The sequence below is a fragment of the Geodermatophilus sp. SYSU D00779 genome (assembly GCF_054050595.1).
The window spans coordinates 1-57,671 of the sequence record NZ_JBJGZQ010000018.1 but is presented as its reverse complement, the minus strand read 5'-3'; the positions used below and the strand labels follow the sequence as shown (position 1 = coordinate 57,671).

Genomic DNA, 57,671 nt, shown 5'->3' with positions numbered 1-57,671 from the left:
GTGTGCATCCAGCCGCCGCGCAGCGCCTCCGCGGTCTCCTCCGGCCGACCCCAGTAGCCGAGCATCACGTGCCCGCCGCGGACGACGATCTCCCCGACCTCGCCGCGGGGCAGCTCGACGTCGTCCGGGCCGACGACGCGCACCTCGGCGTGCGGAGCGGCGCGGCCGACGGAGCGCCGGTGCCGCGGGTCCTCGTGGTCGTCGGACGTGAGGAGGGTCGCCACGGGGGCGAGCTCCGTCATGCCGTAGGCCTGCATGAAACGCGCGTTGGGCAGCGCCTTCACCGCCCGGCCGAGCAGCGCATCGGACATGGGGGAGGCCCCGTACATCACCCGCTGCACGCTGGTCAGGTCGAACTCGTCGACCCGAGGGGAGTCGACCACCAGCTGGATCATCGTGGGGACCAGCATCACGTCGGTGATGCCGTGCTCCTGGACGGCGGCCAGCACGGCGACCGGGTCGAACACCGGGATCGCCACCTGCGTGCCGCCGACCACGCCGCCTGTGACCCAGGTCGAGAAGGCGGCGAGGTGGAACATCGGCGCGGCGTGCAGGAGCAGGCCGCCGGGCGCGAAGTGCTCGGTGGCCAGCGCGCCCATGGACGACGTCAGCAGGTTGTCGTGGCTGAGCATCACGCCCTTGGCCCGGCCGGTGGTGCCGCCGGTGTAGAAGACGCCGGCGAGCTGGTCCCCGCCGCGGCGGGCGTCCTCGACCGGCTCGTGCGTCTCCACCAGCTGCTCGAAGGCGACCATGCCGTCGGGGGTCGGGCCGTCGCCCGCGTGGACGACGTGCCGCAGCCACGGGTGGCCCGCCCGGATGCCCTCGGTGCACTGCACGAAGACGTCGTCGACGACGAGGACCCGGGCGTCGACCTCGGCGAGCGAGTCGGCGATCTCCGGGACGCTCCACCGGATGTTGACCGGGACGACGACGCCGCCGGCCCACAGCGTCGCGGCGAGGACCTCGGCGTAGCGGTCGGAGTTCAGCGAGAGGATGGCCGCGCGCTCGCCGTCCCGGATCCCGAGCTGCCGGAGAGCGGCGGCGAGCCGGGCGATCCGGTCGACGGACTCGGCGTGGGTCCGGGTGCGGCCGGCGCAGACCGTGGCGATCTCGTGCGGGCGTTGCTGGACGGAGCGGTGCAGCCCCTGGGTGAGGTACACGGCGACCTCCCGATCCGGTGGGTCCGGATCATGGCGCCGGCGGCGCCCGCGTCGCCAGGGGCGGACGGCTCTGGGTCCCGCGGCCGCCCGCCCCTCGTCCCAGCGCTAGGAGGCCGTCCGCTCCCGGTCCCGGGTGGAGGCGATGAACTCCCGGACGACGGGGTAGACCTCGGACTCCCAGCGGGACCCGCTGAAGACGCCGTAGTGGCCCACCTTCTCCTGCAGGTGGTGGCGCTTGCGCTCCTCGGGGATCCCGGTGCACAGCCCGTGGGCCGCCTCGGTCTGGCCGGGGGAGCAGATGTCGTCGTTCGCGCCCTCCACGGTGAGCAGCGCGGCGTTCCGGATGGCGCCGGGGTCGACGCGATTGCCCCGCCAGGTGAAGCGGCCGCGGGGGAGGTCGTGCTGCTGGAAGACGCGGCCGACGGTCTCCAGGTAGAACTCGGCGGGGACGTCCATGACCGCGCCGTACTCGTCGTAGAAGGCGCGGGTGGTCGCGGCCCGGTCCGCGTTGCCGGTGACGAGGTCGCGGTACATCCGCGCGTGCGCGGTGAGATGCCGCTTCGGGTTCATCGACATGAAGGCGGTCAGCTGGACGACGCCGGGGTAGACCCGCCGTCCGGCGCCCGCGTACCGGCTCGGCACGGTGTCGACGACCCGGCGCTCGAACCAGGAGAGCGGCTTGTCGGCAGCCGACGTGTTGACCCGGTTGGGGTTGACGCGGGTGTCGATGGGGCCGGCCATGAGGGTGACGCTGGCGGGCTCGGCGGGGTCGTCCGCCTCCGCGAGCAGGGCGACGGCGGCGAGCACCAGCGGCGCGGGCTGGCAGACGGCCAGCATGTGAGTGCCGGGGCCGAGGTGGCGCAGCGCCTGCATGACGTGGTCGATGTACTCGTCCAGCCCGAAGGGCCCGTGCTCGGCGGGGATGTCCCGGGCGTTGTGCCAGTCGATGACGTAGACGTCGTGGTCGGACAGCAGCGTCTTGATCGTCGGCCGGATGAGCGTCGTGAAGTGGCCGGACATGGGGCCGACGACGAGCACGCGGGGCTGGCCGGGTACCGAGGGCTTGGTGAAGTGCAGCAGGGTGCCGAAGGGCGTCCTCAGGGCCGGGCGCTCGAAGACGTCCGCCTCGCGGTCGCCGACCGGCACGGTGGTGATGCCGAACGACGGGCGGTGGTGGGTGGGACGCGCGTTGGCGAGGATGTCGCAGGCGGCCCGCATGTGACGGACGGCCGGGGTCCGGCTCAGCGGGGTCGGCAGGCCCTGCAGCGCGCGGGCGGTCCACTCGGACGCCGCGACGACGGGCGCTCCCATCCGGCGGTTCATCTCGTAAGCGGTGTAGAGCATCGGCCTGCCTGTCGCTGGGGTGCTGTTTGTCAAGTGACCTAGGTCACCTGTCGGGAACGTTAACCCCTGTGAACGACGGTGGCGCGGCGGGGCCTCGATTCGGGCGACGTGGCGGGCACGTGTCGCGGCACCGGTGTCCCGTGTGCAGCAGCTGTCACACCAGCACCGGTGCACTGCTGGCCGGCGCTGGGGCCGGGTCCGGTACTCCTCGCGGGAGCGCCCCGGCGACCGCGGTCGCCGGGGCGCTGTGCGTCGTGCGGTTTCTACACGGCCTCGGGGACGTGCAGGTGGGCGAGGACGAGGTCCATCTCGGCGACGTCCACGATCCTGGCGCCCATGGCCTGGGCGAACTGCTCGCGCAGGGACCGGGCGTGCTTGCGCACCAGCCCCGCGGCGTCGCGGTTCTCGAAGCTGGTGACGCTGACGGTCCGGCCGAGGCGGCGGTCGACCAGCATGCTGACGCTGCAGAAGCCGGGCAGCTCCTGGAGCTTGGGCAGCAGGTTGTGCCGGTAGGCGTCGAGCAGGTCGTCGAGGTGGTTCGGTGCGATGCGCGCCCAGGTGACCTGCGCGCCGGCGCCGTCCCCGGCGGGGCGCTCCCGGTGGAGGACCGCGATCTCCCACTCCTGGACGTCGGCGTGCTCGCCGCCGAGGGTGTGCATGAGGCGGTGCTGGACGGTGCGGTCCTCGTGGGCGGTGGCGCGCATGGCCTGCTCGTCGACCCAGGAGGTCGCGACGATGCAGCGGCCGCTGTCGCGGTCCGCGAGCAGCGACAGGCCGACGCAGCCATCGGTCTTCTGCACCGCCGGCATCACCTCGTCGCGCACGTACGTAATGCCGGCGTCGAGGTTGCTGAGGTTGCCGCGGATGCTGGTGGATCGGGCGTACATGCCACCTCCGTTCGGGCGGCGCCCCGGCGGCATCGCCTCGCGGGTCAGCTTCTCGGCCGCCGACCCGCGAGGCAACGGCTCACTTGCCGCTTACGGCACTCCTGGAAAGACGCATCGCACGGCCGACTACCGGCCAAATCACCCCTTCGCGGCACAACACGTTCCGCTTTCGCCGACTCACTCAACGTTCGTGTCAGTCTGCAATGCCGCCTGTGACGATCGCCCAACCAGGAGTGTCCGATGCGCTTGTTCCCGATGTTCGATGCCCAGAGCCTGGCAGAGGAGAATCGCAAGGCGCGGGACGAGTTGCTCGGGGCCAAGAACCAGGCCGAGGAGCGGGCGGCCGCAGCCCACGAGAGGCTGGACAAGGCCTACCGCAAGGGGTTCGACACCTATCTGAGCCCGTTCGCGAGCCAGTTCGCACGGCTCCGCAACATCGAGCTGAGCGACCTGCCGACCATCACCGCAGTTCCCGAGCTCAAGGCCATGGACGTCAGGCTGCGGGACGTCGGCTTCAAGGCCGTTCACGGCCTCGCCGCCCTTGCAGGGGGCAGTGCAGCTGGGGCAGCTGCGGGTGGCATGACCTTCGCCGCCGTGGGTGCGCTGGCCGCTGCTTCGACGGGGACGGCGATCTCCGCTCTCAGCGGCGCAGCAGCCACCAGCGCGACGCTCGCCTGGCTGGGTGGTGGCTCGCTCGCGGCCGGCGGACTGGGGGTCGCGGGTGGGACGGCGGTGTTGGCCGGAGTCGTGGCCGCCCCTGCGGTCCTCCTCACCTACGGCGTCCTCTGGTGGAAGGGCGAGGAGGCGTACCAGAAACAGCTCAAGGTCCAGCAGGAGCTCGTGGCTGCTGAGAGCGAGATGGCCGTCCAGGTCGCCAAGGTCGACGCCGCCATCAAGCGCATCTGGGACACGTCCCGGGTCGTCCGGGCCCTCGGAGCGTGTGGGCGTCCGCGGCTGAAGAAGCTCACGACACTGATCGACCAGAACGACGACTACTCGACGTACACGCCGCAGCAACGCGCCCTCGTGGCCGAGCTCGCGGGGCTCGCCACGGCCATGGCCGCCGTCATCGCATGTCCGGTGGTCGACGAGGACGGGCGCGTGACGGTCCTGTCCGAGGAGACGATTGCCGCGGCCACCACTCTCACCGACCGACTCGCAGCGTGAGTGACTCCGGCGCGGGACCGCGTTACGAGCGAGTCGCTGGCGCTCGTCTGGTCCGCGACATCGGGCAGGAGACGGCCCGACTCGCCGTTGACTCGGCCACTCGTATCGGTCGCCAGCAACTCGCGATGCTGCTGCAGCAGCGATCCGTGGCCCAGGAGATGGCCGAGCGCTTCGGCCGGCTTGGGGACGCGCAGCGGCAGGGCCACGTCTTCGAGTGGATGCACGAGATCTCGTTCAACCTCAAGGCGATCGCCGAGGACGACGACGCGCGGCTCCGGGTCACGACGTGGCTCGGCGAGCCGCATGCGCCGGCGGACCTGCGCGTGTACGGATCCTCGGGAGAGGTTCTGAGCGAGGTCCAGGCGAAGGTCGTAGGTAACGCCGCGCAGCGGCTGGCGTTCAGCGACGGCCTGGCGTCCGACAAGTACCAGGGCATGCAGCTGTTGGTCCCGAGTGACCACGTCGGGGGCACGCAGAGCCTGTTGGGTCGTCGACTCGCTATGCCAGAGGGACCTCTGCACGACCGGTATGCCGAGGTCCGGGCCAACCTGACCGACCGTGTGACTCAGGGGCAGCTGACTTCGAACGCGGTCACCACGAACGAGCTAGCCGATGCGGCACGAGATCCGCAGGGACACCTGCAGTCGATGATCCGCTCCACCCACCTCCGGGACGTGGCGGTGGCTGGAGGAACAGCAGCAGTGACGGCGGGGCTGACGACCGGTCTCGTCGACGTCGCCACGGCCTTGGTGCGAACGGGCTCGCTCGACGGCCTCAACTGGACTGAGGTTGCACGTCGGGCGGCAAAGCACGCACTCGGTGCTGGCGCCGCCGCCTGCATCGCCGAAGGTCTGTCGGGTCTTGGACAACACGCCATGGCTTCTGGGGCTGGCGGTTGGGCAGACGCGTTGGTCGACGGCGGCCTCGACCACTTCATGGGGCTCGCTGCCTTCAAGATTGCCGGCATCGCCCACGGGATTGCCACGGGCCGCCTGAGCGGTGAGGCGGCAGCCTGGGCCGCTGCCGAGACGTTGACGCGGGCGACCGCCGGCTGGGCATGCGCGGCCATCGGTCAGGTGGTCATCCCCGTGCCCGTCGTCGGCGCGCTCATCGGCAACGTCGTCGGGCAGTTCGGGGCCAGCATGCTGGTCCAGGGGATCCGGCTCGCGGTCGCCGCCCGGGACAAGGCCGCGGCGTGGGATGCCGAGTACGAGCAACTCCTGCGCCACACAGCTGAGTTGCAGGAGGTAGCGGCTCGGGAGTTGCGGGAGGGCGAGTCCGCCCTGGCCACCTACGAGGTCGGGTTCCGAGCCCAGGTGCTGCCGCGGCTCCACCGACTGCAGTCCGCGGTGGCTACCGGGCGGCCTGACGAGGTCCTGTCCGATCTGGCGGGCATCACCCGGTCGTACCTCGGCACGCCACTGTTCGCTTCATTGGCCGAGTTCGACGCGCTGATGTCTGATCAGGACTTCACTCTGGTCTTGGACTTGGGCCTCACCGCGCCTCAATCGTGTCCCTCTGATGCCGAGACTTGATCGCTCGAGTCGGTGATGCAGGCGCATCCGAGGGCGTAATTTGAGCTGGAGTATCGAGTCCGAGGCTGTGGTCGCGGCGCATTAGTGCAACCGTCGGGGCGAACCTCCGGCGGAGAGTCAAGCGCCTTGTCTATAGCTCGCGGTTCTGGTGCCACGCCAGCAGCTCCGCGCCGGTCGTCCTGTGATCGAAGAACACCGTCTCCTCCGCAACGTCGGTCAGCTGGTCGAGGAAGTCCTCGTGAGCTCCGTGGCCGGGATTTTCTGCCGTGCCTCGCACATACATGACGACGAAGGTTGCTGGACGGCCGTCGGACTTAGGGCGGATGACCCGGCCCATGCGCTGGATCATCTGCCTCTTGCTCCGGCTGGCCGCCAGGATGACACCCACGTCCGCTTGAGGGACGTCGATCCCTTCGTCGAGGACCCGAGGAGCGGACAGTACGCGTACGGTCCCGGGCTTGAAGTCCTCAAGCCGCTCCTTGCGCTCCCATTGCTTCAATGCGCTCGTGAAGGCCAGAGCCGACACTCCGCAACCGCGCAAGACGCAGGCGGCGTCGCTAGCGCTCTGCTTTGTCTCAGCAAATACGAGCCCTCGCTCGGCGGAGGCCAGTAGTGGAGCTAGGTCCGCGAGCTGTTCGTGCTTGCGGTGGCAGTCGGCTAGCAGCTGTCGACGCTTGTTGAAGGCGTTGAGGTAGCCGCGGGCGGCCTTTGTCGGTCGGGAGTTGACAAAGCCGCCTTTGCTGAGCTGTCCGACCGCTGCCATGAATTCCCCGAATGGTTCCTCGGGGCACTCATGTTCGGCAATGAGGCAGCGGCGTAGCGTCCGCGCTCGTTCATCGTACTCATCGTGCAGCTCGCGTTCCTCAGCCGTGAAGTCGACCCCGATGAACCCGACCCGGAAGCGAGCCAGAGTTCCGTCCGCCAGGCCTCGCTCGTAGTCGCACGTGAAGACAACCCCACCGAAATAGGGCTCGAGGTTCTGGGCGAGGCCGTCATCCTCGCGAGCGTAGGTGGCAGTCAGTCCCAGGCGAGCAGTGAACTGTGGCTCTAGGGCTCGGGCGAACGCCTTTGCGCCGTAGCGATGTACTTCATCGGCGATGAGGAGCCCAGTCATCCGCGACCTCAACATCTGGTACTTGGAGGCGGACTGCACGGTGGACACAAGGATGTCGTGGACGGCGAAGTCGTCTGCGTGTCCGCCTCCGAAACGTCCAATGTGGGCATTGGGAAGGTCGCGCCGCAAGACGTCGTACCACTGATCAAGCAGCTCGCGCCCCGGCACGAGGATCAGCACCTTCTCGCCTGCTTCCACGGCGGCGGCAGCTGCCAGCACGCCCACGGTCGTCTTGCCTGTTCCCGTGACCGCCTCGACGACACCTCGGCGGCCGTTGGCCATCCAGGCTGCGAGGGCTTCCTGCTGCCACGCCCGCGGCTCAGCTCCGGCGTAGCAGCGGGGTCGTGCGGACCGAGGCGGGGTGATGCGCGAAGTCCGGGAGGTGGCGCTAGTCCCGTCAGCCAAGCGCCACAGCGGCGGAGTCCCGCCGTCCGCAGTGAACAGGTCCTTGCGCGCGTACAGGACGCTGTTGACATCGGTTGTCGTCAGGCCGTCGAAGCCCCGCCGGCGGAGGCCTGCGAGGAGTTGCCGCTTGTCCTGATTCGGCTCGCCTGCAAGCAGCTCCCGGAGAGCCTCCGCGATGGACTCACGCTGCATGGGTTCGAGCTCGCTCGGTCCGCGTCATGGAGGTGAAGCCCCTGCCGGTCACGGGTCCTCTGTCGGCAAGTGGCCCGGCGATCTTCACCGGATGCCCGCGACTTGTTCCCTCCGAGTGATGGGGATGGCGCGCACCGTCCACAGTGCAGGCCGACGGGCGCGTCGTACGACGGTCTCCCTTGACCCGTAGGCGTCAGCGTCCAGACCGTTGGCCTCGCATGTCGAGGAGGCGGCCATGGATGGCACTCGCACCGACACGGGGACCGCGATGACCGGTCGACGCCGGCCGGCTGTAGGACGCTCTAAGCGAGCGTTCGTTTGTGGCGATCGGGATTCCAGGACTTCATGCGTCCGATGCCGCGAACGAGATAGTCGGCCGGCTGCCTAGCGCGCGGCCAGGCCATGAGCCCGGCCGCTGTCGCGGGTCCGGGTTTGGGCACGGGGGTCGACTCCGACGCCCGTGGTGACTCCGCTGCGTCATCCGCCCGAGGGGCGGGCGTTCTTCGGCGCTCAGTGGACCGCAAGGTCACGAACCTGCCGTCACCGAACGGCAAGACGGCCAGGATCGCGAACAGCTTCGGTCTCCCGGCTGGCCGTCGGTACTCATGTCCTGGCGCCACGGCGACGTGTGAGCGTGTCTGTTATGCGGGCAAGCTCGAGAAGCTCTACAAGGGCGTGCTGGATGTCCTGACCGGCAACATGCTGGCGCTCGCTGGACTTGACCGGTCGGGCATGGCCGAACTGCTGGCCGACATGATCGGCGGTTTCCGCGCGGACTGCGACCGAGCCGAGAGGCGCGGCGCCAGGGTGCCGCGCGACTTCCGCATCCACTGGGACGGCGACTTCTTCTCGCTCGCCTACGCAGAGGCCTGGGCCGATGTCATCCGCGCCGCTCCGGACATCCGCTTCTGGGTGTACACCCGGAGCTTCGACTCCGCCGCGCTCGACGTCTTGCCCGCCCTCTCGGGCCTGTCCAACCTCTCCGTCTACCTGTCCGTTGATCCCGACAATCTGGAGGCGGCCAAGCAGGCGAGGCAGCGCCATCCCTGGGTCCGGTGGGCCTACCTGGCCGAGACGTTCGCCGACGGGCGTGCGGACCTGGCGGCGCTACCCGGCAAGCGTTACCCGTGCCCTGAGAACGGACGACGGATCCCGCTGATCTCCGAGAAGGGGTCCGCCTGCATCCGTTGCGGTGTCTGTCCCAGCGGCCGGGGTGACGTCGTCTTCTCCATCGCCAAGCACTGAGGTGGGCAGGAAGCCGCTCAAGCTTCCTTCGGTCGTTGAGGGCTCAGCGCGAAGATGCAGTCCGGACACAGGTAGCGACGCCAGTACGTCGAGTTCCGACCACTCTTGTCCCGTTCTCCGGCCGCCGTGTACAGCCACCACATGAGGCCCTTCTTGGCCTTCGCGGCAGCAGACAGGTCCGGGGAGGAGTCCCACTCTCGCCGCACGACATTGCTGGAGCCCGACGAGTCTTGGGTCCGGAAGATGGTCGAGCACAGGGTGCACGTCGCGCAGTCGAGCTTGTCCAACAGCTTGGCTCGAAGCTCGGGGATCGGCTCTTGCAACGGGGCAGTGAGCCGCTCTGTCACCCGACCCGCATCGGAGATCAGGAGGAGCCCGATACCCAGTTGGCTTGCGACGACCATCTGCTCGTCGGTGATGCTCTCCCCTTGTTGGGCCAGGTAGCAGCGGTCCGCCATGACCGAGTAGCCATGAGCCTGGCCTGCAGACTTGGCGAAGGGCGCTCCCCGTCTCTTCACCTCGATGGCGACGACCTCGGACCTTGATGCCAGATCACCACCGCCGAAGTCGCGCAGGCCGACGACGTCGATGCGCCCGAGGCTCGGACCGGTGTCAACGGCGACGGCCCAGCAGCCGAGCGTCTTCTTCGCCCATGCCTCGACTGAGGGATACAACGCGGCCTCGGGCCCGGTCATGCGTGCCATGCGGATCCTTCGTGAGCTGGTTGGCGAGCGGAGCGGAGGCGGCTGCGTCAGGCGAGCGGCGACGGCAGGAACGGCGAAGCAGCGCCGTGCCACGTGACGACGAGTTCGTCGCGAGCGCGTGACGAGGCGACGTAGAGCAGGAGTCGTTCACGCACCAGGGCGTCGCCGCGGTCGTCGTCGGGGTACTGGCCGATGACCCGGCCGGCCGGGACTTGACTCTCGTCCACCCCGGCCAGCACGACCTTGCGGAACTCCAGCCCCTTGGCCCGGTGCATCGTCAGTAGCGAGGGAGCCGGGGCCGTCCGTGAACGTCGGCCCTCTACCGTCTGCACGGTGACCTGACGGTCGGCCAGGCCACGCTGCACGAGGTCGCGCACGGCACCACTACGCACGAGTACGGCGAGGCTCGCCGGCTCGACGTCAGGTTCCGCGAGCCAGCCCTTCAGGACGTCGGCGATCTGATCGAGCTCCGCAGACAGGGACGGCGAGGACAGCAGCCGCGGCCGGGGGCCGCGGAGCGGGGAGCGGTAGCCGCTGACGTCCTCGCCCTCGCCCTCGAGGTCGGTCACCTCCGCACCCTCGAGGACGCCGACGGCGAACCGGAGGTTCTGAGCAGTCGTCCGGTAGTTCAGCGTCAGGCGCCGGGAACGGCCCTGGATGTTGATGCCGAGCCTGCCGAGGACGACCTTCTCCCCGTAGATCCGCTGGTGGGAGTCCTCGCAGATGAACAGGTCGTTCGAGCCGACGGGGACCAGTGAGCGCAGCAGGCGCCAGTGGCCCGTGTGCAGGTCCTGGGCCTCGTCCACGATGACGTGGTCGGCGAGCCCCTTCGGCCTCGCCTGGGTGACCGCGGCCGATGCGAGGGCGGCCAGCTCCGCGAAGGTTGCCTTCCCCTCCATGGAGAGCCTGCGCCGATATGCCTCGACGACCGCCCACACGCCCAGCCGTTCGGCTCGGCTGAGCCGCACGCCGCGACCGGTCCGCGGGACGCGCGCGTACTCCTCTCGCGTGGTGACCCCATTCCCGAGGATCACCGACCGGTACTCGGCGGTGAGGAAGGTCGGGGTCTTGAGGTGCGGCGGCAGGCTCTCCCCGGCCGTCGCGACGGACTCCTCCCACAGCTGCCGATCTTCGCTGTCCCGCAGCGCCAGCTCACCCTGCAGCGACAGGGATCCGAGGTGGGTCGACACCGCTCGCAGTGCTCGATCGCCTGCCTTCGCCAGCGCCTCGCGCGCCAGCTTGTCGACGCCGACGACGTGGACCCCCGGGGCTCCCAGCTCCGAGGCCAGGGCCAGCTCGGGATTCAGTTCGTTCAGGCCGGCGCGGAGGCTGTCGGCCAGGGTCGTCGTATAGGTGGTCAGGACGATCCGGGCCTTCGGATTCTGCTGCGCGAGGAAGTGCGCCCGGTGCAGGGCGACGACCGTCTTCCCCGTGCCCGCCCCACCGCTCAGGCGGAACGCGCCGCGGTAGGTGTCCCGGTAGGCGTACGCCCGCTGGTCCGGGTGCAGGAAGACGCGCCATGCGGCGAACGAGCCGGACAGCACCTGGGTGAGCTGGTCGTCGTCGACGATGGTCACGAACTCCATCTGCGACGCGGGGTGGCTGAGGGCCCGCTCGACCCGCTCGGCTTCGGTAACCGGATCGGCAGTCGCGCCGGGCTCGGCGCCGACCGCCTCGGCGGACTCCCGGAGCGCAGCGGCGATGTCCTCGGGCGCGGTCCCGGTCGCCAGTTGCAGCAGTGCGTCCGCCTGCCATGCGGGCGCATCCGCGGCTAGGGACAGCAGAGCGTCCTCGTCGCCGGCCGTGACCGCCGCCTCCGCGAGGGGTGTAGGCAGGCCCAGGACGTCGGTCAACTCCGAGGTCTTGAAGCCGGAGAGCGGACCCGGGACGTCGTCCTCGACACGAGGTCGGACGACGGGCTGCTGCTCCGGGGCGGTGACGACGGCTTCCTCGTCGAAGAACTCCAGGACGCCGTTCACCGGGTTGACCCGAAGCGTCAGTCGTGCCGCCAGCCGGTTGGCCTCGTCGTGCTTCTTGATCGCCGCCAGCACGAAGTTCGGCTCCGGCTGCTCGGCGACGAGGAACAGCACCGCCCGGTAGTTGTCGTTGACCCGGCCGGTCCGCACGCGGCTGTCCCGCGACCCGTTGATGGGCTCGATGTGCAGGCCCGGGACGGTGTGGTCCGTCATCAGCTTGTGCAGGAACTCCCACGCGCGTGGGCGCAGCGACCCGTCGACGTCCAGGTCCTTGGTGAACTGCTTGGACATGATCACGTTGGCCATCGGGTCACTCCTGTCCGGCGCCGGGCGCACCCAGCAGCTCTGTGATGGCGTCGACGTCGGTGGGTGCGACCGTCCACGAGCCGTCGACGGGCTCGTCCGACTCGTCCAGCCGGACGCAGACCTTCGCGTCCGGCCACGCGAGGTCCAACGGGGTTCCGTCGTCGGTCTCGAAGCCCTGCTCGGGCACTGGGACGCCGACTGCGGCGAGTCGACGGAGCAGAGCCCGCTCGGCATCGGTCAACGCCCCGTCGATGAGACCCTGCCAGGCCGGGTCGACGTGGCTCTCGAACTGCATGGTGGGCGCGTCCATCGTCGGGGTGACCGCGCCGCCGATCACCTGCGACAGCGCCGCGATGGTCATCGGCTGGTCGGCGAACCCGAAGACGTTGGACAGTCGGAGCCACTCCCGCCACGCATCCTGCCCAGCGGGCTTCTCCAGCCGGTCGTCCCGGTCGTCGACGACGAGAGCGGTGTGCAGACCGAGTGGTGCCGAGGCCAGTGCCGCAGTGAGCGCGAGACTTCCGCCCTGGCACCACGACCAGCCGGCCAGCGGCCCCATCAGGTCTCCGACAGTCGGCTCGCCGCACAGGACGTCGCCCGCCGCGGTCACGAGTTGCTTCGCGAAGAGCCGGAAGCGCCGAGCGCTCGGCAGCGCCCCGAAGGCGAGAGCCGCCCGGTCGGCCAGCTTCGACCAGGCGTCCGCATCCGGGGTCCGGATCCACGCCAGCAACTGGCTGACGGCGTCGTCCTTCAGCAGGGTCTCGGGGGCGGACCCGGGCAGCAGCTTCGACCGGAGCATCGCCAGCGACGGGTCGGTCAGGGCGCCGAGCGGCGACGCAGGCGTGCCCGCGGTGAGCGCCTCGAAGCGGTCCAGGTCCTTGGAGGTGATCGCCCAGACCACCTTGCCCTGGTCTCGGAGGGCGGCTCGCTTCTCCGCGTCGTCCCGCACCCGGTTGTGCTCGGCCGAGGCGTGGAACAGCGCGCCGTCCGTGAAGATGCAGACCTCGGGCACGGTCGGGTCCTGTGTGCTGAGCACGAAGTCCGGCTTGACGTTGCCGAGCGGCACCTGCGGACGCATCGTCCAGCGGCGGTGCGAGCCGGACAGCGCGAACTCGACGAGCGTCCCATCCGGCTGGGGCTTCTGCCGCACCGACGCGCCCTGGGCGGCCAGCGCACCGCAGAGCGCGTCCCGGAAGCGCTGCTCGAGGTGGCTCTCTGGCGACGGCGGGGGGACGTCGGCGATGGACTTGGCCTGCACCGGCTGCCAGGCGTGCTGGGCGGCCTCCCCGAGCGGCGCGACCAGCCCGAGGATCTCCGCGAGCAGTTGAGCGGCCCGGGCTCGGGAGGTCTTGTCCACCTGCCCGGGGTGGACGAACGGCAGCAGGCACCGGTGGCAGGCCAGCTTGCCCTCGGCGGCGCAGGGGCAGTTCTCGACGACGTCCAGAGCCGCCTGGAGCAGCTCCCGGACCCGGTCCGGGCGGGCAAAGTCGGCCAGGTATCCGGTGCCACCGGGGACGGTGTCGTGCAGGAGCAGCGCGACGCGGTCCACGCCGCCGACCGGTGCATGGACGTCGACGACGTCCAGGTGGTCCGGATCGCCGCCGATCACCTCGCGCAGCCCGAGCAGCAGCGCCGCGCGGAAGGAGACCGCGGCGAAGTGATCGGTCGTGTACTGCGGCGGCACGAGCATCCGCACGGCCTGGGTCCGGAGCGTCCGGCCGAGCGCGATCTCCCGCCACTCGATGTCGAGGTCACGACGGTGGGGGCACCAGCCTCGGTGCCGTGCGTCCTGCTCGTCGCGACGCTGGGCGGCGGGCGTGACACCACAGCCGGGGCAGACCCGGAACAGCGGTGTCTTCACGTCGAAGCCGGCGATGCTGCGGTCGCGCCCCGACTCCCGGGTCCGGCCCAGGTTGAGCCAGCGGATCTCGGTCGCCCGGATGTACTCGGCGCCGAACGGGAAGTCGGCGAGGTGCCAGGCCTCGGTGATGTCCGCCGGGTCGATGTCCGCCGCGGTGACCGTCGCGAACTGCTCGCGCTCACGGTCGTCGAGGGCGTCGGTGATGGCGGCCTCGTCGCGGGAGACCTGGGCCGAGACCCGCTCCAGCGGAAGCACCTGCAGCCGCTGCCCGGTGTCCTGGATCGCCGCGTCCCCGCACCGCGGACAAGCGGTCACTGACACCGTCCCGCTGGCGCCCCAGCCGCACCGGGCACAGAGCACCCAGTCCTGGACGTGGTCAGTCCCGGTGCTCGCGAGGTCGACGGCGTCGATGCGGGCCGCTATGCCCTGCGCGTAGAAGGTCGAGCCGGGAGCGAACTCGGTGAGCGCAATCCGGCTGCCGCGCTGATAGCTGCGCGGCTCGTCGTGGTAGTCCTCGGTCTCCTGGTCGAACCACCGGACGGCGACGTCCAGCGTCACCGTGTCGTCGAGGAGTGTGTAGTTCGGGAGGACGCCGCGCTCCTCCAGCGCCTGCACCCAGTGCTGCGAGACCAGCTCCTGACGCCGCTTGCGCAGGGCCGACAGCTCGGCCTTGGTGCTCCGCCACAGCTGCTTGTCCTCGTCGGTCGCCGCCGGCTGGTTCGCCCGCTCCGTCAGCTCGACCAGCGCATCCTGGGCTCGGGTGATTCGCTCACCGAGCTCGGTCCGCTCCTTGCGCCACCCGTCGACAGCCCGGTACCACAGGGCCTCCAGGCCGCTGACCTGGTTGGAGTCGATGCCCGCGCCGGCCCAGCGACGCAGGTCCTCGGCGGTGTCGGGACGCACCCGGTCGCCGAACTGTGACAGGAACTCGACGACGTACTCGGCCGCGTGGGCCCGGGCGTCGGTGAGCAGCCGGCCGGTCCAGGAGTCGCCCCCCCAGGTCTCGAGCACGGCCGGCGTCGCCAGCCGCGCCGAAGGTGCGGCGGGGTCGGCTGCCTGACGATCGACGAGGTGCGCGACGTACTGACGGTGCAGGATCTCGACCGCGTCCAGGTAGGTCGCCGGCGGGCGGACGTCGCCGTCGATCACCGACAGCGGCTCGGCCCAGCGGGGGAGATTGGTGCCCCGCGCGGGGACGTAGGCGAGGACCAGGGCGTTGCCCGTCCGGCGGCCGGCACGGCCGATGCGCTGCTGATACCCGGCGACCGACTTCGGCAGGGACGACAGCATGACCGTCGACAGGTCGCCGATGTCGATGCCCAGCTCGAGGGTGGGCGTGGCCACGAGGACGTTCGGGTCGCCGGGCAGCTCGTCCCGGCGGAAGGCCTGCTCCCGCTCCAGCCGCGTGTCGTCAGGCAAGAGACTGGTGTGCTCGGCGGCGACCACACGCCTGGCCTGGGGGCTGGCGTAGAGGGTCCGGTAGTAGTCATCACCCCGTCGCTCCCGGCCGAGACGTCCGGTGCAGCCGGCGCGCACGCAGGGCGCGCCGTCCAGCTCATCGACGACCTGTGTGGTCCCTGGGACGGCGGTGTGACAGACCGGGCACCGGAGCAGGTGCTCACCCGACTGGAGGGCCTCTTCGGACGGCACGGTCACTGCGACGTTCTGCGGCGGCAGTGCCCAGATGCGGGCACCGCCGTTGCTGGTGACCGCGGTCAGGGTGCCGGCGTCGACGAGGACATCGAGCAGGTGGCGGGTGATCACCGCACCGTCGTTGGGGCTTATGTCGAGGCAGGCGGAGGCCCAGCGTGCGTACCAGGAACGTGCACCGCTGATCGACGCCAGCAGCTCGGAACCCTTTGCCGTGGTGGGGAAGGCAGGGGCGGCGCGGCCGGACGGGAAGGCCGGCATGCCGCCGGCCCGGTCCCGACCACCCCAGATCCGCCATCGGTTGCCGTCGGCAGCCAGGTAGGCACCGAGCCAGGGGTGGTGAATGCCGCCCTGACTGCGGATGCGGTCGAGGACGCCGCGCACCCACCACATCAGGCTGGTGCCGCGGCCGGCCACCCAGGAGCCGTCGAGGTCGGGGGAGAGTGCGTGCCGCTGGACGGCGGCGTCGAGCGCAGCGGCGCCGAGGCCATGGACGTCGTCAGTGCCTCCGGCGAGCACCTCGGCGACCGCGCTGCCGGTGAGCTCCAGCGTGCGGCCCAGGCGCGAGTTGAGCCCGAACTCCAGGGCGATGTCGAAGGCCAGCCTCTTGGCGACCCGCCGACGGGCCCGCTCGACCTGGGCGTCCGAGGCGTCGGGGTCCAGGAACGCCCGGAAGTCCCTGTTGCCGACGAGGACCGGCGGGACGAGGACGTGCCGTCGGTGCGGGTCGTCGCCGGCGGCGGTGAGGACGGCGTCGGCGAGTTCAGGCAGGGTTGCCCGCTGCTCAGTGAGGGCGGTGCGCAGGGCGCCGCGGAAGGTCAGCGTGTGGGATCGGGCCTGGACGAAGCCGGCTCGGTGGGCGGCATCCTGGACGCTGTCGGTGAACAGCAGCGTCTTCTTCTCCGCGCGCTCCAGGTGCTCGCTGGCGAACACGCTGGACAGCGACACCGACGCCAAGGTGGCGATCCCGCTACCGAGGAAGCGGATGCCGTTCTCCCGCTCGCATGCGGGGCAGACGTCGCGCTGATCGGGGGTGCGGCGATCGGCGCGGTCGTCGTCGCCGTTGACCAGCACCGGGACGATCGGGTTCTCTTCTAGGGAGGCGACGTCGAGATCCGGCGGGCCGGTCAGGAGCTCCCGGTTCTTGGTGTCGAACCACATCAGCCCCGTGGCCGCCTTGCCGCTGTCGAGATCGGCCGCCTCGCCCGGCGCGAACATCAGTGACCGGACGCGCCGGTTCTCGCGGAGGGCCTCGGCGCGGATGCTCGCCGCGTCGGTCTCGACGGAGTGTCCGGTGGGGGCGATGAGCACACGCCAGCCCGATCGTCCGCAGAAACGGCAGTAGATCGCCGGCAGGTAGAGCTGGCCGCCGGTGTCGACGCCGTCGTCAGTCCACCGGAAACGGGGGGTGTTGTCGGCGAGGCGCTCGACCCGGCTGACCTCGCGGACCCACAGCTGGACGTCCGTGGAGAGGAACCGGGGTCCGGCGCCTGCCTCGGTCATGCCGACCCGGGCCAGGCTCAGCAGCCCGAGAAGGGCGTCGAGGAGCAGGACGCCGTCTTGGTTGGCGGGGCTGCGGTCGGTGGGAAAGAGCCGGCGGGCGAGGTCGGCGACGTCACTCGGAGTTGTCGCAACCCGCAGCAGCTGCTTGGTGAGGTCGTGGTGGGTGAGCAGCCAGCCGAGCTCGCCGTGGCCGCTGAGGCCGTGGACGAGGTGCTGCGCGTCCTCGTCGTTGAGGTCGTTGAGGTGCTCGCCCCGCTTGGGTTGCTCCACGAAGAGCTCGCGGATGAGCGCCCTGATGATCTCGTCCGGGGTGGTCGCCTGGCGGAGTTCACCCGCGACCCTGGGGAGGTCGAGGTAGCCGCGCGGGCGGGTGACACCAGGGCGGGCGTCCGAGGCCTCGCGTTCGGCAAGCCACTCCTCGGAAGTCACGCGGTCCTCGGCGACGATGACATCCGGCTCGATCTCGCGGCCGAAGACGGTGGCGGCGAAGGTCAACAGGGCGCTCGGGTCGCCGCTGCCCAGGGTGGCCGACGTGGCCACCGGAACGACGTCGCCGAGCGGCCGGCCCGGCTCGTCGACGCCGAGGACCAGCCCCAGACGGCGGAGCAGCATCGCGACGTCGGTGCCCTGGGCGCCGTCGTAGGTGTGGAACTCGTCGAGGACCAGGTAGCGCAGGCTCTCGCGGGACAGCTGCCACAGCGGTGCGTCCGACGGCCGTAGGAGCAACTGGTCGAGCATCTTGTAGTTGGTGAGCAGGATGTCCGGCGGATCGGACTGCATGACCGCGCGGTCGGTGATCAGTCCGTCCTGGGTCACCCGGGTGGTCGGCGCGTTCTTGTCACCGGTGTACAGGCCTGCGGTCACGTCGGACAGGCGGGGGTCGCCGGTGATGAGCTGGGCCAGGCGACCGGCCTGGTCGTTGGCCAGCGCGTTCATCGGGTAGAGGACCAGCGCCTTGATGCCGCGCTGTCCGGCCCGGCGCGCCCGCAGGACGTGATCGAGGATGGGGACGAGGAACGACTCCGTCTTTCCGGAGCCGGTCCCGGTTGTGACGATGGTCGGCCGCGGATCGCCCTGCTTCGACGAAAGCCGCGAGAAGGCGACCGCCTGGTGCCGGTAGGGCGCGAAGCCCTCCGGGAACCACTCCAGCGGCGCGGCCCAGTCCTCGTCGGCCGGCCGGAACGGCAGCCGCAGTCGGACGTACGGCCCTCGGAAGATGCCCTCCTGCGGGTCGGTGAGGAAGTCCTCTAGCGCGATACGGACCTCGTCGTCGGCGAGCGCGAACGTCGTGCCGAGGTAGTCGATCAAGGCACGCCGAAGGTCCGCCGCCTGCAGCGACGGGAGCAGTGACGTCATCGGTCGTCCGACTGCCGTTCAGCGGCCCAACTCGGTGTTGTGGCAGCGACCGCCATGAAGACAGTACCCATTACCGGGCGCCGTCCTCGGGCGCCTTGGCGGCGATGGCGCTGAAGTGCGTGTGGGCAGTTCTCAGGTCCGCCTCACGATCGACACCTGTGAACGGCAGCTCGTACACCGTTCCATCCAGTGTGCGAGCCGTCTCTGACAGTGGAGTGCTACTTGCGCGGTACGCCTTGACGATCTCGCGCGGGACCTGCTGTCCGTTGTTGTCGTACAGCGCTTCCCTCTCGTATGCCTGCAAGACGGGAAACTGTGTTCGGTAAATTGTCACCAATTCCTCGGCAGTGATGCCCAACATGACGGCCACGATTGCATCAATCTCAACAAGTGCTTGGCGGCGGTCAGCGTCATGGCGAAGAGGTGTATCCCAAGACCAGTCGTGCTCGATGTGCCCGAGGCGGGGTCGGTTCGGAAAGGCGGTGGTGATGCTGGGTACCCAGTCATCATTTCGCCAGATTGGCGAAGCGAGTTCCTTCCAGAGCCCGGCATAGTGCTCAACGAGCGCATTCAGTCGAAGGGCTCGAAGAATGAGGTGCTCCTCGAGCGCATGACCACGAACGTGTGGCAGGCGTCGAACAAATCCATGCTTCAGTTCGCTTGCTCCAGCGGCCTTTACCATGAAGTCGGACACGATCGAAGCCCAGGTGCCGGCCGCGATAACCAGGTCTCGTGCAGATATGCCACCGAGAGAGAGGACCGTGCCTACAAAGGTCGGCCCTGGGGGCGCAAGGGCTGCATGCAGGGACCGGACGGTAGCTGAGTCGGCCATGCGGCGCCAAGCTAGGCGGGGGTAAGCGCTCGCGGCCCGCCCATTCCACTTGGGATACTCCGCTTCGAAATGCGAGCGCGGTACCGCACGTCGGTAGTTCGTTCGGGGAATGAAGTCAGGACCGATTGAAGCTAGGTCAATCGGCTCCATCTTCCCAGAAGAGCTGGGCTGCTGGAAAAGAGGAGTCGCCACCGTCAGATGGGGACCTTGAAAGATGATGCTTCCCCAGTTGTCCGGCGTAGACACGGAACCCTCGAATATCCCTCTCTTGCGATCCTGATCCTCTTCCCAGCCGCGCGTCCACTCGAAGCCCACCTCACCGAGGCGCGGCGCCGTTGCAAGCTTCTCCAGCACCACAGAGCTAGCCCGGTTGGCCGGGTAGAGCATTCGCGCTTCGATCGCTGGCGTGCCTGGCTCATCCAGTAGTGCGGCCCAGCCACTCAAGACGGTCTCAGTGACATGGATAATCCGCTCTGCGTGCGGGCGCAGATCCCACGCGTCATTCTCGTCTCGTAGGCCGGGCGGTGGGCCGGACCCGTCGTGCTTCAAGGATCGGTCAATGACTTGGGGGCCGAAGATCCATGCTGCATGCAAAAATCCAACAGGCTTTGGATTCCCGTAGATGTGAAACCCAAAAGTCTTCTTGTGGCCGATCTCTGGGAATTGAAACGTATTGTTGTGCAGTCGCCAGTGTCGGCGCAGGCGCTGATAGGTCTCGCGCCGAAGGGCGTTGGCACCCGCTTCGGTGAAGTGAGATTCAGGATGAATGAGCCCGGCGATGCCGGTTGAACTCAAGGAACGCCAAGCTCTATCCATGAAGCATCGATAAAGGTCCGGCTGAAGTCCAGTGAGCACGGGTCTGTCCACGGGGCTGCCAAGGTGTTCGCTAATGCCCGCGACTTGGACTCGCTCATCCAAGAAGCGATCGAGTACCTCTGCTTGGGCCAGGTTGCGACTGCGACGCGCCTTCTTCGTCGCCTCTGCGGGTTTGGTGGCGAGCTGCCACCAAGGATCTTCTTCGGCGAGGGCGGCCGACTCATCCCAGCGCGGTCGAACCCAGGGTGGATTCCCTACCTGGAGATCGAATCCCCCTCTGGCGAAGACGGGTGTGAAGTCGAGTTCCCAATGGAAGAAACCCTGCTGGGCGGCGATCTCTTCGATGACCTGCAGCCAGGGAAACCGCTCAGTTGTCCACTTTCTGGACCGGGCGCCAGCGAAACTAAGTTCCATCTCCTCGGCCTGAGCCAGTTCTTCCCAGCTCGTCTGGTCGCTGAACCCGATCTGTCCGACTGTGAACCGCTTGCCGGTCGGTGCCTTGGCCTCGACCCCGAGGATCGACTCCAGCGCACCAAGCCAGTCCTGCCAGCTCGGCGGGTGGATGCGCTGACCGTCAGGAGTGCGTCGATCGGTCAGGGGCCAGAACCACAGTGCGCACCAGGCGTCCATGACGCGGCGGAGCCGGCGATAGGCACCTTCGGGGTCATTGAGCACTGCCTCGATCTGCTCCCGGGACACCGCGCCGGTGGCCTCGGGGAGGTCCTTGGCGCCCCAGACGTCCACGTGCCGACGGATCTCCGACTCGGCGATGGTGAGCCGGCGGAGGGTCAGCTGCCAGAGCTTCTCCACGCGGCGGGCCAGCGACACGAGCCGCGCTTGGTCCGGCTTCGACGGCGGCGTCCGCACGTCCTTCTGCCACGCGCGCAGCCGCTCACGGGCCTCGGGGGCGTACTGCTTGGCCTCGGCCGCGTCCGCGCCGGCGCCCCAGCCCTGGGCCGGGAGCAGGAAGTGGTGGATCCGACCGGAGACGTCGACCGAGCCGTCCATGAGCGTGCTCAGCGGCACGTCCTCTGGCACCGTGGTCAGCCACGCCTTCTTGGGCAGGTCCCGGTTCGGTGAGTAGAAGGCCCGTCGGGCGCCGATCAGTGAGTTGCCGCGGCGCAGGTGCAGACCGAACCAGGGGGCCTGGAGCGACGAGTCCATGGTGTCGAGCCACAGTGAGACCTCCGCGAGCTCGACGGCGGTCTCGTTGAGGTCGACGCCATAGACCTGGTGAAGCGCGAGGTAGGCCTTCACCTTCTGCAGCTCGGCCGGGTACCGGTCGGCCGGGATCTGTTCGCCCACCTCTTCCTGGCGCCGCTTGAGGTAGCGGTCGGCCAACTGGCGAACCGCCTCGATGGCGAACGCCCCCGAGCCGAGGGCAGGCTCACAGATGGTCAGCCGCAGCATGTCCGCGGCCGGCGTCTCGGTGTCGTCCTGGTCGAGCAGCTCCTCGAGGCTGTGGTGCACCACCGACCGGGTGAGCACCTCGGGGGTGTAATACGACGCCGACTGCTGCCGTTCCCGACCCGCGAGCCGGTAGACGAACGTTCCTCGTCGGTGCAGCACCGGCTTTGGCTCACCGGTGATGGGGTCCAGTGTCCGCACGAGGTGCTCGGGGTCGACGTCGTCCACGCGGGTGACCGGCAGGACCCAGGTGCCCTTCTCCGGGTTGCCGTTCGGCGCGACCTCGTAGAGGTCCTCCTCGGCGAAGAACCCGGTGTAGCTCATCAGGCCCTCGTACACCGCCCCGAGCTGGTTGATCCCGAGCTCCGCGTAGGAGATGAAGCCGCGGTCGCCGCCCTTCTTCGCCTTGCTCAGCAGCAGATGCGAGAGCACCTGCTGCACAGCGTCGTTCCCGAGCTTCACCTCGTCGATGAGCGCGGTGGCCTGCTGGCCGAAGAGGTCGGCGCGCAGCGATCGGAACGCGAGCCCACGGCCGCTGGCATCAGCAGCAACCTCGTGGCCCTCGTCGATCAGCCGGAAGAGGAGCGCGAGCGACTCATAGAGGTGCGTGCCGCGCTTGGCGCGGTCGGTGGTCAGCTGGGCCAGGGTCAGGTCGCGTAACCGGTCGATCCCGTAGCCGGCGCGGTACTGCGGATCGGTCACCGGCAGGACGCCGAGCTCGGTCGACGTCTCGGCGTAGAGGACGAACAGGATCCGGTAGAGGAAGCGCAGCGACTGGCGGGTGAGGTCCCGGGCCAGCCCGAGCTCCCCTTCGACCGGCAGGCCCTCGGCGCGTCGGCGCCGGACGACCTCGTTGGCGATGATCTCGACCGACAGGCGGATGCCCTCGCGCAGGTCCTTGGAGACGCCGACGGTGTGCTGCACCGACTCGCCGAGGATGTCAGCCCACAAGGTCGAGCCGTCAGGGCGGGGGAGGACCGTGTCTCGCCCGAGCAGGGCGACCGCGTGCTCCGTCTCCCCGGCGCGCTTGGTGTCCCGACGCTCGGCAACCAACCCGAAATCGACGCCGAGCCAGCGACCCTCCGGCCAGCGGGTCCGCTCGGCCAGGAGGACCCAGCGGCCGGCCAGGACCAGGATGAACGGCGGCGCGTCGTCGGAGTGGAACAGCTCGGAGACGACCTTGCTGGTGGCTGCGACAGGCGCACCGTCGAGAGTCGCCGCCTCGAGCAGCCGGCCGGCTCCCGTGGCGTCGAGGACGTCCTCGACGCTCTGTGCCGGCCGCGCCTCGAGGATCACCAGGCTCACACCGGACGAGCCGCGGAGCACGACCGCGCCCGGCACGGTCACCTCGGCCGCGCCCCGGGCCGTCGTCCACTTGTCCGGCTTCCCGGCGTATCCGAGAGCCTCCCGGACGACTGCATGCAACTCACGGGCCGGGTCCGTGTCGTCGGCGGTCAGGGTGCTGGTGGCTCGCGCGATGGTGGTCGCGGCCTTCTGCAGCCGGGAGCGGCTCGAGGGGCGGCCCGCCTCTTCCTCCTCGTCCCAGGCGGTGCGCAGGGCGTTGACCTGGCCGAGGAAGGAGCCGCTCTTGGCGTCGGTCGTCAGGTAGTGCTCGGAGATCCACTCCTCGCTGACGACGATCGAGTCGAACGACGGCATCAGGCCACCTCCACCGGCGCCGTTGCAGGGACCACGAGCAGCAGGGGACGGACCAGCTGCTGGCTCGCGGCGAGTGACTCGGCGATCTCGCGCTCGGCGACGATTCGCTTCTCGTGCTGAGTGAGTTTGTTGCGGGCGGCGCCGCTCAGGCCGAGGTCGATAGCAAGTTGCTGCCAGCCGTGTGAGCGGTCGCGGAAGGCCGCCAGGCGCTGCTCCAGCTCGGCGCGCTGCTGCTGCTCGGTGAGGCTGAGCGTGGCGGTCGCCCGGTCGACCGCGGGTGCGATGAGCGCCTGCAGCTCCGCGGTGATCGGGACGCCGCCGGGGTTGGCGCCGCCGGCGCGCAGGCCGGTGGCGTCGAGGAATTCGAGATCCGGTTGCACCTCGGCGAGGCCCATTGTCGGGTCACCCGTCGGAAAGGCGACGGTGACGAACTGGCGGGAGACCACCTGACCGCGGCGGTTCATCAGCGTGGCCAGCAGGACGACGGTGGGCGCGTCGACGTCGCCGTAGGCGGCGAACACCTCGTTGCGGCCCAGGTCGGAGAGCACCTTGTCGGCCACCCAGTCGAGGACCGGGTGCAGCGGGGACAGGTAGTGCGCCGCCGGCCAGATGGTCGTGCTCCCCTTGTCGCGTGCCGCCCGGAGGTGGGCGGTGCCGACCTCGGGCGTGGTGGCGAGGATCAGCCGCTGCTTGACCTTGTGGTCGCGCAGGTATCCCTGGGGGAGGGCGTCCAGCCGGGCCCGCAGGTCAGCCGGGGGCGCGAGCTCGACCAGGCCCTGCTGCGGATAGGTCCGCCATCCGACTCCGGGTTGGAAGCGGGCGTCCGGGTCGTGCGCCGGGTCGTCGTAGATCTCGGCGAGGGCGGTGCTCAGGAAGTCGAGGTCGGTGGGGAACAGCGCGTGGCCGTCGTCCACCGGCGGTGAGTCGAGTACGTACTGGTCCGCCGTCCCGAAGAGCTGATCCAGAGCCGCCAACGGGTCGTCGGACTCCAGGACCTGCTGAGGGGACGGGACGACGTCGTCCAGGTCGGCGGTGCCCTTGGCGAGCATGTCCCGGATCTCGTCCTCCTCGAGCTTGGCCGAGTGCTTGCTCATCAGAGCGCCGGCGTCGCCGAGGGTGGTGTGGGCCTCGTGCTCCTTGGCCAGCAGGCGGTGCAGGACCCGGACGTCGCCGGAGAAGCGGTCGTGGCTGGGCATGAGAGCGAGGGCGGCGATCCGCGGCGGGTGCTGCTGGCCGTAGCGGTCGATGCGGCCGTTGCGCTGCTCGATCCGGATGAGGCTCCAGGGCAGGTCGACGTGCACGAGGTCGTGGCACTGGGCGTGCAGGTTGACGCCCTCGCTGGCGACGTCGCCGGTGATGAGAACCCGAACGGAGGAGTGGGCGAGCTTGAAGTCCTCGACGATGCGCTGCTGCACGACATCGGGGAGTCCACCGTGGAGGACGGCGAACTGCTCGGACTTCATGCCGAGCGCGACGGGCAGAGTGTCGTTGAGCCACTCGAGGGTGGCGACCCGCTCGGCGAAGAGGACCACGCGGGTGGCAGACGCCCTGCCGATTCCGATGCTCATGAGGTGCTCGACGAGCTTCGTCAGCTTGGCGGAGTTGCCGTAGACCTTGTCGGCGAGGGCGTCGAGCCGGTCGAGGGCCTCGGCCTCGCGGGCGCCGGCGTCCGTGTCGATGTCCAAGCGCTTGCGGCGGTTGCGGACGGACTCCTGCAGGGCGGCGGGCGAGGAGAGGGAGGCCTTGGCGAGGGTCCAGGGGAACAGGGCGCTGCGCTCGCCGGAGTAGGGAGAGCGGCCGTTCTCCGGGTAGAGCCAGGTGTCGGCGATCTCGGCGGCGAGGGCGTCCTCCTCGGGTGAAGCTTCCACCGCGATGACCTCGGGCTGCAGTCGCTCGGCCCAGTCGGCGCCGACCTGCGCAGCCACGGCAGGGGAGTGCCGGTGGCGGCGGAGGAGGAGACGGTGGACGTCCTCGTCGCTGAATTCGCCTTCCGGCGTGACCGCGGTGGGGTCGAGTAGCCGCAGGAGTTCGGCGAAGGACTCCTTCTTGCCGTTGTGCGGCGTGGCCGAGGCGAGGATGAGGGCCTCGGTGTTGGGAGCGAGGACCGAGGCCAGTTCGTTGTTGAGGGTCGCGGTGTTGGTGATGTTGTGCGACTCGTCGATGACGACGGCGTCCCACCGCTGCTTCTCCAGGTAGGCCCGGTACTGGGCGCCCTTGAGCGTGTCGATCGAGACGATGACCCGGTTGAAGTAGGTGAACGGGTTGCGGGAGGCCGGCAGGGTCTGGCGGATTCGCTGGATGCCCTCGCTGTCGAGGCGGACGAGGGGGAGAGCGAACCGGGTCCACAGCTCGTGCTGCATCTGGTCGAGCACGTGCCGCGGGGTGACGACGAGAATCCGTTCGGCCCGGCCGCGACGGGCGAGCTCGGACAGGATCATGCCGATCTCGAGTGTCTTGCCGAGGCCGACGGCGTCGGCGATGAGCAGCCGCGGGCGGAGGTTGGTCTCGGCGAGGGCGTGTGCGACGGCCTGGCGCTGGTAAATCAGCGGGTCGGACAGCATGCGGTGGGAGACCGCGAGCCGTGGGTCGCCGTGGGGGACCGGCGTCTTGCGCAGGGTCGCCTCCAGCCACAGCCGGGCGCGGCGGTACCGCGGTGAGATGTCGGCGACCAGCTTGGCGTTGCGCGGGTCGAGCTCCTCGATGCAGTCGAGGTCGCTGAAGAAGACGGCGCTCTGGCCGCGGACCAGCTCGGTCAGGCCACGGACCTCGAGCCGCCAGACGCCGGCCGTGTTCTCTGCTGCCGTGACGAGCCACTCCTCGTCGCGCACGACCACGAGAGATCCGGGCGCGACGGACAGTGCTTCCCCCGTTGCCATGCGTCAATCATGACCGGTGCCGTTCCGTTCGTCCCCCACCGCCCGGGGCGGCAGTCACAGCAGCACCTGTGGCAACGGAGACCACGATCGCCGTTCCGCCGCGAACGGGCAGAACTGAAGACGAGTCTGTCTTCAGCGCCTGCCGGCGAGCAGACGGCTCCGCGCCCACTCGCCGGCCCGACGGGTCAGGACCGGGGGCCCTTGGCCCAGGACGGGTCAAGGAGGGTCATCGTCCCGTCCTGCGCGTAGACGATGTCGACGGCCAGCGGCTTCTCCGAGGCGGGTGCGAGTGCCCGACGGATGTCGTTCGTCACGACGTGGAGCAGGTACTGGTGGAAGAGGGCGTGCTCGGTTCGCCCGTTGCTCCACCAGCCGGACAGGATCCCGTCAGGCATCTTCAGTTGGACGGTGTCGAGTCGGTCCGCCAGTCCCTGGAGCTGCGACTCGACCTCGAGGACGTCGGCCAGGCTGCGTCGCAACAGCGCCATGATCTTGTCCACAGACTGCCCCTGGCTGTCACGGCGAGTTGACTGTTCCGCCACCAGCAGGATCCGTGCGCGCTCCAGTTGTAGCGCCGAGAACACCAGTTCGAGCTCCGGCTGCATCTGTCGAGGCTCAAGGCCGAGCTTCCGGAGTTCCCGCCCGAGGGCGTCCGGCGTCGGTTCCGCCTCGATGACCTCGCCTATGGCCGCCAGACGGCTCGCCTTCCTCGCCGTCTTCTCGAACGCCTTGCGCGCATGGAAGGCTGCTGCGTCCACGCCATTCGGGGAACCGAGGGGCTGCCCGCCGACCAGGACGGCCGCGGCCTCCTTCAGGAGTTGCCACGAGGCCTTGAGCTCGGCGATGGTCTCATCCTCCTGCTCCTGCTTGACGAGCCTGAGCGCTTCCTCGATCCGGTCGAACCGAGCCAGTTCGTCCTTGCGCGCCTGGTACTCCAGGATGGCGGTGACCGCGGCGAGCGCGACGCTGATCCCGACCGAGGACAGGACAGCGCTACGGTTGAGCCTCACCGGAACGAAGCCAGCGTGACCACGGACGTTTCCGGCACCATCGACGATGGGGGATCGCAGGCCCACGCCTGCAGCTGCCTGCATCGGTCGCAGGGCGCCACTGGCCACGCCTGCCGCCAGATCGCTCGGCACGACCATCCGATACAGGGTGCCCGTGGATGAGGTCCTCCCCGTGGAAGCGAAGATGGCGGAGATGGCGCGGCCGATCTCGGAGGCAGGACTGATGTTCATAGCGTGAAAGGCCGACGTGTCGCCGTGCCACTCGGCTGCCTCGACCGTCATGGAAGGCACACCGGCGAGTTCGTCGAGCAGACGAGAGATGACAGCTCGGCTGTCGCCGTCGGAGTCGACACCCGCTAGTAGGTCGTCCAAGCCGCGCAGGTTGGTACTGGGCAGCGGGACGACGACCTTATTTACTTCTTCGCGGGGCGCCACGGTGGCTCACTCTCTCCAGGGTTCCTGCGCAGTGACTGGTGATTGCTCGGCGACTCAGCATGACGGTCCGTGCCCACGCAACCAGGTCGCTCGACACGCATGTCTCCACAAAGGTGAAGGCGCTTGCCCGGGTCATTGCGTCCGCTGAGTCCCGGGCGCACCTCGGCCCGTCTGGCCTTGTCCCAGGCCTGCCGAGTGGGCATGCCCGGGACACGGCTCAACTCTGGGCCGTGTGGCGCGTACCCACGCGCCGGGCCCCCACGCGCAGAGCGCCCCGCAGTGATCGCTTGGCCGACCCCTTCGCGCCGACCGCCTCCGCGACGCTCGGCGCCAGGGCCCATCCTCGGGCCGCGATTCGACGCCCGGCCGTCTCAGTGGCATCCGACCGCCGGCCAGTGGATGGCCCGAGCGGGAGCTTGTCCCAGTCGTGATTGGGCGGGAAGTGGGCCTGCAACCAGGCGTCGTAGGCGGCTGCGTCGTCGCGGACGAAGCCGGTCTCCGCCTCCGGTGGAATACCGGCCGTCGTCAGGTTGAGCACCCGTGCCAGGTCGTTGACCTGACTGGCCTTGGGGCCCTCGTCTCCGCCGATCTCCTGGAGCTGGTCGACCATTCCAAGGGCCAACGGCCGGCAACGGACCAGCGGGCGGTGGAGGTAGCTGTTCGGCATGTCCTGGCGGATGAACAGGAACTCGACCGGGCTGTAGTCCTCGCCGTCGCGGAAGAGCTCCGCCCCCCACCACAGGCGGGCCAAAGCCTGCTTGTTGATGGCGCCGAACCAGCGTTCGCGTGCCACCCCTTCGGCGCCCGTCCACCGGTAGGTCACATAGCCCCGGTATCGGAGGGCGAGCCAATGCCACAGGCCACGGTGCCCGGCCTCGGACCTGGTGAGCCGAAGAGCTGCGTGCAGTCGCGGGGCCAACCATCGGTCGGATTCCTCAGCGGACGCCCAGCGACGCTGGTCGACGAGCTCGTGGAAGCGCCGCATGAGCCCATCGAGGACATCGACAGGAACGGTCTGACCGTGTCGCTCGACGACTTTTTCGAGGGCGTCGAAACTCGCGCCGCCCTCCGCCAGCCGCTCTCGCTCGAAGCCGTCGAGCTCTCGAGTGAACCGGTGCAGCGTCTCGGCCATCAGCGGACCTCCTCGGCGAAGTCGACGATGTTCTGGTTGAGTGATACGAGCTCACCGATGGCGAGCTCGACCTCGGACCACACGGCCCGGAGATCGGCGAGCGAGCCCTGGGCCTGGTACACGCGGGTGTAGAGGTCCTGTACGTCGGACACCGAGCGCATGACGTCCGCGACTGCCCCGCAGGCCTGCCGGAGCACCGGGTCTTCCGGTGGAACGGCCTCCTCGTTGCCGGCCGAGTTGGTGACGAGCTCGTCGAACGCCGCTTGGACGAGGGTGCGGGTCACCGATGCGGCGATAATCGTCGAGAAGGTGTCGCGAAGACGACGCCGTTCTTCTTTCGCGTACTCGTTGAGGAGCAACTTCTGAAATTGCTTCTGGCCGCTGTTCAGGTACAGGACCGGGGTCGAGCCCTCCAGCGCGACGGCGTAGGGCGCAGACGAGTACGTGCGGCACAGGAGCGGCGCATCCGTCCCACTGAAGTCGACCCATCTCGTCGTGACGGGGGTCCGCGTCGCCGCTGCGGGTGGGGTTCCCTTCTCGAGGACCACGGACCACGGACCACGGCGAGGACGAGCCGCGGAGGAGTGGACGGTCATCCGCGTCCGGCGCGGTCACGTACGCCTGCAGCGTCATGACGCCGCCCAGCTCCGCGCGCCGAGCCCGAAGCTGTCCTTGCCAGTGATCAGTCCACACCGCGCGGAGCACGGCAGGGATGCGGCTGTTCGTCGTCCCGCTCGACAACATCACGTACGCGTGGCAGGTGACGTGTGCAAGGTCGGAGGGTCGTGGCTCCGCGGCAGCAACCTCTACGTCGATCTCCAGCAGCTCCCAGTCGGCCTCCACCCCGTCGAGGTGGATCCGCTGCAGAGCGTCGTCGACGACGTCGGCCGGCACCCCGTCGAACCTGACCGCGGCGACGGTGAGGGCCATCGCCCGTCTGAACTGGGGCCAGGCGTAGCGAGCGGTCATGCTCCCTCCTCCGTCTGCAGGGGGCCGGTGGGGCCGGTCAGGACGTCCATGACGGACATGTCCGCCGGGATGGGGAGATCCGCGATCGATGTCCCCTTGAAGCGAGCGGTGACCTTGCGGGCACGGGGTCGAGCGGGGATGAGTACGCGTCCGCCGGCGGTACTGCACCCGTCGACAGCGACGAGGTCCCCAGACCACTTCACCGACTGCCGTCCACCGTCCAGCCCGACGAGGACCAGCGAGGGTTCGAGCGACCAGCCGTCGTCGCGGTTCTTGGCCTGGACCTCGACCTCGACCTGCCAACTCCCGTCCCGCACCTTCCAGTCGACGATCTCGATGACCGGCTTCCGCGGGGCGCCGCCTGCACTGACGCTGCCGGGCGTGTCGCTCTTCAGAAAGCGGAGATGTCGCAGGACGCTCTGAGGCCCCTTGTCGTCCGGAGTCGGGATCACGTCAAAGAGCTCGTCGAGGGCTTCGCGGACCCGCCGGTCAATCGCGATCAGGTTCGGCACCCATGGCGCGATGTAATTGGCTGTCAGGTTGACCTGTGAAGTCTGGTGTCGCCCGCTGCCAGGGATCCACCTGTCGTGCGCCGGTGGTTCGGAGAAGCGCAGGAAGTCGTCGGCTCGCCGGTCATCCGTAGTCGGGGCGGTCGGGGTCACCGCGGCACCTGCGACGACGAACGCGTGGTACCGCCGGCCCTCGTAGCGCTTGTCGATCGTCTGCACGACCATCTCAGGCTTCCTGAACAGGCAGACCCGGTCCTCGAGCCCGTCTCGGTTGTCGTCCGAGAGCGTCACGACCAGACGAGCCTGGTGCGTGAACCGGTCGTGCTGGTCGCCGGTGCGGCGGCGTGAGACCTCGATCGGTAGGGGACGGACCACGACGTCGTAGGGCTTCTCCAGGGTCTGGTCGACGTCACCCGCGTCGTAGCGCTTTAGGGCCCGGACCAGTTCGGCGTACGTCTCGGACGGGTCGACGGGCGTGTCACTCTTCAGCGTGCCGTTGTCCACGTGTCGGATGCGGACGCGCATGCCGCCGCGAGTGAGCAATGGCCAGAAGCTCTCCTCGATCCCGTAGCGGAGCCCGCGGGCGAGTCGCTCCACGACCTTGCCCGGCGTCTCGTCCTCGGTCACCGGGTCGTCGGGGTCGTAGAAGGCCAGGACCAGCGCCGAGGTGCCCGGGCGATCGTCCTCTCGGTGCAGGTGCAGGCGGCGCACGAGGTCCTCGCTGTTCCAGGTGCTCCGCGCTGCGCCGTCCTCGTCGGGCACGCCGAAGTAGCCGCGGCCCTGGTAGGCCTTGCCGCCGACTCGGTGCACGGTGCCCTGGTTGACTCCGAAGACGCGGTTGAGCCGGTTCCCTTGAACAGCGTCCTCAGCCGAGAGGACGCTGTTAAACAGGACGGTCTGCAGACCGCTGAACCGCCAGTAGACGGCCTTGCCGAGGCCGAAGGACCCACCGGAGGCCTGGTCCTTGCCGCTGAACAGGTCCAGGCGGCAGAGTTTGATGAAGTTGCCGTACTTGTCCTCGGGGGTTTCGGCGTCGGGGAACTCAGGTCCCGTCAGACCCCGGCAGCCGTAGTCGTCGATGCGCAGGAGGACGAGGCGGTCGGACTGCCCGAGGGCCTCGAGGCCGGCGCGGATCTGACCCGCCGCAACGGCTCCGTTGGCACCGGCGGTCATGGCCTGCAGATGCGGGCGCAGCACCGACTCCCATCCGAGGGCGGACTCGAAGTCGCGGCGGGCGTCCCCGGTCAGGGTGATGAAGGTGTAGACGAGGTCCGCACTCGTCCCGACACGCGCGTCCGCGGAGTTCTGGCAGCTCTCTCGAGCCAGGGAGGTCAGACCGGCGTTGACCGTCCACTGGTTGGCGTTGCCGTAGTTGCCGTAGGTCTTGCTCTGCTCCTCCCAGGTCCACTGGCAGGCGCTCATGCATGACTCCTCTCACGTACTCCTCGAAGGAGCACGTCGGTTCGACTGGGGTCTCTTTCGGAGAGACGCAGGCCCGACTGCAGTCGGAGTCGAGACCGACACCACGGGTGCCGCTGGGCTGAAGGGCGCGACGGCTGTGGAGGCGTCTCAGTCGCGCAGCAGCTTGACCACCTCGGGCGGGACGGAGAACCCGGTGGTCGGCTGATAGCCCTTGACGTCGGGGTCGTACTGGGTGACGAGCAGTTCGTCTGCGTCCTCCGGCAGGTCACCGCAGTCGCGCATCACCTGAGCGATTCGAGTCGTGGGGCGCGTGAACCCGCGGAGCTTCCGCTTGGGCGAATAGCGCCCCAGCTCGTAGACCTCCGCCCTAGACACCGTTCGCCGTTCTCCGCGGCCCGCCGGATGGCCTTCGCCTGGACCGCTGCGCCGGCGGACGTCAGAGCGTCCAGCGCCTGCTCGAGGAGTTCACGCGTCCAACCCGACGGCTCGACGTCCTCCGGAACTGGCCGTGCGGCTTCGTCCTGCAACTCCGCGGCCAGGGCCAGAAGCCGCTCTCGTAGGTGCTCGGGCCAACCCGTGACATCGACGGCGATCTGCAGGACGGGGCGAGGCAGGTCCCGGATCGTGTCGGGCGAGCTGGTCAAGGAACTCCCTAAAAAGTCATTGCATTAGTTGGTCGGTAGCCGTCGGGCGCAGATGAGGGTGATCGCGAGTCGGGCCAGGGCGGTGATGGTCGTGGCGGTGCGGTCGTAGCGCGGGGCGAGGCGTTTGTAGGACAGCAGCCAGCCGAGGGTCCGTTCGACGACCCATCGGTGCCGGCCCAATCGGGCGCTGGAGTCGCGGCCGATGCGGGCGATCCGGGCGGTGATCCCGCGCCGGGGGAGGTAGCGGCGGACCCGCGGGTTGTCATAGCCCTTGTCCCCGTGCAGCTTGACCGGTCGGCGACGGGGATGTCCGCGGCCGCCGCGCTTGATCGCCGGCATCGAGTCCAGCAGTGGTTCGACGAACAGGCTGTCGTGCCGGTTGGCCGCTGAGACCAGCACGTTGAGCGGCAGGCCGTGGGCGTCGACGAGCAGGTGGTACTTGCTGCCGGCCTTGGCCCGGTCGGTCGGGTTCGGCCCGGTCAGCGCACCCCCCTTTTCGCCCGGACGCTGACCGAGTCCAAAGACGCCCGCGACCAGTCCAGCTCACCCTGCTCCCCGAGGCGATCGAGCACGGTCTGATGAACGCGTTCGAACACGCCGGCCTCGGCCCACTGGCGCATCCGCCGCCAGCAGGTCCAGCCCGACCCGAAGCCGAGCTCGCGGGGCAGCTTGGTCCAGTCGATGCCGGTGGAGAGCACGAAGGCGATGCCCTCGAGCACGTCCCGGTCGGAGACCCGAGGCCGGCCGGTGCGTCCGTGCACCGCCAGCGGCTGTGGTGGGATCAACGGCTCGAACAGCGTCCACAGCTCATCGCTGACCAGCCGGGGCGACGGGGAAGACGCCGGCGAGGACATGCTCGACAAGCTGCGCCGAACCGTCAGGGCCGAACAGGGCTCAACGACCTACTTCTGCAACGTCTTCTAAGGACTCGGAGGGACTTCAGACGTTCCGCCAAACTCTAGAGGCGTATCAACGGTACGTGCGTACTTGTAGTGGTGCGGTGGTCCGGCGGCAAGACCTGTGGTCCAGGGTGAAGACCTGATGACCTGATGGAGTGAGGCCAGGCGGTGATGGTTGCGCCTGCCGTTGGTCGCTCAGCGCTGCCCTCGAACACGATGCGACGATGCGCCCCTCCGTCACCGTGGCGGGGGAGAGGTCGAGCAGGGGAGTCATGAGGCAACCGCAGGACGATGACGGACGGCTGCTCGTCGCCACGTTTGAGGTGGAAGCCCGGAATTCCTGGCTCGACCTGATCCTGCACAGCGCGGGCGGGGCGGGCCGCGGGGGCGGTGTTGCGCGAAACCGGGACTATCCGCGCGCGCTGGAGATCTTGCTGGGGCGGCTCCGCACACTCGACGCCGTCCTGACGGACGCCGCCGTCGACTCGAAAGTGGTGGCCTCACTTCCTCCCGAGGAGCGCCGCCTGCGGCTGCAGGGAAGGGCCTATCCCGTAACCCTGCGCTTGGAGTCGGACATGGACGCGCTGCGTCGGACGATCACCCGGGCCCAGGGACCCATCGGCCGCTCACCCGCGGCCAAGCCGACGTCCCAGGGGAACGAGCGCAAACGGATCCGGTTGAGCTTCCGGATCCCGGGCTTCGTCGCCAAGCAGCGCGACGCGCACCGACTCGAGCTGGCGCTGGCGACCCTAAGCGTTGCTGGGCAGAACGGTGCGAGGCGCCACCGTGGGCAGGGAGCCATGGCCGACGCTGTTGTCCGGATCGCCGTTGAGCAGTTGGCCATGCGGCGGGCGACGGAGCACTACGAGTCCCAAGGGTGGGAAGTGGAGGACGTCGCCGCGACCAGCAGCTACGACCTTCACTGCCGGCGTGACGGCGAGGTGCGCTACGTGGAGGTCAAGGGGACCACGACAGCCGGCGACCATGTCCTGCTGACCCCGAACGAAGTCGCACTTGCGGTGGCCAATCCTTTGAACGCAGCGCTGTACGTGCTCAGTGACATCCGATTGGTCGCCGAACCTGGCCAGCCGGTGTCGGCCTCGGGCGGCGTTCCCTTGCTGCTCGACCCCTGGTCGCTGGACCCCGATCGGTTGTCGCCTACCGGGTACACCTACTCCTTGGACGGATGACGGCCGCGGGGCTCCCGCGGCGCCATGGGCGCAGGACTCTGCCTGCTGACTCGAATCCGTGAGCGCGGATCGGCGCGCGAGGTGTTCTGTCAGGCCATGAGCGTGTGCTCGTATGAGAGATGCTGCGGGCCGGCAAAGTGATGAGGTGCAGTCCAGCCGCTACGGCCAAGACCTGGACCTTGATCGCGTCCTGACGTGGTTCCAAAATAAGGAGGACGTGATCGGGACTCTTGGTCGCTGTATCCGGACAAGCCTGGACGAGGTGATCGACACCGCTCGGACGGGCCGTTGGGACCTCGATGCGTGCGGAGATCAAGAGAAGGCCTACGTCGGCGTCAAAGTGGAGCATGTCATTCGAGCCGCATTCGACCTGTCCTGTGGGCAGGAGGGGATGGACTACCGGGTCGATGGCGTCGACGTGGACTGCAAGTGGTCCAAGAACTTCGGTGGCTGGCAGATCCCCCGAGAGGCGGTCGGGCACATCTGCCTGGTGGTTTGGGCCGACGATTCCGCCTGTAGCTTCGCTGTGGGCGTGCTGCGCATCAATGAGGCGCTGCTCGTAGGGGGAAATCAGGACGGCAAGCGAACGGTGCGCATTTCGTCGAGTCGTTCCGCAGTTCGTTGGCTCGCTCCCAAGGGGAGCCCGCTGCCGCCCAACTTCCTGTTGCAGCTTCACTCCGAAGACCGTGAGGCCATCCTGAGGCACAGGGGTGGTGATGAGCGTGCGCGGGAGCTGTTCCGTCGATGTGACGGAGTGATCATCGACCGGCACACCATCGAGTCGATCGGGCAGCAGGTCGACGAAGGGCGCCGGTTCCGTGGTGCTACGCGCCAAGTTCTCCTAGAAGAGGGTTTCGAGGTGCTGAACGGACATCGACTGAGCAACCGTGCCCGTGCCATGGAACTCGGCGGCCCTGTTCCTGCGAACGGCAGCCAGTGGGTGTGTCTCAGAACTGACGGATCCTCGAGATCGCGGGCAGAGGAACGTCGGCGGCGCAACGTCCTTTTCACGCCGAGTGAAGTGAGTACACGGCCGACGTGACACTCGGTCTTGAGGTCTGCGCTAGCGAAGATACGACTTCACGTGAGCTGCCAGCGCAGTAGCCAAGCCCACCGGCACAGCATTGCCGATCTGCCTCGCGATCTCGATCTTCGAGCCACACCACCGGAACTTTTCCGGGAAGTCCTGGAGCAGAGCGGCTTCCAGGTGTGTGATCACTCGGTTGACCTGCTTGTCGGGGTTGTCCCGTTCCCACTGCGGGTGTAGGTAGCGCCCCTTCTCGGGCTTGAAGAACTCGGTGCGTATTGTCACCGAGGGGGCGTCCCATTCGAGGCGGCCCATGACGTCCGTGGTACCTGTGGGCTTCTTGCGCCAGCAGGGCGGCAGCAAATCCCGGGGGAGGTCGAAGCGCCCCCCGCCAGGTGGGATGTGGGCATAGCGCTTGAGTGAGGTATCCCGAGGACGGCGGCCGAAATGTAGGTCGAGTGACTTGAACTCGCCTGGGACCGTCTGGCCGAAGTATTTGGCAGTTTCTTCTGGGAGTTCCGTGGTGGTCGGTTCCTGAAGGTGGCCGATGCGGTCCCGCACAGTTCGCCACGGTTGGACGCGGAGCGGCTCACCCTTCGCGTGAGTTCGTTCAGGCATGGGGATGCGGCCGACTCGTGAGCCGATGATGATCGTCCGCGTCCGTCGCTGAGCGACGCCGTAGTCGGCCGCCAGTAGCAGGCCGTGAGTCAACTCGTAGTCGCGGAGGATGCCCCCTTCGGCCTCCTTCAAGAGGAGCTGGAATTCGGCGCTCGATCGGAACCTGTCGACATTCTCGATCATGAAGACTTGTGGGTGGGCCCGATCGACGAAGCGCAGATACTGTTTCCACAGTTGATTGCGCGGGTCGTTGATGTCCTTGCTGCCAAGGTTGGAGAAGCCCTGACAGGGTGGGCCGCCGATGATGACATCGACCTCGGGAATTTCGGAGTCAGGGAAGTCTGCGATGTCTCCCCAGAACATGTGCTTCTCACCGAAATTCGCTGCGTAGGTAGCTGCGGCGTGGAGGTTGTGCTCGACAGCCTTGACTGGCTGGAAGCCCTCGTCGACGAAGCCTGCCGTCATGCCTCCGCAGCCGGCGAAGAGGTCGATCATGGTGGGGGCGTCTGACACGAGGGGGATGCTAGGTGGCTGCTCCGACAGGACCGGGTGGCACGCCGCGTCGCGGACCTCCTGGCCGCCGCCTGGATCTGCGCGGAAGGACAGGAGCGACGTGCATCACGCTATGGCTTTGTCGAGGGGCGGAGTAGGTGACTCAGCCGACGAGCCCTAAACCCAGCTCGCCTGGGGTGACGGCCCGGATGAGCAAGCAGGCCCGCGCCGACACGGCTCCCGAGCTGGCGCTACGACGCTTGCTCCACAGCCGGGGGAAGCGGTACCGGGTCGGCTGGCCGGTCCCGGGTATGCCGAGACGGAAGCTCGACATCGCATTCACCAAGGCGCACGTGGCGGTCAACGTCCACGGCTGCTTCTGGCACGGCTGCCCGATTCATGCCACCTGGCCGGCCTCCAACGCCGACTGGTGGCGGCAGAAGATCGAGAAGAACAGGCTCCGGGACGAGGAGACCCGTCATCATCTCGAGGACCTCGGCTGGACGGTCGTAGAGGTCTGGGAGCACGAGTCACCCGAAGAGGCCCTCGGGCGGGTGCTACGGGCGCTCGGAACCTCGTGTGGTCAGGAGCACGGCGAGTCGGCGTCGAGGACCGTCGGTGGCGCCGGCTAGCGTGAGGCGGTGCGGGGGGATGGCTTCACGTTGCTCGACCTGTTCGCCGGCTGCGGGGGGCTGACCCGGGGTTTCCTCGACCAGGGGAGCTTCACGAGCGTCGGCGCCGTGGAGATCAACAGGACGGCGGCCGCGACCTACGCCGCGAACTTCGACCCGACGGGGGAGCACACCTACGCCGGGGACATCGCCGGCTACACCGACGTCCCGCGGGTCGACGTCGTCATCGGTGGGCCGCCGTGTCAGGGCTTCTCCGCCCTCGGCAAGCGCGACCCCGCGGACGTGCGCAACCAGCTGTGGCGGGAGTTCGTGCGGGTCGTACGCGAGTCCGACGCGCGGATGTTCGTCTTCGAGAACGTCGACCGGTTCGCCAAGACCCCGGAGTTCCGGCTGCTTCGGCAGGCGGCGAGCGAGGACGGTGAGCTCGCCGACTTCGACACCCGGGTCTTCCGGCTCAACGCCGCGGACTTCGGCACGCCGCAGAAGCGCGTCCGCACCTTTGTCGTCGGCTCGCGGATCGGTCCGGTGGACGAGCCTCGGCTGACGCACGCGAAGAGGCCTATCGAGGGCTTGAAGCAGTGGACGAACCTGAGGGAGGCCTTCCTCGAGGGGCCAGTTGTCCTGGAGCCTCGCGTCCGCGAGACGTGGCTCCCCGAGAGCGTCGTCGACTTCCAGGCGCACGAGGTCCCGGGGACCTTCAAGCTCCAGGACCTGCACGTCACCCGGAATCACGATCTCCTCTCGGAGATCCGCTACGCGCACATCGCGCCGGGACAAGGGCGGTTCGATCTGCCCGGGGAGCTGCAGTACCCCTGCTGGCGCCGGCACGCCAGAGGAGCCGGCGACGTCCTCGGCCGGCTGCGTTGGGACGAACCCGCGGTGACGATCCGCACCGAGTTCTTCCGGCCCGAGAAGGGACGCTTCCTGCACCCGCAGTGGGAGAACGGCGGTGAGCAGGTCAATCGAGCGCTCACCCACGCCGAGGCAGCGGTCGTCCAGGGCTTCGACGACCGCCACCTCTGGTGCGGCAGCAAGGCCGAGATCGCCCGTCAAATCGGCAACGCCGTCCCCCCGCCGTTGGCGAGGGCGGTCGCCGAGGTCGTCTCCGAGAGACTGAAGACGTCCTGAGACCGGAATCTGTGCGGGGTAGTCCCACCCCTCGCAACGATCGACCGAGTTCGGGTCCGGCCCGATGGACGCCAGCCGGACCCGAACCGGTGTCAGTCCATCCGTTGGCCTGCGTCGATGATGGCCCTCCGCGAAGCCGCGTTGCGGGCGCGGAACGTCACCAGCTGCGACGTCGTGCCGACCGCGGTTCGCGGCGTGATGGCCGTGAACGCGACGACGACACGACTCTCGTCAACCGTGGAGGTCGACGCGACGACCGTGTGCTCCACCACCGGGTACATCAGGAGGACCCCGCGCCGCGGACCAGACAGGGATTGACCGACCGGTGCAGTGCCACCTCCCTCCGTCGCGATCGAGAGGCAGGCGCGCCGGTGATTCGGGTCGCTGATTGCCCCGAAGAGGGCGCCGCGGCGGCGGGTGCGTTCAATGAGACTGCGCCACCCCACATCAGGCAGTTCACCTGACGACCCACCTGCTAGCTGCGGCAGGACGACGAGCCAGTCGTCGATCTGCGCCGTTGCCTCCTCCAGGTACCTGAGGTCCGGCAGGAAGTAGTCAGCGGAGTACCAGCGATAGGCGCTGAGGGACTGCAGCACTTCGGCGTGTGGCACTACGCCGGTGTACGCCTCAAAGGTCAGGGGACTTGAAGGGTAAGTTAGGTCGCGCTTGGGGACCGGGAGCGTCTGTAGGTCCGTTGCTGCCTTCAGGAGCGGAAGAGCGGCGGCATAGTTGTGCGCCAGGTCGAGCCGCACCTCAGGGTAAGCCGTCGGCTCCAACGGGGTTCCGGGCGAGCGGCGCACCTGCAGCTCGGCGTTGTACATCTTGTTCGGAGAGGTCGGCCGCAGCGTCGGCAGATGCTGCGACACCAGTGGCGGGATCTGGTCCGGCCGCACCTGCGCCTCACCGTCGACGGGCTTGGCGTACTGCCGCAGTTGCTCCCGGAAGACCTCCTCGTCGCGGACGACGGCCTCGAATTTGGCGTAGAGATCGTCGAAGCCACGACCGATCGGCTCGCGCCGTCCGATGAACAGTCGTACGAGGTCCGCGTAGCCCTCGCGGAAACCGAACCAACGGCCCATCTGCATCAAGGTGTCCGCGGCCGCGGTCCTCCGCCTGTAGTACGAGATCGTGAGGCCCTCGACGGTGAAGCCCCGGCTCAACTTGGTGCCACCGACGAGGATCCGCCACACGGGGTGGGCATCGAAGTCGAGTGCCTCCTGTACGAGGTCTTTGTCACCGTTGACGACGATGACGGGACTCCCGTCGAGCCCACGCATCCTCGCGAGCGCCTGCCCCACGAATGGTTCGAGCTCCTCGAAGTGTGCTGGCACCGGGTAATCACCGGCGCGGACTTCGCTCACGAGGCGGAAATCGGTCTCGAAGAGAGTGCGAAGCGGCGCGAGTCCGCGGGCGGATGCGTACGCCCTGGCCTGCCAAGCTTCGAGGACGTGCTTCCGGGTTTCCTTGTGTTCCGCCATCTTCACGGATTCGTGGACCAGCATCGTGTGGTGCCGGTAGAAGCCCGGGCGATCCATTCGGGCTTCCCGGAACAACTTGAGTGCACCGGACAACACATAAGCGTCGATGGCCTGTGTCAGCTCCGTCTGGCGCTCGTCGTCCGACTGGCCCAAGAGGGGACGTACGAACGCCTTCTCCTGCGAGTTCGCGACCGTCCGAGCGCCGAGCGCCACATCGCTGTCCAGGTCGTGGAAGTCGCTGACCCCCATGTAACCGACGGGTCGTTCGAGGCTGATCAAGAAGTCCTTGGGGAAGATGTCCTCGCTGTCGCTGGGATCGATGAAGACATTGGCAAAGGGTGTCGCGGTGTACCCCACGTACTGCGCGCGCGGGAGGAGCCCGAGGATCTGAGACAGCAGGCCGTTGATCGCAGTCCTGTCCTGCTGGCCAGCCTGCCAGCTGGCGGGGTTGCTGGTGTTCACTGACGCTTGGTCCGACTCGTCATCGATGATGAGTACCGGGATGTCCGAGAGCTTGGTCGTGATGCTTTTGAGGTCCTTGACCAGCTTGGTCAGGACGGCAGCGTTCTTCTTGATGACAGCCAGACGAGCATCGCTGGTGAACAGGTTGACGGGGTCGTACAGGGGGCGGTGTCGATCACGCCTGGCGACATCGAGCGCTGCGATTCCCTGGTTGAGTCGCCGGTAGTCGTTCCTGCTCGTGGTCAGTCGGACGACGTCGGGTGCACCGAGGTCCGACGGCTGACCGCCGTGCGACACGAACTTCCCACTCCGCCAGTCCTGGTCGTCCTGGTAATCGACTTGGCCCGCCAGGTCGGGATCAGTCAGATCCACACCGCGCTTGATGTTCTCGACGCCGACGAGTTCCATGTCGAGCCGACGCTGCGTCTGTTGGCGGAGGATGTCCACTGTGCCGGTAAGGACGATGACGAGCCGATAACCTGCGTCGATGGCCTTCGCGATGACACCGGTGAAGTTGGCCGTCTTCCCGCTCTGGACGTAGCCGACTACGAGACCCTTCGACTGGTAGGCCTGGGGCCTGGTGGGGTCCGACAATCGCTCGACGACCTGGGTGCTGGCGGTGTTCAGGCGTGCGACGGCCGCCGGGTTCCAGTGGCGCGTCTCCAGCAGGTATCGGCTGTAAACGTCCCAGTAGTGTGTCCGCTCCTGCCTGCGGTCCTCGGTGTACCACTCCTCGAAGCGGTCGCTGATGACCGACCCCCCGGGGGTTGCGAGGGGGAACAGGTCGTCAAATGCGACGGCCGTCGCCTCGTCGAGCCGCAACGCGCTGTACGTGTCCCGCCGGCGTGCCTGGCTGTAGCCCTCCGTCCCAGGAGCCCATGGGGCGGGGTCGGCAGCATCCCAGCGGGCCAGCGCGAGGTGCATGCGCATCCGGAGCGTGTCGTTGGGGCCGGTGCTCCGGAGGTGGTCCACCAACGCCGCAGGGCTGACGTCGATCGTCGGGAACTCGTCGTCGGCCTCGTTCTGGGCTCGTCGGGCGAGCGCCTTCGGCGCTCCGTCACCGATGCTGCGAAGCGCCGCGAGGTAGGCAGCTGTCAAGGTCATCAACTACTCCTAGGCGAGAAGGCTTCAGTGTCGGTCGGCGCCGATGGCAGTCCGGTGACGTCGATCCGATAGCGGACGTCCTCGAGTCGTGCGATGTCGACCAGGCTGCCGAGCGACTGTGTCGTGAGCGCCGGGACCTGACTGACGTGCACGGTGAGCGGATCACTGCGGAGGCGCCATGGACGCATCGGCAGGTTGGGTGACGTGTCGTCCCAGCCGGCCTGTCGGAGTCTTTCGAGGACCACAGCCTCTCGACCCTGCGACGCGCCGATGATCCGTCGGACCAACGCGGTCAAGCTCTCACCTGAACCTGCTCCAGCGTCTGTGACCTGCAGGCTGACCAGATGGAGATCCCGTCCTGGCGTCGGGGACAGCTGCCCGAGGCCGGAAATCCAATGGACGCGCTTCTCGCCCGCCGTGGTTTTCACCTCCAGGTCGGTCTGAGGTATCGCGAAATCGTGCTCCGCTCTCTCAGAACCCGTCCACGCCGTGATCGCTCGCTCTACCCCCATGGTGACGAACAGTCGCTCCAGGACCAGGAGTTCCCCGAAGAGCCCGATCTCTCGCTCACGGGACATAGCACTTTCGTGCTGGAGCAGGGACTCGAGCCCAGTGATCGTCTCGGTTACCGCTGAGGCGAATGGTTCGTCGGCCAGTTGTAGGCGGTCTGCAAGCGCGGTCAAGAGCGGATAGGCCTCGTCGAGGATGTGAGGGCTCGCGACCTCGAGGCGGGCCCAGTTCAGGCCGTCGCGATAGATGACGTCGCAGCGGAGGTTCCGGTAGCTCTGCAGGGTCGGAACGACGCGTCCATCCCACGGCGTCTCAAGAGCAAGGGTCGTGCGTAGTCCGTCTACCACCAGGGCGACCTGCGGGGATCCCGGGACGGGTACGACTGCCCGGCTCTTCTGCGCGAGATACAGATGGAGGCTCTCACTCGAGAGGTGTCTCGACGCGGATGGCCCCGTACTCACGTCTGCTGGGCCTTGGCTGCCGCGGTGAGTACAGCCTGCCACATCTCGATGTTGTCCTTGTCTCGAGAACCCATGTAGTGCCCTTGGAAGACGTCCTCGATCAAGAGGTAGAGGCAGGTCTTGAGTAGAGGCGCGTCATTGAGGCTTCCTCCCGTCGACCCGACGAAACTGCTCCGGTACTTGCGATTGAGGAGCAGTACGCGAGCATCGCGATCCACCTGGAAGAACACATCGCCGGGGATTCGACCCCATCGGATGTCGATCGGTTCTTCGTTCGGGATGGGGAGCAGCTCCGTCCGTAGTGCGCTCTTGACCTCGGGCGCCAACCCGCGTCCTGCGGGGATGACCCGAGGCCGCTTGCGTTGTCGCCGCCGGCCGCGTCGATAGAGGGCCCGTGCGTCTTCCAGGTAGTCGTCGAGGCTCACCTCATCGCCCGCAGCGCGCTGCAGTGCCCGAACGAATCCCTCGGTGGGCTCGACGCGCGACTTCTCCGGATTGAGTCGGACGTTCACCTCGGAACCTGGCGCCAGGTCCAGCACCACGCGGGCCAATTGGAGCTCTCTGTCCGTGTGCACCACGCCGTTCCATCCGCCGGCCTGGATCAGGCGATCATTCCGATAGACGTACAGACCCTGGTACCTGTCAGGTCGCTCATCGAGGCGGAACTCGCGCAGGGTGGATCGAGGTGGCCAGAGGTGACAGACCAGCGTGTGCTGCGGATCAGAACGGACGGTCAAGTTCTTCGGGTACTCGGGGTGGCCGCTCGAGCTGTAGGCGAAGGGATCGATCGCTGAGATGGGGATGGGGGAGCCCGCCGCTCGGGAGTCGAGGTCGTACTCGTCGACGCTGACGTCGATGCGTCCCTCTTGTAGCAATCGGTGGAAGACCAACCCCAGGTGTCGCTGCAGCTTGGCGATTGTGTCGGTGAGGAAACGGTTGGTCTCGCGCTCGTCGCTCACCAGTGGGAAGGTCCGGATGGCATCCCATCTGACGATCGTTCCGGATCGGCTCTTGTTCACCAGCGGTTGAGCGCGCATCTCCTTCTTCACGAACTTCGGGTCGACGACGTCGCATGCGAAACCCGACAGCGCCCCGTCGAGCGCCCAATGCCGGCCCGCTTGTTCTCCGTCGTCGGTCTTCGAGAGCAGCGTCAGTTGGTCGGCGTGCCCGAACGACGCAGCCTTGAGTCCGAGGCCGAAGTGACCGAGGTCGTCTGCTCGGTAGTCTCGTTGGCCGCCGATCGTCATCGCGTTGTTGATCTGGCGCTCAGCGATCCCCCGACCGTCGTCGAGGACGTACAGGCGGATCAGTCGATCGTTGCGCCGGATGAAGCGGATGCGAACATGCTGCGCGCCTGCGTCGATGCTGTTGTCCACGAGGTCTGCGATCGCACTGGCGAGGTCGTGATTCCTCCCCAGACTGCTCAGGAGGCGGGAATTGGGAGGCAGGGTCACCTTGCTGGTGACCGCCACCTTGTCGAGTTCCGTCACTTCTGCTCCACTGCGCACTCTGTCGACGTGCAGGTCGGGTTCCTTATCGCCTGCATCGATTACACGCTCGACATGGTTCTCGTCCGTCCATGGCGGTTTCCTTGCGGTTGCGCCTCATGTTCACCCCGAGGGGTTGAAAGGGTTTACGGCGGTTCGGTGCACGCTGCAGCGCGGCAGCCATCACCGAGAGCCTGCGACGCTGGTCTCGTGGCCAGGACCCGTGCTTCGATCGGCATCCACCGAGGTCGGTGTCTCCACATGCGTGCGCACATAGCGCTCGACGATCGACTGAGGTCCGTCCATCGCCGTGACAGTCATCGGGACTGCCGGACGGGGTGTGCGGCGGGACGGACTGGCCTGTGGGGTGCCGCCGTATGAGAAGTCGCGAGTCACACGTCGGGCGAGCCACTCGAGCGCCTTGCTCTCGATCTGTCGGATCCGTTCTCGAGTTACACCGAAGTGCCGACCGATGTCATCCAGCGTCATCGGCTCGCCGGTCTCGAAGCCGAACCGCATGCGCAGCACCTGGCGGGGGCGGGGCTGCAGCTCGTCGAGGGCTCGCTCCGCCAGCTCATGCCGATCCTTCGCATCCTGGGCCTCTGTGTCGTCCTGCTGGAGTTGACGAAGACCGGATTCGACGTTGGGGTTCTCGAGGAGTTCGTCGAGGCTCCAGATCCCGCGCAGCAATCGTAGGTACCTGAGTACGTCGTCAACGGGCTCTCCTACGGCCTTCGAGATCTCATCGGGCGTCTCGATGGGGTGGCCCCGCGCCGCCGCCTCGCGAACGGCCCGCCTGAACGCGTCGAGCTGCTCGACCACGTGGACCGGAAGTCGGATGGTCCGGCCCTGGTCGGCCACGGCCCGTGAGAGCGCCTGACGGATCCACCAGGTGGCGTAGGTCGAAAACTTGTAGCCCTGCATGAAGTCGAACTTCTCGACCGCCCGGATGAGGCCTAGGTTGCCTTCCTGGATGAGATCGAGGAAGCCGAGCCCCTGGCCGGTGTAGCGCTTGGCCAGTGAGACGACCAGGCGGACGTTGGCCTCGATCATGGCCGTCTTGGCCCGCGCGCCGTCGCGGACCAACCACTGGAGGTCCCGACGCATCTGCGGCGTCAGCCTGAACTGTTTGTCCTGCGCCCGGCGCAGCCGCTCCCCGGCGAAGAGGCCCACCTCGATGCGCTTTGCGAGGTCGACCTCCTGCTCGGCGTCCAAGAGTTCGAAGCGGGCAATCTGCTTGTAGTAGGCGCGGACGCCGTCAGTCGCGGCGAGCTCCTCGGCTTCCTTGCGTGCCGCTTCTGCCGCCTGGACGTCCTCCGCGTCGCCCCACGACGATCCGGTCGGCGGTTCGCCATTGGGTGGCGCGGCGATATGCGCGGTCCGCGGCCTGCCGTGCTTCTTCCCCAGGGACTGCACCTCTCGGTGCGTCGTCGGCGTAGACGGTGGCGGCACCGGGACATCGGGACGCACTTCCGCAGGGGCAGCGTCACCGCCCGGCACCGGGGGCGGCGGCAGCTCGGCGTCGTCCCCGAGGAGGAAGCGCAGCATCCCGTCGCGCTGGGTCGGCAGGCCGAAGTCACCGTCCCGACGGCTGTGGGGAAGCACCGCCGTCAAGGGGGAGTCGATGTACAGGGTGGGGTCCTCGAGGGTCCCCTTGGCGTACAGCATCACGAGGCGGGCGGGGCGCCCGTCCGACTTCGGACGTAGGACCCGCCCCAGGCGCTGCACGAGCTGGCGGCGGCTCCGACTCGCGGCGACGATCACGGCGAGGTCTGCCTCCGGCACGTCGAGGCCCTCGTCCAACACACGAGGCGCCGCGAGCAGCTGGGACGCACGTTCGCGGAACGCGTCCATGCGATCGCGGCGGTCGTCGTCGTGAAGGCCTGAGTAGAGCGCCGCCGCCGGGATGCCGGCTTCCTCGAACAGGCCGGCTGCGGACTCCGCGCTCTCCTTGGTCTGCGTGAACACCAGGGCGCCGTGCGCTCGACGCACGGCTGGTTCGAGGAGAGCGAGAGCGTCGAGCTTGCCGCGTGACTCCGCGAGGAGTGCCCGCCGAGCGCTCATGGGTCCGAGGTAGGCGCGTGCCGCAATGGACAGCGGGTCGCTGCGCTCGCCTCTGGCCATGCGGCTCACCTGAGCCATGAACTGCTCGTAGGGCTCGCGAGCGATGCCGTGTCGCCACTCGAGGTTGCGGGCGGCCTTCTCCATTCGTTCGCCACAGTCGTCGTACTGCTGCTGCTCCTCCGGGGTCAGCTGCACGGCTCCGAGCGCGATGTCGAAGGGTGCGATGATGCCGTCGGCCAGGGCCCGGTCGTACCAGAGGGTGAAGACGACGTCGCCGAAGAACGGCCGCAGGTACGTCGCCACACCGTCGTCTTCCCGCTGGTACGTGGCGGTCAGGCCCAGACGCTGCTCAAAGCCATCCTCCAGCGCGTGCGCGAAGGTGGGTGCGCCGTAACGGTGGCACTCGTCGGCGACGAGGACGTCACCGGGACGAGGTCGCAACGAGCGGGCGGCTGCTGAGTGGACGATGGCGACCAGCACGTCGCACTCCGCGAGCTCGTCCTGCCGGCCACCACCGAGCCGGCCGACGACGACGTCGGGGAGCTGTTCGACAAGTACCCGGACCCACTGCTCCTGCAGCTCCCTGGTCGGCACCAGCACCAACGCACGGCCACCTGCTGCCACGGCATCTCGTGTCGCGCAGATCCCGACAAAGGTCTTCCCGGCGCCTGTAACGGCCTCGACCACACCGCGCCGCCCGGCTGCCTGCCACGCGGCCAGCGCGTCACGCTGCCAGGGGCGCAGCAACGCGGAGATGTCCGGGAGGGCCGGTACGGCACCGTCGTCTCCTGTGGCCGGGGCGCTCGAGTCGTCGACGGCCTCGGGCGTCGGTCCCTCGGCGACGGGAACGAGTACCGGACGGTCCTCGTGGACGGGGACCGTCGTCGGCTGCTGCGCCAGCCGGAGTTCCAGCTCGTCGACCCGGTCCCGCAGCTCCTCGCGCTCGGCGCGCAGCGCTCGGTTCTCCTCCATCAGCCGACGGAGGACGACCCAGGGATCGACGACGGCGTCGTCAGCGTGAGTGGACATCGGACCCCCGTGCGGACTCAGGCGTTCCGGCCTGTGAAGCAGAACCGTAGGTCACCGCAACGACGGGGCGGGGGCACGACGCCCGACCGGGTGGGGCTGGTGAGTCCCGTGGGCATCCGGTGTGGCGTTCGGGACGCGCGGGACGAACTCGAAGGGAGAGCGCTTGGTCCCCGTCACAGGACCCGCCTAGCGTGGCGGTCGCGGACCGTTCCGGATCGGAACGCGCGCCATCACCACGGGGGATCAGCTTGTCGACGCTGCCGACCGCTATGAGCCCGACGGACCCTGCCCTCCAGGACAAGGTCAACCGGCTCGTCCAGTTCCTCAAGGACCTGGTCACCGCTCGGACGGTGCCGGTGCGGCAGGTCAAGGACCACCTGGACCACCTGTGGCTCGACGGCGTCCGCGACCTCGCCGCGATCGACGGCGAGGTGGGCCCGGGCGCCGTGCTGCTCCGCCTCCCGCGAGTCGTGCTCGAGACCTCGCCGGCGCTGCCGGACGTCCTACAGGGATGGGTTCCGCTGCCGGAGAGGGACGACAGTTCCCTCGAGGCTCCCCGGCTGCGCGCCCAGGGACCCGCCCCCGACGGCACCACGGTGGCGCAGGCGGACCGGCCGGAGGTCATCGAGGCATACGAGAACTGGCTGCCGCGCTGGCAGGCGTGGGCTGCGCGGGACCGTCCGCAGCGGGTGCTGCACCGCACCTACGATCAGCTCCGCACGATGCGCCAGCAGACGCTGGAGAACCCGGAGAGCGTCGAGGCGGTGCTCTCCGGAGGGCTGCTGCAGCTACCCGATGCAGGTGTCCGGACGCACGTGCTCGCTCACCGCGTCGTCATCGACATCGAGGTCGGAACCGGCGACGTCGTCGTCACACTGGATCCGTCGTCGGCCGGGACCGCTCTTGAGGACGGTCGCGTCCTCGCCGGCCTGGAGGACGTCTTCGACGACAGCGGCACCTCCGTGCTCCGAGCTCGGATCACCCAGCTCGACGTCCGCCCGGCGAGCGACAACGCCCTCACGTTCCTCAAGGAGTGGGCGACCCGCGCCCTGCTGCGCCCGGTCGAGGTTGAGCCCGACTGGGCCGTACCCGGGGCGGGCCGGGCGTCGCTCACCGTCACGCCGGCCGTCGTTCTGCGCCGGCGCGGGGCCTATGCGCTGCAGGAGTACTACAACGACATCGAGCGCACGCTCATGCGCGACGGTGAGCCGGTCCCGCTGGGGCTGGCTCAGCTGGTCCAGTCCATCGAGGCCGGCGAGCGTCTGTCCTGGTTGGAGTCGACGGGTGCCGCCACGGCGTCGGACGTCGCCGAGGACCCCCTGTTTCCGCTGGCGGCCAACGAGGAACAGGCCCAGATCATCAGACGCCTGCGCGGGGACACCGGCGTCGTCGTCGAGGGCCCTCCCGGCACCGGGAAGACACACACGATCGCCAATCTGGTCTCCGCGCTGCTGGCACGCGGCCAGCGGGTCCTGGTCACCAGTGAGAAGGCGCAGGCACTCAAGGTGCTGCGCGACAAGCTGCCCGATGAGATGCAGGAGTTGTGCGTCTCGATCACCGATGCAGGCCGTGGCGGCTCGGCCGAGCTCAGCCGTAGCGTCGCGCGGCTGGCCGCAGAGCACTCCTCCTACAACCCCGAGCGGTCGCAGCGGGTGATCGACGACCTCGCGGGCAAGCTCAGCCAGGCACGAGGGCGCCGCGCGCGTGTGCTCGAGGACATCCGCGCCCTGCGCGAGTCCGAGACGTACCTGCATCCCGAGGTCGCGCCGGGCTACGCCGGGACACTCGGACGCATCGCCGAGAGGGTCGCTGCGGCAAAATCCGACCACGAGTGGATGCCGATCCCCGCCCACGGGGTCCTCCCCCTGACGACGACCGAGGTCGACGAGCTCCGGCGTGAGCTGCCCGCGGACACCGAGCTGCGTCGTCGCCGACGGAACCAGATCGTGCCCTCGATGGGCGCGCTCCCCGAGCTCGCCGTTGTGCGTCGACTCGCAAAGGACGTCGCTCGGGGCGCGCAAGCTCGGGCCACCCAATCCGGACCGCTGGCCGAGGTCCTCGGGCAGCTCGACGCCCGGACTCTCGCCGCCCTCGTCCGCACCTGCGGTGACATCCGCGACGGGCTGGAAGGGCTGGCCGGCAGCGTCGATGCCCACTGGGCCATGCCCGTCCTCGACAGCGTCCTCCGCCGCGACAACGAGCTGCTGTGGCAGCAGGTCGGCCAGGCGCGTCAGCTGGTCGGCGACGCCCGCGCGATGCAGGACCAGATCGGGTTCCGGGACGTCCAGTTCACCGGGGACTCGGCTCCCGCCGCCGGCGGCCAGGTCTTCGCCGACCTCGCGGTCTACCTCCGCGACGGCGGTTCGCTGAAGAAGCTGTTCAAGAGTGACCAGCAGAAGGCAGCCGAGCCGCATCTCCCGCTGGCGTCCGTCGACGGTCAACCCGTCACGACGGCCGAGCAGGCCCACCTGATCTCATTGCACCTGTTCTCACTCGCGCGGCTGCAGACCTTTGCCGGGACCACGGGGATGCTCGGGATCCCCGGCGGCGTCCCCGGGCCCCGACCCCTACAGGTCTCGCACGCCCACCGCGTCGTCGCCACGATCGCTGCGATCGAGACGCTGCGCGTCGCCCGGGACCAGCTGGGCCGGCAACTGGCCGGCATCCCCACGATGCCGCGGGCCGATCTGGGGACGACCCTCGGCATGCGCCGCTTCGTCGAGGTCGCCACGGTATTCGCCGACGTCGAGATCGCACGGCGTGCAACCGATGAGCTCGAGCGCCTTGCGACGGCGCTGGCCGACACCGTCGAGCGAGGGCAGCGGCCTCCCGAGCTAGACGCCGCCATCGACTCGCTGAGCGCGGCGGACGCCTCGACGTACGAGGCAGCGGTGCACGACCTGGAACTGGCCGGACGTGAGCAGCGCGCCCAAGCCCGCTGCGACGAGCTCTCCGGACGGTTGGGCGCTGCAGCTCCGGCGCTGCTGGCCCTCCTCCGGGACACGGCCGCGGATCCCGTCTGGGCCGAGCGACTGCCGCGGCTCAAGGCGGCTTGGGATTGGGCGCAGGCTGCCACCTTCGTCCGTGAGCGCACCGCGCCCGGACGGGAGGCGGTTCTGGACCGTGAGCTGGCCGTCGTCGACCGGGACCTCGCGAAGCTGACCGCCGAGCTGGCCGCTCAGCAGTCGTGGCGGGCCTGCCTCGAGCGGATGACCGCCCGCCAGGTGACCGCCCTGCAGTCCTACCGGGACAACATGACGAACGTCGGCAAGGGTAGCGGCAAGTACGCCCAGCGCTACCGGCTGGCAGCCCGGGAGGCCATGACCGAGGCGCAGAGCGCTGTGCCCGCGTGGGTCATGCCCCTGCAGGAGGTGCTGGCGTCCATCCCGCCGAACCAGGGTGCCTTCGACGTCGTCATCGTCGACGAGGCCAGCCAGGTCGGCATCGAGAACCTGTTCCTCCTGTGGCTCGCGCCCCGCGTCATCGTCGTCGGTGACGACAAGCAGTGCACGCCGTCCGAGGTCAAGCACGGGGCACTCGACAAGGTGTTCGAGCGGCTCGACACGCTGCTGCCGGACGTCCCCAACTACCTGCGATCCGGCTTCACGCCGCGGTCCAGCGTGTTCTCGCTGCTGCGGACGCGATTCGGTCAGGTGATCCGACTACGGGAGCACTTCCGGTGCATGCCGGAGATCATCACGTGGTCGTCCCAGATGTTCTACCGGGACGCACCCCTGGTGCCGGTCCGGCAACACGGCGCCGACCGGCTGCCGCCCCTGCGGGCCAGCTTTGTGCCGGGTGCCTACACCGAGGGCACCAACGCCCAGATGCGCAACGTCGTCGAGGCGGAGGCCATCGTCACGGCGCTCGTGGACTGCCTGCAGGACCCCGCTTACGACGGCAAGACCTTCAGCGTCGTCGTCCTCCAGGGACAGTGGCAGGTCAAGCTCATCAACGACGCGCTGCGCACCCGCGTGGATCCCGAGGAGTGGGAGCGTCGGGCCCTCCGGGTCGGCACGCCCCCGGACTTCCAGGGGGACGAGCGGGACGTCGTCCTGCTCAGCCTGGTCACCGCACCGGACCACAAGCGCCGGCAGCCGCAGACCCGGCTCGACGCGCAGCGGTCCTACAACGTCGCGGCGTCACGGGCACGCGACCAGCTCTGGCTCTTCCACTCCGTGATGGTCGACCAGCTCCGGCCTGACGACCTGCGGGCTCAGCTGTTGACCTACATGACCTCAGCGCCCGTCGCGGCCGCCGCGGCGATGCCCGAGGACGTGCAGGAGGACGAGCGTCACCCCGACTTCGACAGCCTCTTCGAGCAGCGGGTCTTCCGGCGCATCCAGCAGCGCGGCTACCACGTGACCCCGCAGGTGGAGGTGAACGGCCGGCGCATCGACCTGGTTATCACCGGCGCGCAGGGAAAGCTGGCCGTCGAGTGCGACGGCGACGCGTGGCACAGCTCACCGGAGCAGGTGGCCAGCGACTTCGCCCGCGAGCTCGAGCTCCGCCGTTGCGGATGGGAGTTCTGGCGCATCCGCGAGTCGCGTTATTACCTGGACCCCGAGGCTGCGCTCGCCGATCTGTGGCTCGCTCTCGACCGGCGCGGCATCGGGCCGACGCGGATAGATGCGGGCGGCGCCGCCATCACCGCATGGACCCCCGGTCCGCTCTCGTCCGACGAGGGAGTGGACCTCGACCCCGACGACGACGCCGACTCCTCGACCGAGGTGCCCGAGCCGATCGCTTCTGTGCCCTCAGCGCCGGCACGGTCGTCCGTTATCGCGCCACCTGCCCCACCTGCGCCGACCGTGACACCTCCGCGGCGTCCGCCTGCGCCGCCGGTCACTTCCTCCTCCGGTGCCGCAGACTCGCCGCAGCGCTCCGAGTCCGTTCAGCGGCCGAGGCGGCCGGACGACGAGGCCCGTGCGCTCGTGCTGGAACTCGCCGCGAACGGAGCAGTAACCAGTGAGATCGTCCGTCGCTATCTCGAGATCACCATCGAGGAGGCGCGCTACCTGCTCACGCTGATGACCGTCGCGGGCCAGCTCGAGCGTCGGGGCGTGACGAAGGGGACCCACTATGTCCTTCGCCCGACCGCCGCGCCGGCAACGCCCGCTCCGGCGACTGACCGACCTGTTCCGCGACGTTCCGACACTGTCATACCCCCCGCGGCGGTCAGCGAGCAGCTGATGTCGCCCACCCCGTCGGGGGACGGAACGAACAAGCAGGAACTGGCCTCGCTCAAGCGGGACTTCGGGCGCAGAATCCTCCGCGACCTCCAGATCGTCCGAGATGCCGGGTACCGGCCGGCCTACCTCCAGCGAATGGTGACCCAGTACGGCGGCTGGTCCGCCGCCAAGCAAATCCTCGCCGCCGGGAAGGTCCACGAGGGGCTCTCGCGGCTCTGGGAGTTGAGCCTGCTCCAGCACAGTGTGGAGGCAGCGGTCCTTGATCCTACTTTTGCCGAGCTGTTCAGCGAGGAGGAGCGGGGGAGGGCTCGCCGCCGGCTGGCCGACCTCGGACACGCGGTCGGGTCCTGATCCAGCCTCGCGCGTCGGCGCCCGGCTGCCTCGCAGAGTCGTGGTGCCGAGCCCGGTGGGCCGTGCCGATACAGGAAAGGCAACGCCTCGCCGAGCCAGGAAGCATCCACGTGCCCAGGTCCACCGCGCCCCGGTCCCGCTCCGGACCGAGAAAGGGTGCTGGCACCACGAAGGACTCCCGAGCCAAGGGAGGCAAGACGGCGAAGCGCCGCCGCCGGTCGAGGTCCGGACGCGCTTTTCGAGCAGCCGTGCTCATCGTGGTGCTGGTGACCGCCGGCGTGGTGGTCACGTGGCCGGTGGCTGAAAAGCACGTGTCCGCGGTGCCGTACCTGGACTCGATCATCGCCGCGGTGACGCGGTCGTCCACGCCTGCCTGGCCGCTGACCGGGGTCCCGGCCCACGCGGTCGCCGACCGCCCGGCGCTCGCGGTGAAGATCGAGAACTCCGTCGACGCCCGGCCGCAGACCGGGCTGGCCGCCGCGGACATGGTGTGGGAGCAGGTCGTCGAGGGCGGGATCACCCGGTTCGTCGCCGTCTACCACTCCGACCTGCCGCCCGAGATCGGGCCGGTGCGGTCGATCCGGCCGATGGACCCCGCGATCGCGGCGTCGCTGGGCGGGCTGCTCGCGTTCTCCGGTGGCGTGCCGGCCTACGTCACCGCCGCCCAGGACGCGGGACTGCAGGTGATCAGCCAGGACTCCGGGGCCGACGGCTTCCACCGGACGACGACCCGCGCGGCGCCGCACAACGTCCACGCGGTGCCGCAAACCCTCGTCGACCAGGCCGACGCCGCCCACCGAGCCGCACCCGGCGCCCAGTTCGACCACCCCGCAGCCGGCGAAAAAGCCACCGCCGTCGCCGCGGGGCAGCAGGCGGCCACCCTGGAGCTCACGCTGTCCGGGGTCAGCCACCCCCGGTGGACCTGGAACGCCGCGGACGGCCGCTGGCTGCGCAGCGAGGGGAGCACCCCGGCGGTCGAGGCGGACGGTCGGCGGATCGGCGCCACCAACGTCGTCGTTCTGCGCGTCGACGTCGTCGCGACCGAGGCTCGGGACCCGGCAGGCAATCCCGTCCCGGAGACCATCCTGACCGGCACCGGCCGGGCCCTCGTCGCCTCCGGCGGGCACACGGTCGAGGCCACCTGGTCCAAGCCGGGGACCGACGACCGGGTGAGGCTGACCGGAGCGGACGGCGCCCCGGTGACCCTGGCGCCCGGGACCACCTGGGTCGAGCTGGTCCCCAACGACAGCGGCGCCGTCGCCACCGGATGAACAGCGGAGCGACGGCGAAGTGGGACGGGCACCCGGCCTACCGACAGCCGAGAACCACCAATCACGAGGAGCACCGTGTGCGACCGCCACGACGACAACACCGACAACTACCTCGGTGCCGAAGGTGACGTCCACAGCCGGGGTACGGGCCTGAACTGGTTACAGAACGGCCGTCTCGAGCAGCTTGTCGACCTGCTCGAGGAGCGGAACACCCCCTCATCGCAAACCTGTCTGGCCATGCTCGATGCCCTCGCGGAGTACGGAAGGCTGGAACACATCTCACTGGCCCGCCTCGTCGGCTGCACACCAGCGCAACTGCAGAGCCGCAACGGGAAGCTCACCCAGCTGATCAAGAGAGAGTTCACCGGTTGCCGCTGGCTCGTCGGCTGGCACCGCGGTGATCCCCGCGCCGGTGAGGACCCCGACGCGTGGATCTACGAGCTCCACCCCGAGTTCCGCGCCGCGTGGAAGAGTCACCGACCGCTGACCTCGTAGGCGTCGCTGCGACGTCTCTGGTGCTGCGCGGTGGGTGCTCCTCCGGTGGCGGGCCGTGCCAGTACCCCCGGATCAGCCGGCCAGCGCCGTCCCCTGGAAGACCTGCTCGCGGTGCCAGGCCACGTGCCGCTCGGCCGGTAGGGGAGTGCCCGGTCGCGGCCGCAGCCGCCGCCCGTGCAGGTCGTACAGGGCCCGGCCCTGCGGCGTGCGGGCGGAGAAGCGCTGGGATACGACGACGGCGAGGTCGTCGTCCAGGCCGAGCATGCCCCGGTCGAACAGCTTGTGGTGCAGCGAGCAGAGAGCCAGCCCGTTGTCGAGGTCGTCGGGGCCGCCCAGCTTGAACCAGCGGACGTGCGCCGCCTCGATCCCGACCACGGCCCCACCGGCGGCGCCGTCGAAGCCGCAGAAGGCGCACTGCCGGTCCCACGCTGCGATGACAGCAGCCGGCCAGGCGCCGCTGCGCCGTCGCTGGTCGGGGCGCTCGCTGACCCAACGGCCCTCGAGCAGGTCCGGGTCCAGACCGACCGCCACCAGGACATCCGGCGCCACCGTGCCCGGGAAGTGGCTCTCGACCAGCCCGCGAGCCGCCTGGCTCAAGAGCTTAGGTCGGTCGCGCAGCGCCGTTTCGAGTGAGGCCTCCAGCCGGCCGGTCACGCCCTCCCGCAGCGGGCTGACGGTGTCCATCGGGACGTCGCGGTCGAGGGTCCACACGCCGTCGGCGCGCAGGCGGGTGAAGGGATAGGCCGCACTCTGGGCGCGGCCGGTCCTCGACGTCGGGCCGAACTCCTGGAGCAGGTCGGCCAGCTGCGACTCCACCTCCGACCAGGGCAGCGCACTGGTCCCGGTCGTCGCCAGCCGGCCCAGCGCCAGGAGCACCAGCAGCGGCTTGTGCGGCGAGCGGCGCCCGTCCTGCTGGTGCTGCCCGGAGCGAGGAGAGTCGCTCAAGGACCTGCTGGGCATCGCGGGCGCTGGGTGGCACGGGCGTCACTGTCCCTGAGCCGCCGGTCGTCCGTGACAGGACACGACGAAGAGTGGCGCGATCAGGCACCAGGCCGTGCCGCTCGGATGTGCCGGGTCCCGTGTGGGTGGGGGTCGCACTGGTGGAGGGCGGCCATCTCGGCGAGCCGCTGGGGTGTCGGGGATGAGTCAGGCCGCTGAGGGACGGCCTGCTGTCGGCTCGACGCCGGCGACGACGGGACAGCAATAGCAGCGATCCGCTGCTATTGCTGCTAATCTGCATGCGTGCCCGTGTCGATGACCATCCGCGACGTCCCTGACGAGACCCGCGACGAGCTGGCTGCCCGCGCGGCCCGCGCCGGTCAGTCGTTGCAGGAGTACGTCCGCGCCCAGCTGACCGAGCTGGCCCGGCGGCCCAGCCCCGCCGACCTGTGGGACCGGGTGCAGCACCGGGTCCGGACGACCGGCACCAGGCTGCCGGCGGCGGAGATCCTCGACCTGCGCGACCACGACCGCACGTGACGATCGTCGTCGACTCCTCCGCGGTGGTCGCTGCGCTGGTGGACGACGGCCCTGGTGGCACGTGGGCGCGGGGCGGCCTCCGGGGCGACGTCCTGACGGCGCCGGCCCACCTGTACGTCGAGGTGTCGAACGTGCTTCGGCGCGCGGTCCTCACCCGGCGACTCGGGCGGGATGCCGCCGCACTGGCGCACCGCGACCTCGTGCAGCTGCCCGTGACGACCTTCCCCTTCGAGCCGTTGGGCGACCGGGTCTGGGAGCTGCACCCCACGGTGACCGCCTACGACGCCGCTCTCGTCGCTCTCGCCGAGGAGCTGGGCGCGCCGCTGTGGACCCTCGACCGGAGGCTCGCCGACGCATCGGGTCCGCGGTGCACCTTCCGGACGCCTGACCGCTGAGCCGCGACGGGACGCTGCCGGGCGTCGATCGGAGCGGCGGATCAGTCCCCGGGGACGACGACGGCGCGGCCGCGGACCGCACCCTCGTGCAACCGGCGGTAGGCCTCGGGTGCCTCGTCGAGCGTGTACTTCTCGACCTCGACGTGCACCGCGCCGGCCCGGGCGAGGTCGAGCACCTCCATCAGCTCTGTCCGCGTGCCCCAGTACGGCGCGCGCACCGACGCCCCCATCGGCGTGGAGAAGAAGCCGGTCGGCAGCAGCCCGCCGCCGATCCCGACGATCTGGACCACGCCGTCCAGGGCCACCGACTTCCGCGCGATCTCCACGGTCGGCGCGGCGCCGACGAAGTCGGACACCGCCTGCGCGCCCACCCCGCCGGTCAGCGACCGGATCGCCTCGATGGCAGACGGGTCCGACCGCAGCACGGAGTGCGCTCCCACCTCCGACGCCAGTGCCAGCTTCTCGTCGCTGATGTCCAGCGCGACGACCGTCGCTCCGGTGACCGCGCGCAGCACCTGGATGCCCACGTGCCCCAGCCCGCCGGCGCCGATCACCACGGCGGTGCTCCCGGCGGGCAGCTTGTCGAGGCTGGAGACGATCGCGTGGTACGGCGTGAGCCCCGCGTCGGTGAGCGAGACGCTCTCCACCGGGTCGAGGTCGCCGAGCGGGACCAGGTGCCGGACGTCGTCCACGACCAGGTACTCGGCCAGCGCCCCCGGTGCGCCCAGCCCGGGCGGCTGGATGCCCAGCGACGCCGCCCGCGGGCAGTAGTTCTCCGCGCCCCGCGCGCAGGCGTGGCACTGCCCGCACCCCCAGGCGCCGTAGACGGCGACCGCGTCACCCACCGCGACACCGGTGACGCCGTCCCCGAGCGCGTCCACGACCCCGGCGCCCTCGTGCCCGAGCGTCAGCGGCAGCCCGTAGGCGTACTTGTCGGCGGGCAGGTCCATGACGAACCAGTCCGAGTGGCACAGCCCGGCGGCGGTCACCCGCAGCCGGACCTGCCCCGGTCCCGGTTCCGGGGTCGGGACCTCCACCACCTCGGGTCCGCCGCCGATGGTCCGGTACTGCACCGCTCGCATGCGCGCTCCTCAGAACCTCAGGCCGTGCCGTTCGACGATGCGCTGGGTTCCCTCGGGATCGGCATCGCACTCGTACGGCGCGGCCATCCCGGCGATCTGCTCGGGCGTCGGTGGCTCGGTGAGGCGACCGAGCTGGCGGAACAACTCCTCGAGCCCGGACGGTGAGATGAGCTCGAGCACCGCAGCCGGTTCGTCACCGGCGTTCCAGAACGTGTGCCACTGGTTCCGCGGCTTGAAGATCAGGTCACCGGGTCCCGCGACGACCTCGTCGTCCCCGAGGACGGCGCCGATGCGCCCGAAGAGCACGTACGAGTACTCGTCCTCCCGGTGGTGACGGTGCAGCGGGGCGGCCAGCGCCCGGGGCGCGAACAGGTGCTGGACGAGCGCCAACCGGCCGCCGGCGTCCGCGCCGTCGATCATGAAGCGGTCACGGACCCCGTCGGGGTCCCCCATGACCACGCCGTCACCGGCCTTGAGGATGCGCGGCGCCGAGGGGATGGCTGTCCGGTCGTCCATCGTCTCCTCCCCAGGGAGGGCGGGGGACGACGGTACTGCCGCGAGGAGGCGCGGATGAATTTCCTGACGAGCCGGCGCGGTGGGGGGGGGGGGGGGGGGGGGGGGGGGGGGGGGGGGGGGGGGGGGGGGGGGGGGGGGGGGGGGGGGGGGGGGCGTCGGGCGGGGGAGGGTGCGCTCGCGAGGCGGCGCGCGG

At 69.1% G+C, this 57,671-nt stretch carries 34 protein-coding genes and 1 pseudogene (1 of these 35 running past the window's edge); 12 read left to right on the top strand and 23 right to left on the bottom strand.

What is annotated here, in order from left to right; translation table 11 throughout:
* From ACI79G_RS15500 to ACI79G_RS15490, 3 genes are all read right to left on the bottom strand, one after another.
* A protein-coding gene (locus ACI79G_RS15500; RefSeq protein ID WP_456882011.1) for an acyl-CoA synthetase crosses the window boundary here: on the bottom strand, nucleotides 1-1,160 show its 5' portion. It extends 385 nt beyond the left edge of the window; the window shows 1,160 of its 1,545 coding nt (coding positions 1-1,160); the start codon lies at nucleotides 1,158-1,160; the stop codon falls past the left edge of the window.
* Nucleotides 1,161-1,265: 105 nt separating this feature from the next.
* Nucleotides 1,266-2,504 (bottom strand): polyhydroxyalkanoate depolymerase, encoded by a 1,239-nt coding sequence (locus tag ACI79G_RS15495; protein ID WP_456882010.1) that lies wholly within the window; start codon nucleotides 2,502-2,504, stop codon nucleotides 1,266-1,268.
* 263 nt (nucleotides 2,505-2,767) lie between these two features.
* A complete protein-coding gene (locus ACI79G_RS15490; protein ID WP_456882009.1) occupies nucleotides 2,768-3,391 on the bottom strand; it encodes a hypothetical protein in 624 nt (207 codons plus the stop codon).
* 240 nt (nucleotides 3,392-3,631) lie between these two features.
* Between ACI79G_RS15490 and ACI79G_RS15485 the strand changes: the two genes are divergently transcribed.
* Both ACI79G_RS15485 and ACI79G_RS15480 read left to right on the top strand, forming a co-directional pair.
* Complete coding sequence (locus tag ACI79G_RS15485; protein ID WP_456882008.1) at nucleotides 3,632-4,558, top strand: hypothetical protein; 927 nt, start codon at nucleotides 3,632-3,634, stop codon at nucleotides 4,556-4,558.
* A gap of 125 nt (nucleotides 4,559-4,683) precedes the next feature.
* Nucleotides 4,684-6,093 carry a hypothetical protein gene (locus tag ACI79G_RS15480; RefSeq protein WP_456882007.1) on the top strand — a complete coding sequence of 470 codons (1,410 nt, stop codon included), beginning with the start codon at nucleotides 4,684-4,686 and terminating at the stop codon, nucleotides 6,091-6,093.
* Between the two features lie 130 nt (nucleotides 6,094-6,223).
* Here the strand turns inward: ACI79G_RS15480 and ACI79G_RS15475 are convergent, their stop codons facing one another.
* On the bottom strand, nucleotides 6,224-7,804 hold the full coding sequence (locus ACI79G_RS15475; protein ID WP_456882006.1) for a DEAD/DEAH box helicase family protein: 1,581 nt from the start codon (nucleotides 7,802-7,804) through the stop codon (nucleotides 6,224-6,226).
* Nucleotides 7,805-8,317: 513 nt separating this feature from the next.
* On the opposite strand from ACI79G_RS15475, the gene ACI79G_RS15470 reads away from it, so the two are divergent.
* Nucleotides 8,318-9,049, top strand: a complete 732-nt coding sequence (locus ACI79G_RS15470) for a GP88 family protein (RefSeq protein WP_456882005.1) — start codon at nucleotides 8,318-8,320, stop codon at nucleotides 9,047-9,049.
* A gap of 17 nt (nucleotides 9,050-9,066) precedes the next feature.
* On the opposite strand, the gene ACI79G_RS15465 is transcribed toward ACI79G_RS15470, so the two are convergent.
* The 11 genes from ACI79G_RS15465 to ACI79G_RS15415 form a co-directional block, all read right to left on the bottom strand.
* Complete coding sequence (locus ACI79G_RS15465; RefSeq protein WP_456882004.1) at nucleotides 9,067-9,753, bottom strand: hypothetical protein; 687 nt, start codon at nucleotides 9,751-9,753, stop codon at nucleotides 9,067-9,069.
* A 47-nt stretch (nucleotides 9,754-9,800) separates the two neighbouring features.
* Complete coding sequence (locus ACI79G_RS15460; protein ID WP_456882003.1) at nucleotides 9,801-12,035, bottom strand: 3'-5' exonuclease; 2,235 nt, start codon at nucleotides 12,033-12,035, stop codon at nucleotides 9,801-9,803.
* Nucleotides 12,036-12,039: 4 nt separating this feature from the next.
* Entirely contained in the window at nucleotides 12,040-18,405 is a 6,366-nt protein-coding gene (locus ACI79G_RS15455) for a DEAD/DEAH box helicase (protein WP_456882002.1), read from the bottom strand.
* 70 nt (nucleotides 18,406-18,475) lie between these two features.
* Nucleotides 18,476-23,119: a class I SAM-dependent DNA methyltransferase gene (locus ACI79G_RS15450; RefSeq protein ID WP_456882001.1), complete on the bottom strand. Its 4,644-nt coding sequence runs from the start codon at nucleotides 23,117-23,119 to the stop codon at nucleotides 18,476-18,478.
* Nucleotides 23,119-25,995, bottom strand: a complete 2,877-nt coding sequence (locus ACI79G_RS15445) for an SNF2-related protein (protein WP_456882000.1) — start codon at nucleotides 25,993-25,995, stop codon at nucleotides 23,119-23,121. Before ACI79G_RS15445 ends, ACI79G_RS15450 begins: the two co-directional genes overlap by 1 nt.
* A 185-nt stretch (nucleotides 25,996-26,180) precedes the next feature.
* Nucleotides 26,181-27,440, bottom strand: a complete 1,260-nt coding sequence (locus ACI79G_RS15440; protein WP_456881999.1) for a hypothetical protein — start codon at nucleotides 27,438-27,440, stop codon at nucleotides 26,181-26,183.
* 217 nt (nucleotides 27,441-27,657) lie between these two features.
* On the bottom strand, nucleotides 27,658-28,572 hold the full coding sequence (locus tag ACI79G_RS15435) for a DUF6339 family protein (RefSeq protein ID WP_456881998.1): 915 nt from the start codon (nucleotides 28,570-28,572) through the stop codon (nucleotides 27,658-27,660).
* The gene (locus tag ACI79G_RS15430; RefSeq protein ID WP_456881997.1) at nucleotides 28,572-29,120 is read right to left on the bottom strand and encodes a hypothetical protein; all 549 of its coding nucleotides are present in this window, start codon (nucleotides 29,118-29,120) and stop codon (nucleotides 28,572-28,574) included. Before ACI79G_RS15430 ends, ACI79G_RS15435 begins: the two co-directional genes overlap by 1 nt.
* 417 nt (nucleotides 29,121-29,537) lie before the next feature.
* Nucleotides 29,538-31,472 carry a hypothetical protein gene (locus tag ACI79G_RS15425; RefSeq protein WP_456881996.1) on the bottom strand — a complete coding sequence of 645 codons (1,935 nt, stop codon included), beginning with the start codon at nucleotides 31,470-31,472 and terminating at the stop codon, nucleotides 29,538-29,540.
* A gap of 147 nt (nucleotides 31,473-31,619) precedes the next feature.
* The gene (locus tag ACI79G_RS15420; RefSeq protein ID WP_456873665.1) at nucleotides 31,620-31,754 is read right to left on the bottom strand and encodes a hypothetical protein; all 135 of its coding nucleotides are present in this window, start codon (nucleotides 31,752-31,754) and stop codon (nucleotides 31,620-31,622) included.
* A gap of 386 nt (nucleotides 31,755-32,140) precedes the next feature.
* Nucleotides 32,141-32,970 (bottom strand): IS5 family transposase gene (locus ACI79G_RS15415; RefSeq protein ID WP_456881995.1). Its coding sequence is split into 2 segments (ribosomal slippage): nucleotides 32,141-32,611 and nucleotides 32,614-32,970, totalling 828 coding nucleotides; the frame shifts between segments, so codons are not numbered across the junction.
* 317 nt (nucleotides 32,971-33,287) lie between these two features.
* On the opposite strand from ACI79G_RS15415, the gene ACI79G_RS15410 reads away from it, so the two are divergent.
* Nucleotides 33,288-34,205 (top strand): DUF3883 domain-containing protein, encoded by a 918-nt coding sequence (locus ACI79G_RS15410; protein WP_456881994.1) that lies wholly within the window; start codon nucleotides 33,288-33,290, stop codon nucleotides 34,203-34,205.
* A 145-nt stretch (nucleotides 34,206-34,350) separates the two neighbouring features.
* Nucleotides 34,351-35,247 carry a NaeI family type II restriction endonuclease gene (locus ACI79G_RS15405; RefSeq protein WP_456881993.1) on the top strand — a complete coding sequence of 299 codons (897 nt, stop codon included), beginning with the start codon at nucleotides 34,351-34,353 and terminating at the stop codon, nucleotides 35,245-35,247.
* Nucleotides 35,248-35,268: 21 nt separating this feature from the next.
* On the opposite strand, the gene ACI79G_RS15400 is transcribed toward ACI79G_RS15405, so the two are convergent.
* A complete protein-coding gene (locus ACI79G_RS15400; protein WP_456881992.1) occupies nucleotides 35,269-36,345 on the bottom strand; it encodes a DNA cytosine methyltransferase in 1,077 nt (358 codons plus the stop codon).
* Between the two features lie 206 nt (nucleotides 36,346-36,551).
* Between ACI79G_RS15400 and ACI79G_RS15395 the strand changes: the two genes are divergently transcribed.
* Both ACI79G_RS15395 and ACI79G_RS15390 read left to right on the top strand, forming a co-directional pair.
* Nucleotides 36,552-36,974: a very short patch repair endonuclease gene (locus ACI79G_RS15395; RefSeq protein WP_456881991.1), complete on the top strand. Its 423-nt coding sequence runs from the start codon at nucleotides 36,552-36,554 to the stop codon at nucleotides 36,972-36,974.
* A 9-nt stretch (nucleotides 36,975-36,983) separates the two neighbouring features.
* Complete coding sequence (locus ACI79G_RS15390) at nucleotides 36,984-38,102, top strand: DNA cytosine methyltransferase (protein ID WP_456881990.1); 1,119 nt, start codon at nucleotides 36,984-36,986, stop codon at nucleotides 38,100-38,102.
* 92 nt (nucleotides 38,103-38,194) lie between these two features.
* On the opposite strand, the gene ACI79G_RS15385 is transcribed toward ACI79G_RS15390, so the two are convergent.
* The 4 genes from ACI79G_RS15385 to ACI79G_RS15370 all read right to left on the bottom strand — a co-directional run bounded on the left by ACI79G_RS15385 (nucleotide 38,195) and on the right by ACI79G_RS15370 (nucleotide 46,697).
* The gene (locus ACI79G_RS15385) at nucleotides 38,195-41,146 is read right to left on the bottom strand and encodes a Z1 domain-containing protein (RefSeq protein WP_456881989.1); all 2,952 of its coding nucleotides are present in this window, start codon (nucleotides 41,144-41,146) and stop codon (nucleotides 38,195-38,197) included.
* Nucleotides 41,146-42,003, bottom strand: a complete 858-nt coding sequence (locus ACI79G_RS15380) for a PD-(D/E)XK motif protein (protein ID WP_456881988.1) — start codon at nucleotides 42,001-42,003, stop codon at nucleotides 41,146-41,148. The genes ACI79G_RS15385 and ACI79G_RS15380 overlap by 1 nt, the downstream gene beginning before the upstream one ends.
* 110 nt (nucleotides 42,004-42,113) lie before the next feature.
* The gene (locus ACI79G_RS15375) at nucleotides 42,114-43,607 is read right to left on the bottom strand and encodes an ATP-binding protein (RefSeq protein ID WP_456881987.1); all 1,494 of its coding nucleotides are present in this window, start codon (nucleotides 43,605-43,607) and stop codon (nucleotides 42,114-42,116) included.
* 180 nt (nucleotides 43,608-43,787) lie between these two features.
* Nucleotides 43,788-46,697, bottom strand: a complete 2,910-nt coding sequence (locus ACI79G_RS15370) for a sigma-70 family RNA polymerase sigma factor (RefSeq protein ID WP_456881986.1) — start codon at nucleotides 46,695-46,697, stop codon at nucleotides 43,788-43,790.
* A gap of 269 nt (nucleotides 46,698-46,966) precedes the next feature.
* Between ACI79G_RS15370 and ACI79G_RS15365 the strand changes: the two genes are divergently transcribed.
* The 3 genes from ACI79G_RS15365 (at nucleotide 46,967) to ACI79G_RS15355 (ending at nucleotide 54,006) form a co-directional block, all read left to right on the top strand.
* Nucleotides 46,967-52,240 carry an AAA domain-containing protein gene (locus ACI79G_RS15365; protein WP_456881985.1) on the top strand — a complete coding sequence of 1,758 codons (5,274 nt, stop codon included), beginning with the start codon at nucleotides 46,967-46,969 and terminating at the stop codon, nucleotides 52,238-52,240.
* A gap of 248 nt (nucleotides 52,241-52,488) precedes the next feature.
* The gene (locus tag ACI79G_RS15360) at nucleotides 52,489-53,511 is read left to right on the top strand and encodes a DUF3048 domain-containing protein (protein WP_456881984.1); all 1,023 of its coding nucleotides are present in this window, start codon (nucleotides 52,489-52,491) and stop codon (nucleotides 53,509-53,511) included.
* Nucleotides 53,512-53,586: 75 nt separating this feature from the next.
* Nucleotides 53,587-54,006 carry a hypothetical protein gene (locus tag ACI79G_RS15355; protein ID WP_456881983.1) on the top strand — a complete coding sequence of 140 codons (420 nt, stop codon included), beginning with the start codon at nucleotides 53,587-53,589 and terminating at the stop codon, nucleotides 54,004-54,006.
* 72 nt (nucleotides 54,007-54,078) lie between these two features.
* Here the strand turns inward: ACI79G_RS15355 and ACI79G_RS15350 are convergent.
* Nucleotides 54,079-54,985 (bottom strand): annotated as a pseudogene (locus tag ACI79G_RS15350) (phosphorothioated DNA-binding restriction endonuclease).
* 263 nt (nucleotides 54,986-55,248) lie between these two features.
* On the opposite strand from ACI79G_RS15350, the gene ACI79G_RS15345 reads away from it, so the two are divergent.
* Complete coding sequence (locus ACI79G_RS15345) at nucleotides 55,249-55,485, top strand: FitA-like ribbon-helix-helix domain-containing protein (protein ID WP_091216553.1); 237 nt, start codon at nucleotides 55,249-55,251, stop codon at nucleotides 55,483-55,485.
* A complete protein-coding gene (locus tag ACI79G_RS15340) occupies nucleotides 55,482-55,880 on the top strand; it encodes a type II toxin-antitoxin system VapC family toxin (RefSeq protein ID WP_456881982.1) in 399 nt (132 codons plus the stop codon). The genes ACI79G_RS15345 and ACI79G_RS15340 overlap by 4 nt, the downstream gene beginning before the upstream one ends.
* Nucleotides 55,881-55,921: 41 nt before the next feature.
* Here the strand turns inward: ACI79G_RS15340 and ACI79G_RS15335 are convergent, their stop codons facing one another.
* Nucleotides 55,922-56,962 carry an NAD(P)-dependent alcohol dehydrogenase gene (locus tag ACI79G_RS15335; protein ID WP_456881981.1) on the bottom strand — a complete coding sequence of 347 codons (1,041 nt, stop codon included), beginning with the start codon at nucleotides 56,960-56,962 and terminating at the stop codon, nucleotides 55,922-55,924.
* Nucleotides 56,963-56,971: 9 nt separating this feature from the next.
* Nucleotides 56,972-57,478 carry a cupin domain-containing protein gene (locus tag ACI79G_RS15330; RefSeq protein WP_456881980.1) on the bottom strand — a complete coding sequence of 169 codons (507 nt, stop codon included), beginning with the start codon at nucleotides 57,476-57,478 and terminating at the stop codon, nucleotides 56,972-56,974.
* Between the last annotated feature and the right edge of the window lie 193 nt (nucleotides 57,479-57,671).

Excerpts from the sequence above, each read along its gene's own strand:
- ACI79G_RS15365 (WP_456881985.1), top strand. The coding sequence starts at position 46,967 with ATGAGCCCGACGGACCCTGCCCTCCAGGACAAGGTCAACCGGCTCGTC.
- ACI79G_RS15450 (WP_456882001.1), bottom strand. The coding sequence starts at position 23,119 with ATGCCGTCGTTCGACTCGATCGTCGTCAGCGAGGAGTGGATCTCCGAG.
- ACI79G_RS15445 (WP_456882000.1), bottom strand. The coding sequence starts at position 25,995 with ATGGCAACGGGGGAAGCACTGTCCGTCGCGCCCGGATCTCTCGTGGTC.
- ACI79G_RS15370 (WP_456881986.1), bottom strand. The coding sequence starts at position 46,697 with ATGTCCACTCACGCTGACGACGCCGTCGTCGATCCCTGGGTCGTCCTC.
- ACI79G_RS15475 (WP_456882006.1), bottom strand. The coding sequence starts at position 7,804 with ATGCAGCGTGAGTCCATCGCGGAGGCTCTCCGGGAGCTGCTTGCAGGC.
- ACI79G_RS15335 (WP_456881981.1), bottom strand. The coding sequence starts at position 56,962 with ATGCGAGCGGTGCAGTACCGGACCATCGGCGGCGGACCCGAGGTGGTG.
- ACI79G_RS15460 (WP_456882003.1), bottom strand. The coding sequence starts at position 12,035 with ATGGCCAACGTGATCATGTCCAAGCAGTTCACCAAGGACCTGGACGTC.
- ACI79G_RS15455 (WP_456882002.1), bottom strand. The coding sequence starts at position 18,405 with ATGACGTCACTGCTCCCGTCGCTGCAGGCGGCGGACCTTCGGCGTGCC.
- ACI79G_RS15495 (WP_456882010.1), bottom strand. The coding sequence starts at position 2,504 with ATGCTCTACACCGCTTACGAGATGAACCGCCGGATGGGAGCGCCCGTC.
- ACI79G_RS15410 (WP_456881994.1), top strand. The coding sequence starts at position 33,288 with ATGAGGCAACCGCAGGACGATGACGGACGGCTGCTCGTCGCCACGTTT.
- ACI79G_RS15465 (WP_456882004.1), bottom strand. The coding sequence starts at position 9,753 with ATGGCACGCATGACCGGGCCCGAGGCCGCGTTGTATCCCTCAGTCGAG.
- ACI79G_RS15490 (WP_456882009.1), bottom strand. The coding sequence starts at position 3,391 with ATGTACGCCCGATCCACCAGCATCCGCGGCAACCTCAGCAACCTCGAC.
- ACI79G_RS15395 (WP_456881991.1), top strand. The coding sequence starts at position 36,552 with ATGAGCAAGCAGGCCCGCGCCGACACGGCTCCCGAGCTGGCGCTACGA.
- ACI79G_RS15485 (WP_456882008.1), top strand. The coding sequence starts at position 3,632 with ATGCGCTTGTTCCCGATGTTCGATGCCCAGAGCCTGGCAGAGGAGAAT.
- ACI79G_RS15385 (WP_456881989.1), bottom strand. The coding sequence starts at position 41,146 with ATGACCTTGACAGCTGCCTACCTCGCGGCGCTTCGCAGCATCGGTGAC.
- ACI79G_RS15420 (WP_456873665.1), bottom strand. The coding sequence starts at position 31,754 with ATGCGCGACTGCGGTGACCTGCCGGAGGACGCAGACGAACTGCTCGTC.
- ACI79G_RS15435 (WP_456881998.1), bottom strand. The coding sequence starts at position 28,572 with ATGGCCGAGACGCTGCACCGGTTCACTCGAGAGCTCGACGGCTTCGAG.
- ACI79G_RS15330 (WP_456881980.1), bottom strand. The coding sequence starts at position 57,478 with ATGGACGACCGGACAGCCATCCCCTCGGCGCCGCGCATCCTCAAGGCC.
- ACI79G_RS15480 (WP_456882007.1), top strand. The coding sequence starts at position 4,684 with ATGCTGCTGCAGCAGCGATCCGTGGCCCAGGAGATGGCCGAGCGCTTC.
- ACI79G_RS15400 (WP_456881992.1), bottom strand. The coding sequence starts at position 36,345 with ATGATCGACCTCTTCGCCGGCTGCGGAGGCATGACGGCAGGCTTCGTC.
- ACI79G_RS15425 (WP_456881996.1), bottom strand. The coding sequence starts at position 31,472 with ATGAGCGCCTGCCAGTGGACCTGGGAGGAGCAGAGCAAGACCTACGGC.